Source organism: uncultured Comamonas sp. (assembly GCF_964277875.1).
Classification (GTDB): domain Bacteria; phylum Pseudomonadota; class Gammaproteobacteria; order Burkholderiales; family Burkholderiaceae_C; genus Comamonas; species Comamonas sediminis.
This window is the reverse complement of the sequence record NZ_CAXYJV010000026.1, coordinates 1-57,127: the sequence shown is the minus strand read 5'-3', so window position 1 is coordinate 57,127 and position 57,127 is coordinate 1. Positions and strand designations below refer to the sequence as shown.

The window sequence follows — 57,127 nt, the reverse complement described above, 5'->3', positions numbered from 1 at the left end:
GCGGAAAACCCTCATCGCTGCTGACCAACGATTCGAAATGCTCCAACGGTGTGGGGATAGAAAAGCGGAAGTCCATACACATCCCAACTGCAGCGCCGCCGCATACATCGCTGGCACATTCGGGCGCTGCCTGTGCCATGACGCCATGTATAGCACGAGACAGCCCCGAATGCAGGCCCTGTAGGACACAATTGTGCAAAAGCTGCGTAAATATGCAGGCTATCCCCCAGGAATGCCCTTAGGAACCAATGCCGGGCAGATGCCACCACTGCGCCTGCAGTGAGCGCAAGGCGTTCAGCGGCGCAGCAAGCCGCGCAGCTTCATGCCTGACAAGGCCAGCACGCCAAAGTACAGCAGCGCGGCGCCGGCCATCCACAGCGCCAGCAGGCCCACGCGCTCCAGACGGTGCGCGCCCATCGCCACCCAGTCGGTCATCTGTGCGCCCCAGGCCAGAAAGATGCCCAGCAGTGCCACCGCCAGCGAGACCCGGGCCAGAAAGATCCACCAGCCCGGCCTGGGCTGGAAGCTGCCGCGCCGGATCAGGCCCACCAGCAGCCACAGCGCATTGATGACGGCACCCAGCCCAATCGACAAGGCCAGGCCGGTATGGGCCATTGTCGGCACCAGCACCAGATTCAACAGCTGCGTCAGCACCAGCACACAGATGGCAATCTTCACCGGTGTGCGGATGTCCTGGCTCGCATAAAAGCCAGGGGCCAGCACCTTGATGGCCACCATGGCCAACAGGCCCACGCCATAGCCTTGCAGCGCCAGCGCAATCTGGCCCACATCCGAGCCCTTGAGCGCACCGTAGTGAAACAGCACCGCCACCAAGGGCTTGGCAAACAGCAGCAGGCCAGCCGCACAGGGGGCGGCCAGCAGCACCACGATGCGCAGGCCCCAGTCCAGCATCGCGCCATAGCGCTCGTCATCGCCCGCTGCCTTGGCCGAGGACAGCTGCGGCGTCAGCACCACGCCCAGCGCCACACCCAGCAAGGCGGTGGGAAATTCCATCAGTCGGTCGGCGTAGAACAACCAGGTCACACTGCCAGGGGCCAGGTAGGAGGCGATCTGGGTATTGATCATCAGCGAGATCTGGGCCACGCCCACACCCAGCAACGCGGGCGCCATCAGCGACAGGATGCGGCGCACACCGGCATCGGCCCAGGCCTGCCTGATGGCCGAAGGCCGGCACGAGATGCGTGGCAGCATGCCGATGCGGCGCAGCGCCGGAAACTGCACCACCAGCTGCAGCACGCCTCCGGCCATCACGCCGATGGCCATGCCGTAGATGGGCTCCAGCCCATGGCTGCGCATCCAGGGCGTCAGCGCCAAGGCAGCCACAATCATGCTGAGATTGAGCAGCACCGGCGTGAAAGCCGGCACGATAAATCGCTTCCAGGTATTGAGCACCCCGGCAGCCAATGCCACCAGCGACATGAAACCGATATAGGGAAACATCCAGCGCGTCATCAGCACGGCCGCGTCATAACTGTGCGGGTTTTGCCGCAGGCCACTGGCCAGCAGCCAGACCAGCACGGGCGCTGCGACCACGCCCACCACACAGGTCAGCGCCAGAATCCAGAACAGCACCGTGGCCACACTGTGCACCAGGGTGCGCGTGCGCTCCTCGCCTTCCTTGGTCAGGGTGGTGGCAAGCACCGGCACAAAGGCCTGGCTGAATGCCCCTTCTGCAAACAAGCGCCGGAACAGATTGGGAATGCGGAACGCTACATTGAATGCGTCGGTCAACGCGCTGGCACCAAACATGGTGGCCATCAGCAGGTCGCGGGCAAGCCCTGTGATACGCGAGAGCAGCGTAAACAGGGAGACGGTGGAGGCAGCTTTGAACAGTGACACCCGGGCAGTGTAGCTGCGCCGCTGGCAGGAAATTGCCGGATATCTGGATTTCTGAGTAAAGAGCAGCTATAATGCCCGATTCACTGAAAACATCCGCAGACTCAAAGGACACTCATCATGGCATCTAAGCCAGTCAAGAAAAACCCCCGTTTGGCATCCGGCCGCAAGCGCGCCCGCCAAACCATCAAGCTGAACGCCGCCAACACCTCGCTGCGTTCCAAGTACCGTACCGCCATCAAGAACGTGGAAAAGGCTGTTGCCGCTGGCGACAAGACCAAGGCCACCGAACTGTTTGCCAAGGCGCAATCCGTGCTGGACACGATTGCCGACAAGGGCATCTTCCACAAGAACAAGGCTGCTCGCGATAAGAGCCGCATCGCTGCCAAGGTCAAGGCCCTGGCACTGGCCGCCTAAGCCCATTAGGCAATCGCACGGGCAGGATCCCCTGCCCGCCGTTTGTAACGGGTGCGCTCTCAGTGAACTAAAAAGCCGTCGCAAGACGGCTTTTTTCGTTGTATGGGCCTCTTTTGCCCACTGCCTGATCTGCATCGGCCTGCCGCCGCACGTCCCGGATGGCGAGCCAGCCGGACGGGCTCGGCCAGCTCACGGGCACGCCACCGGCTGAGCCCCAGCGCAACCGCGTTGACGGCCCATGGCCCAGCCGCAAAAAAGGCCTGAAAATCAGGCCTTGGTCGTGTCGCTGGAAGTGCTGGCTCCGGGCTTGCCGGGATCCACCGCCGCCTCGGGAATCAGGCAGGCATCGGTGGTCTGCAGTCCGTTGTCGCGCGCAAAGTTCATCACGAAATCCCAGGCCATCGGCTCATGGACCTGCAGTTCCCGCTTGACGATGACGCATTTGGCGCCGTTCATCGTTGTAGGGACGCACCAGGGCGAATAGCCCAGATGGCCACCACGGCGCATACCGCCCGGACGAAACTGGCTCATCACTCCCGCGAGACGCTCCGCCCAGTCGCTGGGGCGAAAGGTCTTCCCATTCTGGGTCAGGCCCAGAATGAAAACTTCTTGAGATGTTGGAGAAACCATGGGGTGGAAGCCTCTGATAGACGCCTGAGCACAGGATCACTGCCTCAGGCCAAACCCGTATTTTAACTCTTATATAAGAGATACGCACGCGCAAGGCATAAGTTCAAAACATCAGGAAATGCAAGAAACGCATAACCCTGCAGCGCATGCAGTAGCCGCCGGAACGGCCCAGCCCGGTTTTTTGCGCTCTGCAGTCTAGCCTGCGCAGAAAGGGCCGCGCAGGCAGTCAGGCAGCACCGCGATTCTGTGATGCGCATTCTTCACTAGTCTGCCGCAATGCAGCCCCTAGAATGGGACTTCCGCTGGTGCCATGCCATAGGGGTATGGGGCCCAAGCGGATTTTTTGATTCTGATCCTTTTTCCGGAGATTTCCATGCAAGACACTGTCAAGCCTTCTGAGCCCCACGTGATGACTACCTATGGCCGCGTGCCGGTCGCACTGGAGCGAGGCCAGGGCGTGCGTGTGTGGGATGTCAACGGCAAGGAATACCTCGACGCGCTGGGCGGCATCGCCGTCAACACGCTGGGCCACAACCACGGCAAGCTGGTCGCTGCGCTGCACGACCAGATGACCAAGCTGATCCACACCAGCAACTACTACTATGTGCCCGGCCAGGAAAAGCTGGCGGCCCTGCTGGTCGAGCGTTCGAAGATGACCAATGTCTTCTTCTGCTCCACCGGTCTGGAGGCGAACGAGGCCTCGATCAAGATCGCGCGCAAGTACGGCGTGGACAAGGGCATCGAAAAGCCGGTGATCGTCGTGTTCGACCATGCCTTCCATGGCCGCTCGATCGCCACGATGAGCGCCACCGCCAACCCCAAGGTGCGCAACGGCTTCGGCCCCCTGCTCGACGGCTTTCTGCGTGTGCCGGCCAATGACTTCGTCGCGCTGCAGGAAGCGACCGAAGGCAACCCGAACATCGTGGGCGTGATGATGGAGCCCATCCAGGGCGAAGGCGGCCTGCACCCGATGCGCGCGGAGTTCATGAAGCAGGTGCGCGAGCTGTGCGATGCCAAGGACTGGCTGTTCATCGTTGATGAAATCCAGGCCGGTATGGGCCGCACCGGCAAGTGGTTTGCCCACCAATGGGCCGGCATCGTGCCCGATGTGATGTCGCTGGCCAAGGGCCTGGGATCGGGCGTGCCGGTGGGCGCCGTCGTTGCCGGCCCCAAGGCAGCCAAGGTGCTGCAGCCAGGCAACCACGGCACCACCTTTGGTGGCAACCCGCTGGCCATGCGTGCCGGCGTGGAAACCATTGCGATCATGGAAGAAGAAGGCCTGCTGGCCAACGCCACCCAGGTCGGCGATCACCTGAAGGCAGCGCTGAACCAGGCGCTCGCTGGCACACCCGGCTTTGTCGAAGTGCGCGGCCAGGGCCTGATGATCGGCGTGGAGCTGAACAAGCCCTGCGGCGAGCTGATCACGCGCGGCGTGCAGGAAGCCGGCCTGCTGTTCAGCGTGACCGCCGACACGGTGATCCGCATCGTGCCACCGCTGATCCTCACCAAGGCCGAGGCCGATGAAATCGTCGCCAAGCTGGTACCGCTGGTCAAATCCTTCCTGGCAGGCCAATAAGGCCGGAAAAAGAACGCAATGAAACACTATCTGCAATTCCAGGACTTCAGCGCCGACGAATACGAATACCTGCTCAAGCGCGCCGCGCTGATCAAGCAGAAGTTCAAGGGCTATGTGACCCACCACACGCTGGCCGACCGCACCCTGGCCATGATCTTCGAGAAAGCCAGCACCCGCACGCGCGTGAGCTTTGAAGCCGGTATGTACCAGCTGGGCGGCTCGGTGGTCCACCTGACCACCGGCGACAGCCAGCTGGGCCGTGCCGAGCCGATCGAGGACAGCGCCCGCGTGATCAGCCGCATGACCGACCTGGTGATGATCCGCACCTTCGGCCAGGACAAGATCGAGCGCTTTGCGGCACATTCGCGCGTGCCGGTCATCAATGGCCTGACCAACGAGTTCCATCCCTGCCAGATCCTGGCCGACATCTTCACCTTCATCGAGCACCGTGGCTCCATCCAGGGCAAGACGGTTGCCTGGGTGGGTGATGGCAACAACATGGCCAACACCTGGCTGCAGGCGGCCAACCTGCTGGGCTTCAAGGTCCATGTCAGCACGCCCAGCGGCTATGGCATTGATGAGCAACTGGCGTTCAGCGGCCGCCCCTACGACAAGGGCTGCTACCAGCTGTTCAGCGATCCGCAGGAGGCCTGCAAGGGCGCCGACCTGGTCACCACCGACGTGTGGACCAGCATGGGCTATGAAGAGGAAAACGAAAAGCGCAAGAAGGCCTTTGCCGACTGGTGCGTGGACCTCGACATGATGGCCGTCGCCAAGAAGGACGCGCTCTTCATGCACTGCCTGCCCGCCCACCGCGGCGAAGAGGTGCAGGCCGAGGTCATCGACGGCCCGCAGTCCGTCGTCTGGGACGAGGCCGAGAACCGCATGCATGTGCAAAAGGCTTTGATGGAGTACCTGCTGATCGGCAAGCAAGGCTAGGCGGCGCTAACACAACCCTTGATACTTCGTTGCCGCGTCTTGTCGTACTAAAGTACTGCCTGCGACTCGGCGCCTCGTCTCAAGGGCCGTGTTAACGCCTTTCGGTGCCACCAATCCAGCGGCTGTTCATCGGCTGGCTGAGCCACCCCGGCCCCTCCAGATGCAGCAATGCCCCGAACCTTCCGGTATCGGGGCATTGTTATTTCAGCGCCTACCAGTCAAATCAGGCAGATCAGGCAGCGGGTGCCGTCGTTCGGATCAGGTGGTCAAACGCGCTCAGCGCGGCAGTCGCACCAGCACCTGCGGCAATCACGATCTGCTTGTACGGCACATTCGTGCAGTCACCGGCAGCGAAGACGCCAGGCAGGTTGGTGTGGCCCTTGGCATCGATCTCGATCTCGCCAAACGGGGTCAGCTGCACGGTGCCCTTGAGCCAGCCGGTGTTGGGCAGCAGGCCGATCTGCACAAAGATGCCTTCCAGCGCGACGGTCTTGGTCTCGTCGTTCGTGCGGTCCTTGTAGGTCAGGCCCGTCACCTTCTTGCCGTCACCGTTCACTTCGGTGGTCTGCGCATTCAGGATGACCGTCACGTTCGGCAGGCTGCGCAGCTTGCGCTGCAGCACGGCGTCGGCCTTCAGCTCGGAGGCAAACTCCAGCAAGGTCACATGCTTGACCACGCCAGCCAGGTCAATGGCCGCCTCGACACCCGAGTTGCCACCACCGATCACCGCGACGGGCTTGCCCTTGAAGAGCGGGCCATCGCAGTGCGGACAGTAGGTCACGCCCTTGGTGCGGTAGGTGTCTTCGCCGGGCACATTCATGTTGCGCCAGCGCGCGCCGGTCGACAGGATCACCGTGCGGGCCTTGAGCTTGGCACCCGATTCGGTCTCGATCTCGATCAGGCCACCCGCTTGCGCTGCAGGCGTCAAGGACTTGGCGGTCTGCAGGTTCATGATGTCGACCTCGTAGTCGCGGATATGGCTCTCCATCGCCGCTGCAAACTTGGGGCCATCGGTCTTGCTGACGGAGACGAAGTTCTCGATATCGACGGTATCGAGCACCTGGCCGCCGAGGCGCTCGGCCGCAATGCCAGTGCGTATGCCCTTGCGCGCCGCATAGATCGCAGCGGCTGCGCCAGCAGGGCCCCCGCCGACGATCAGCACATCAAAGGCCTCCTTGGCCGAAATCTTTTGCGCTTCGCGGGCTGCGGCGCCGGTATCCACCTTGGCGACAATCTCGGCCAGCTCCATGCGGCCCTGGCCAAAACGCTGGCCATTGACGAACACGGTAGGCACACCCATGATTTCGCGTTCTTGCACTTCCTTCTGGAACAGACCACCGTCGATCGCGGTGTGCGTGATCTTGGGGTTGAGCACGGACATCAGGTTCAGCGCCTGCACGACGTCCGGGCAGTTGTGGCAGGACAGCGAGTAGAAGGTCTCGAAGTGCAGCGGCGTGTCGATGTTCTTGACCTGCTCGAGCAGCTCTGCCGATTCCTTCGACGGGTGCCCACCCACCTGCAGCAGGGCCAGCACCAGCGAGGTGAACTCATGGCCCAGCGGCACGCCAGCGAAACGCACGCCGACATCGGTGCCGGGGTTGGTGATCAGGAACGAGGGCTTGCGCACATCGGCCGCGTTGTCCTCGACCACCGAAATCTTGTCATTCAGCGCCTTGATATCGGCCAGCAGTTGGCGCACTTCATTCGACTTTTCACCGTCGTCCAGGGTCGCCACCAGCTCGACGGGCTTGGTCAAGCGCTCCAGGTAGGCTTTCAGTTGGGCTTTCATGGTGTTGTCGAGCATGGGACTTCCTTCAAACTTCTTGTGCCCAGCCTCGTTGGCTTGCAGCACTTTTCAAAAAAACAAAGCCCGGGCGCCAGGCACCCGGGCGTCTACTACGTTGGAATGGCAGCAGTTAAGAAAGGCTGATGCTGGGCTTAGATCTTGCCGACCAGGTCCAGCGAAGGAGCCAAGGTCTTTTCGCCTTCTTGCCACTTGGCAGGGCAGACTTCACCGGGGTGCGAAGCCACGTACTGGGCAGCCTTGATCTTGCGCAGCAGGTCTTCTGCATTGCGGCCAATGCCTTCAGCGGTGATTTCCATCGCCTGGATCACGCCTTCTGGATCCACGATGAAGGTGGCACGGTCTGCCAGGCCCTGGCCTTCGCGCAGGCAGTCAAAGTTCTGGCTGATCTGCCAGGTAGGGTCACCCAGCATGGTGTACTTGATCTTGGCGATGGTGTCCGAGGTGTCGTGCCATGCCTTGTGCACGAAGTGGGTGTCGGTCGACACGGAATAGACTTCCACGCCCAGCTTTTGCAGTTCTGCGTAGTGGTCAGCCACGTCGCCCAGTTCGGTCGGGCACACGAAGGTGAAGTCAGCAGGGTAGAAGAAGAACACAGCCCACTTGCCCAGGACGTCTTTTTCGGTCACTTCGATGAACTTGCCATCCTTGAAGGCTTGCGTCGTGAAAGGCTTGATCTTGCTGTTGAGTACGGACATGGTTGTTTCCTTCTGTTGAGTAAAAACGATTGACAGGAGTCAGTGTAGAAACTTCTTAATAATTGATCAACTCAATTAAAATAATCATTTCAATTTAAACAAACTATTATCTAAATGCTGACCCAAGGCAGATGGTTATATGCGGGCTGAATCAGATATTGCAAGTCTGCGCCCGCCCTGCGCCTTGATTGCTGCAAACTTATCACAGCGCCATGACAGCGCAGTTGCGCTGCAGCAAGCCGCATCATGCAAGCAAGGGCGCTGCGGCGTCAAATGAGAACACGACTCAGCCTTACACGCAGCCAGAGCAAAAGCGCGGGGGATAAGCGCTGCCCGGTTTGGTTGCTTGACCTTTCGCAGGGACAATAGTCCCAATCCCCGTCATTCACACAAGAGAAGGAGCCCACCATGAAAGGCGATCCCAAGGTCATCGGTTTTCTGCAGGCGCAGCTGAAGAACGAACTCACCGCCATCAACCAGTACTTTCTGCACTACCGCATGTACAAGCACTGGGGCCTGGACAAGCTGGCCAAGAAGGAATACGAGGAATCCATCGGTGAGATGAAGCATGCGGACTGGCTGATGGACCGCATCTTCATGCTCGATGGATTGCCCAACCTGCAGGATCTGGGCAAGCTGCAGATCGGTGAAGACGTGCCCGAAGCGCTGGCCTGCGACCTGCGTCTGGAGCAAGCAGCACAGGCGACCATCAAGGACGGCATCGCCCACTGCGAAAGCGTGCGCGACTATGTTTCGCGCGATCTGCTGCAAAAGATCCTGGACGACACCGAAGAGCACATCGATTTTCTGGAAACCCAGCTGGACCTGGTGGACAAGGTCGGCATTCAGAATTACCTGCAGTCCATCATGGGCGAGGTCGAATAAACGACGACGCCAGCAACTCGCTCTCAAAAAGGACCTTCGGGTCCTTTTTTGTTGTATCCGCCGCACAAACCTGCCTCGATAGAAGGTTAAACAATAATCATTCACAACTTCAATTACACTGCGCCTTCATCTTTCTTCGCACGCCAGCATCGTTTGTTCACCGGTGCCAGCCAGCGCCCCGGGTCACCCCCTCACTGCCATGCTGCGTGCCTGCCCCTCCCTTCGCCTTGCGGTCCACCAGGCCGCAGCGGCTTGCGTTGGATGCCCTTGCATCAACCGCGCAGCCTACCCGCATCGCAGTGGCCGGACCCGGTCAAGCCCTCGCGCCGTCCTCGTCGGCGCCCCTGTTTTTCCGCGTTCAACACCCGCTCACCATGTCTGACACCCTGATCTCCGCTGCCGCGCCGCGTGCGCTGCATACCGCATTGCACACGGCCCTGTGGGCCGCCCTGGCCTGCTGGGGCAGCAACGCGCTGGCGCAAACCGACCAGCCCGCACCGGCAGCCGCTGCGGAAACCACGTTGGCGCCCATTACCGTGCAGGGCGCCACAGAGGCCGAAACAGCCACCGGCCCGGTCAAGGGCTTTGTGGCCAAACGTGCCATCTCCGCCACCAAGACCGATACCCCGCTGATCGAGACACCACAGGCCATCAGCGTCGTGACCCGCGACCAGATCGACGCCCAGGGTGTGACAACGCTGCGCGAAACCACGCGCTACGCGGCGGGCATCAACTCCAGCTATTTCGACAACCGGGTCGACAGCTTCAAGGCCCGGGGCGGCGATGTCAGCCAGTACCAGGATGGCCTGCTGCGCACCTATGGCACCTACAACAACATCAAGGTCGAGCCCTATACCTTGGAGCGGGTTGAGTTTCTGCGTGGCCCCTCGTCGGTGCTCTATGGCCAGGGCAGCGTGGGCGGAGTGCTCAACCTGACCAGCAAGCGCCCGCTGGACCAGCCCCAGCGCGAAGTGCAGCTGCAGCTGGGCAGCCATAGCCGCAAGCAGATTGCCAGCGACATCACCGGCCCCATCGACGAAGACGGCCGCTGGCTCTACCGCCTGGTGGCCGTGGGCCGGGACAGCAACACCCAGGTCGACCATGTCAAGGACGACCGCCTGGTGATTGCGCCCTCGCTGACTTTCAAGCCCTTTGCCGGTACGTCGCTGACCCTGCAGGCCATGTACCACAAGGACAAGAGCGGCTCGATCACCCAGTTCTTCCCCTGGCAGGGCACGCGCCTGCCCGGCCCCTACGGCCAGATTCCCACCAACACCTTCATCAGCGAGCCGAACTTTGACAAGTACGACTCCGAGAACAAGTCCTTCGGCTACCTGTTCAGCCACCAGCTGAACGACCACTGGACCTTGCGCCAGAACCTGCGCCGCACCACCAGCGAGGTGGACTACCGCACGCTCTACACCAGCTTTGCCGCCAACGCCGCCACCGGCCGCCCGGCCCGCCCGGTGTTCGATGCCGATGGCCGCACCGTGCAGCGCGATGCCGTCTGGCAGATCAACGGCGGCCGCATGCTGCTGGTCGATACCCAGCTGGAAGGCAAGCTGCAGACTGGCGATGTGCAGCACACGGTGCTGGCCGGCATGGACTGGCAGCGCAATACCACGAGCCAGGCGAGCTGGCGCGCGCTGGGCACACCGCTCGATGTCTACAACCCCGTCTACGGCTCGTTCACGCCGCCCACGGCATCGCAGTTGGTGCAGGCGCCCAATGTCTCGCAGCGCCAGCTCGGTTTTTACCTGCAGGACCAGCTGCGCTGGGGCGACTGGACGGCCACGGCCGGCCTGCGCCGCGACCATGCCAAGACAGAGACCGAAGGCCGGCCCGCAGCCGCTGCCGATGATTCGGCCTGGACCAAGCGCGTCGGCCTGACCTACCAGGCCGGTGGCGGCTGGGCGCCTTACATCAGCTATACCGAGTCCTTCCAGCCGCTGGGCGGCGTGGACTTTTACGGCACGCCCTACAAGCCGCAGCGTGGCAAGCAGGTGGAGGCGGGTGTGAAATGGATCCCCGAAGGCAAGGGCATCTCCGGCTATGCGGCCGTCTACAGCCTGCGTGAGCAAAACCGCAAGACCAATGACCCGGCCAACCCGCTCAACAGCCTGCAGCTGGGCGAGGTCAAAACCCAGGGCTTTGAAGCCGAGATGACCGCCAGCCTGGCCAAAAGCTGGGACTGGACCGTCGCCTATGCGTATACCGACGCCAAGATCAGCCGCAGCAATGCGGGCGACCAGGGCCAGCGCGTGGCCGCCGTCTCTCGCCATATGGCATCGAGCTGGCTGATGCACCGCTTTGCCAGCCAGGGGCGCGGCGGCTGGAGCGTCGGCGCCGGCATGCGCTACACCGGCTCGCAGTGGTCGGGCACCAGCGCCATCGACACGCCCTCGTCCTTGCTGACCGATGCCATGGTGGCCTACGACAGCGGTGACTGGCGTCTGGCCTTCCATGCCAACAACCTCACCGACAAGGTCGTGATCACGCAGTGCCTGTCACGCGGGGATTGCTTCTACGGCGAGCGCCGCAACTTTCTGCTGACCGCGACCTACCGCTACTGATCGCCACCGGTCAGCTCGGATCGCGGGCTGCAGAATGCCCGCCAGAGAGCGAAAAAAAGGCTGCGGTGACACCGCAGCCTTTTGCCTTGTGGGCCCGCCGAAAAATCAGGCAGCCACCGGCTCCGTGGTCGCCAGAAAATCCTGCCCGATACGTCCACCCAGCGCATGCACCCGCTCCAGAAAGCGCACCAGGAAGGCATGCAGGCCGGTGGCCAGCAGCTCATCGATGCGGCCGTATTGCAGCTCGGCCAGCAGCAGCCCGGCCTGGCGCTGGGTTTCGGCCGAATGGTCGTTGGCAACGGCCTCCAGAATCTGCACCACCTCGTACATGCTGGCATGCAGCGAGCGCGGCATGTCGCGCCGCAGGATCAGCATCTCGGCCACGCGCTCGGGCGTGATCACATTGCGGTAGACCTTGCGGTAGACCTCAAAGGCCGAGACGCTGCGCAAGATCGCGCTCCAGTGGTAGAAGTCCGACGGCTGGCTGCCTTTGCCCGGCTGGTAGGAGCCATGGTAGTCATTCTTGACCGCATGGAAGCGCACATCCAGCAGGCGGGCGGTGTTGTCGGCCCGCTCGATGAAGGTGCCCAGGCGCAGGAACAGAAACGCATCGTCCTGCAGCATCGTGCCCGACACGACGCCGCGCGACAGGTGCGAGCGCAGCTTCACCCATTCGAAAAACTTGGCCGGGTCATTCTCGAACTTCTTGGCCTTGAACAAGCGGTTCACATCGAGCCAGGTCGCGTTCAGGGTCTCCCAGGCTTCGGTAGTGAGCGCGCCGCGCACGGCACGCGCGTTCTCGCGCGCGGCCAGCAGGCAGCTGTAGATCGACGAGGTGTTGGTCTCGTCGCGCACCATGAAGTGCAGCACCCCATCGAGGGTGATCTCGTCATGGCGCTCATAGTAGGCAGGCAGCAGCTCGCTGATGGACAGCACGCTTTGCCAGGCCTTGGTCGCCGCAGAGACGGTCTGCGGCAGCATCGAGGTCTCGTAGCTCACATTGAGCATGCGGGCAGTGTTTTCGGCCCGCTCGGTGTAGCGGGACATCCAGTAGAGGTGGTCGGCGGTTCGGCTCAACATAGTGACATTCTTTCGCTAGGCAGATGGAGGGTTTTCAATCAGGAAGCTCCGGGAGCTCACTGCTGCATCCCATCCCATTCGCTGTAATCGTCCTCCGGGCCGCGCAGCACCCAGGTGTCCTTGGTGCCACCGCCTTGCGAGGAGTTGACCACCAGCGAGCCATCCTTGAGCGCCACACGCGTGAGGCCGCCGGGCACCATCTGCACATCCTTGCCACTGAGCACAAAGGGCCGCAGATCGATATGGCGCGGCGCGATGCCGCTTTCGACATAGGTGGGGCTGCTCGACAGGCTCAAGGTCGGCTGGGCAATATAGCCATTGGGCTTGGCCTTGAGCACGGCACGGAAGGCCTCGATCTCGGCGCGGGTGGAGGCGGGGCCGATCAGCATGCCGTAGCCGCCAGCGCCATGCACTTCCTTGACCACCAGTTCGTCGAGGTGGTCCAGCACATAGGCCAGGTCATCGGGCTTGCGGCACATCCAGGTCGGCACGTTCTTCAGGATCGCTTCTTCTCCGAGATAGAAGCGGATCATCGCCGGCACATAGGGGTAGACCGATTTGTCATCGGCCACGCCAGTGCCCACCGCATTGCAGATGGCCACATTGCCCTTGCGGTAGGCGCGCATCAGGCCGGCACAACCCAGGGTGGAATTGGGGCGGAAGACCTGGGGATCGAGAAAGTCGTCATCGACCCGGCGGTAGATCACATCCACGCGCTGCAGGCCCTGCGTGGTGCGCATGTACACGATGTCATCGCGCACCAGCAGGTCCTGGCCTTCGACCAGCTCCACGCCCATCTGCTGGGCGAGGAAGGCATGCTCAAAATAGGCGCTGTTGTACATGCCCGGTGTCAGCACTACCACGGTCGGGTTGTTGGCCGCTTGGTTGGGGGCGCTGGCACGCAAGGTGTCCAGCAGCAGATCCGGGTAATGGGCCACCGGGGCCACTGCATGGCTGCTGAACAGGCCGGGGAAGAGGCGCATCATCATGCGGCGGTTTTCCAGCATGTATGACACGCCGGACGGCACACGCAGGTTGTCTTCGAGCACATAGTAGGTGCCGCTGCCGTCGGCCTCGGCCGCACGCACGATATCGATGCCTGCGATGTGCGCATAGGTGTCGAGCGGCACATGCACGCCCCGCATCTCGGGCCGGTACTGGCTGTTCTCCAGCACCAGATCGCGCGGAATGATGCCGGCTTTCAGAATTTCCTGGTCATGGTAGACATCGTGGATGAAGCGGTTGAGGGCGGCAACGCGCTGCACCAGGCCCTTTTGCATCTGTGACCACTCGTGCGAGGGGATGATGCGCGGGATCAGGTCAAACGGAATCAGGCGCTCGGTGCCCGAGCCGTCTTCGTCCTTTTCTCCGTAGACCGCGAAGGTGATCCCCACGCGGCGGAATATCAGCTCGGCCTCCTCCCGCAAGGCCTGCATCTTCTCAAAAGGCTGCTGCTGCAGCCATTTGGCATAGCTTTGGTAGTGCGCTCTTTCGGCACCTGCTGCATAAGGCAGGCCCTGGTACATCTCGTCGAACTTTTGCATCGCAGAATCCCTTTCTGGCACCAGCAGCTTAGCAAGTTTCAGGCCACCCAAAGATAAGTACTAACCTTCATCAAGAATTAGGTGCTGATTTGTTTTGTTTATATCCAATGTCCTACGCGTTGGGCCCAGCTCGGCAGCCTCGTGGCGCCAATAGCGGGGCCGTTTTTGCCGCTCGCATACCAGTGTCTCCGGCTGGTCCGAACGCCAGTATGCGGCACCGCAATGCACGGTGTTGCGCAGCACTATCTGCATCTGCTGGTAACGCTGCCGCACCGCGGCCGCCGGGTGCCTGAAGCGGTTGCGGTAGCCCGTCTGCGCCACCACCCAGCGCGGCCGCACCGCTGCCAACAGCGGCTGCGTGGACGAGGTATTGCTGCCATGGTGCGGTGCCAGCATCAGGTCGGCCCGCAACGCATCTGGCGCATGGGCATGGCGCTGTACCAGTGCCGCCTCCTGGGCGCGTTCGATATCGCCTGGCAGCAAGGCCGCGGCCGCATGGCCGCCAAGCGCTGCGGCCTCGATACGCAACACACAGCTCATGGGATTGCCCGAACTCAGCCTGGAGATGGGGCTGTCGGCAGCACCCAGCTCCTGCTCGCCTGGAAACAGCACGCTGAACTGCACGCCATCCCAGGTCCATGTCTGGCCCGCAGCACAGTCTTGCCAGGGCGCGGCGGCTATGCCCAGGCGCTGGCGCTCATGGGGCAGCAGCGAGCCCATCACCGCCACAGGGCGCAGCTGCTCGACCACCGCCTCGGCGCCGCCGGTATGGTCCACATGCCCATGGCTCAGCACCAGCAGATCGAGCCGGCCGCTGTCCAGCCCGCGCACACCCATCGCCCGCATGGCCGGCACCACCACCCGGTCACCGGCGTTGCTGCCCGGGCCATACAGCGGGCCAGCGTCGTACAGCAGGCCATGCCTGGCCGTCTGCACCACCACCGCCTGCCCCTGGCCCACATCCAGCGCCCACAGTTCAAACTGGCCATGCACCGGCCGCAGCGGTTGCCAGAACAGAGCTGGCAGCAGACAAGGCAGGCCCAGCAGCCGCAGCCGCCAGGGCCAGGGCAGCACCAGCCACACACCGCCCAGCACCGCAGCCAGCGCCGCCCAGCCAGGTGCCGCCGCCAGCCACAGTGCCGCATGGGGCCAGTTGGCCAGCCACTGCAGGACCAGCATCAAGGGCTGCAGCGCCCAGGCCGCTGCCGTCCACAAGGGCGGCAGCACCGCCCCCAGCAAGGCCAGCGGCGTGACCACCCAGGTCACCCACGGAATGGCCAGCAGGTTGGCCACAAAACCCACCACCGACACCTGGCCAAACAGCAGCAGGGACAAGGGCGTGATCGCCAAGGTCACCACCCACTGCTCGCGCAGCAGCTGGGCCGTGGCCGCCAAGGTGCCGCGCAGGCCGCGTTGGGCCATGCCTTGCCCAGAGGCTTCGGGGTTGGTGGCACCAGGCCCCCGGTCGGATGCAAACAAGATACCGACCGCCAGAAAGCTGAGCCAGAACCCCGCCTGCAACAAGGCCATCGGCTGGGCCAGCACCACGCAGACGCAGGCCAGCAACCAGCGCATGTACCAGGGCCACTGCCGGCCGCTCGATGCCAGCGCAGCCACGACGACCAGCATCAGCACCGTGCGCTGCGCAGGGATGCCCCAGCCGCTGAACACCGCATAGAGCGCAGCGCACAGCACGCCACCCCACAGCGCGACATGGGGTGCCGGCAGCCGCAGGCACAGCGCCGGGCTGCGCCGCCAGGCAATGCGGATCATCGCCGCCGATACCCAGGCAAACAAGGTGATGTGCAGGCCCGAGATCGCCATCAGATGGGCCACCCCGGTGATGCGGAATACGCGCCAGTCCTCGCGGTCAATGGCGCGCTGCTCGCCTGTCACCAGCGCCACCAGCACACCGGCAATGCGTGCCCGCTCTGCCGCCTGCGGCTGGCCCGGGGGTGCGAGCTGCTGCACCATGCCATCGCGCACCGCCTGCCGCAAGCGCTCCACCGCATGGCCTTGCCGCGCTGCCAGCAGCTGCGGCTCCAGCGCCTGCCCGTGCCGCACATAGCCCGTGGCCTGAACGCCCTGCTCCCACATCCACATCTCGTAGTCAAAGCCATGCGGGTTCAGGCTGCCATGGGGAGCGCGCAGACGCACCGGCAACCGCCAGCGCTGCCCCGCCTGCAGCAGCGGCAAGGCGCCCTCTGCCGATGCAGGCTGCTCCATCGGCACGCGCGCAAAGGCGCGGTGGTCGGCGCGGTACCAGGACAGGTCGACCAGCGGCGGCACGGCTACCGCCGCACCCTCCAACCAGGCCTGCTCGGTCTTGAGCCGAAAGCGCTGGCCGCCGCTGACCGGCAAAGGCATCGCCACGATGACACCCTCCAGCTGCAGGTCCACACCCTCGAATAGCGGTTGCAACTGCGTGTGTGCTTGGTGGACGGCACGCATGCCCGCCAGGCCAAACGCCAGCGCGGCGGCTGCCAGGCAGCATAGAGCGCGATCCGGCCACGGCAGCGGCCTGCGCCAGCGGCTCAGCAGCAGACTGGCCACGGCCCCCAGCAGTGCCGATACGGCGTAATGCCAGCCCAACCCCAGGCTGGCCTGCTGCAGTTGCACCGCCGTACCGGCCAGGATGCCCCACAGCCAGGCGGCCGGCCGCCAGTAGCAGCGCCTGCCCGGCCCTCCCCTGCGCGGGTCCGCCGGCTGGGCGGAAGAAGTCTCCATCATCCCCACATGCTAGGCAGCGCTGCCCATCAGCCCGATCCGGACTTGCCCTAAAGTGGGTCGTGGCCCCTCTCAGGCGACACGGGCAACGACGCTCAAGCAGGGCATTTGTGCCACACTGGCGCTTTGCCCCGCCTCCATTGTTGAAAGGATTCCATGAGCGTTTACGACAAACTCCAGGCCCTCGGCATCAGCCTGCCGCCGCTGGCGGTGCCCGCTGCCGCCTACCTGCCCTATGTGCAGACCGGCAACATGGTGTTTTTGAGTGGCCACATTGCCCGCAAGGATGGCAAGCCCTGGGTGGCGCAGTTTGGCCGCAACATCAACACCGAAGAAGGCAAGCTGGCAGCGCGCGCCGTGGCCATCGATCTGCTGGGCACCTTGCAGCATGCCGCCGGCGGCGATCTGAACCGGGTCAAACGCGTGGTCAAGCTGATGAGCCTGGTCAACAGCACCGGTGACTTCACCGAGCAGCACCTGGTCACCAACGGCGCCAGCGAGTTGATCGCTGAAGTGTTTGGCCCTGAAAAAGGCGCCCATGCCCGCAGCGCCTTTGGCGTCGCCCAGATTCCGATGGGTGCCTGCGTCGAGATCGAGCTGATCGCCGAACTGGCCTGAGCCGCACACCACACCATGCGGCGCCCATGCCCTGCGGGTATGGCGCCGCATTGTTTTTGCATGCGTGCTGGGCCGGCGCTGGCTCTAAGATGCCTCTCTTCCCCACCCCAGCAAGGACCAGACCGGCATGTGCATCTACGACCAACTCCAAGCCCTGAACATTGAACTGCCGCCGGTGCGCACGCCCGCTGCGGCTTACGCACCCTATGCGCAGACAGGCCAGCTCGTGTTTATCAGCGGTCACACGGCCAGCAAGAACGGCCAACCCTGGACCGGCAAGCTCGGCAAGACCATGGACACCGCCGAAGGCCAGCAGGCAGCACGCGCGGTCGCCATCGACCTGATGGGTACCTTGCAGGCAGCGGTGGGCGGTGACTTGAACAAGGTCAAGCGCATTGTCAAGCTGATGAGCCTGGTCAACAGCACAGAAGACTTCACCGAGCAACATCTGGTCACCAACGGCGCCAGCGAACTGCTGGCCCAGGTGTTTGGGCCGGACAAGGGAGCCCATGCCCGCAGCGCGTTTGGCGTGGCCCAGGTGCCCCGGGGTGCCTGTGTGGAGATTGAACTCATCGCCGAAGTGGAATAAATCTGTAGATTTATCAATAGATTTTTCGCTAAATCCCTACAACAGCCGCAGCCATGCGGCTTTCTTGTGGGCGCCGTATCATGGCAGTCGCTTAACGCCCCACCCTGCCCGATTGATATTAGCCATGCAAGAGCCCCGCCCCGCCTCCTCCTCCAACAACCCCACCCGTGGCAACGGCGGCTTTCAACGGCTGCGCAGCGGATGGCTCGTGGCAACGGCCTGCTCGCTGGTGGCCTGTGCCTCGACCCCGGACGAGGACAGCCAACGCCGCTACCAGGCATCGCCCCAGTATTCCTCCGCTGAAAAGCGCTTTCAAAACCCGCCCAATCCGGCCGCCAAGCCCCATGCCGGCGGCTTCCAGATCTGGTCACGCTTTCTGTTCGGCGACAAGAGCGGCACCACACCGCTGGACAGCATTCCCGTCCACACCGTCACCCCGGGGCAGCTGCAGGCGCTGCCAGCGGATGCCAACCATGTGATCCGGCTGGGCCACTCGTCGCACCTGCTCAAGCTCCAGGGCAACTACTGGCTGATCGACCCGGTGTTTGGCGAGCGGGTATCGCCGTTCAGCTTTATTGGCCCCAAGCGTTTCCACCCCACACCGCTGCCGTTGCAAGACCTGCCGCCCATTGCCGGCCTGATCCTGTCGCACGACCACTACGACCACCTCGACGAGCCGACGATCAAGTTCCTGCTGGGCAAGGTGGAGCGCTACTTTGTGCCGCTGGCCGTGGGCGCACGCCTGCGCGGTATGGGGGTTGAGCCTGATCGCATTGTCGAGCTGGACTGGTGGCAGCAACAGCAGCACGCCGGCGTGGAAGTGACCGCCACGCCCAGCCAGCATTTCTCAGGCCGCACGTTGAGCGACCGCAACAGTACGCTCTGGGCGTCCTGGGTGCTGCAAACGGGTGGCCAGCGCATTTACTACAGTGGCGATACCGGCTACTTCCCCGGCTTCAAGGCGATTGGCGAGAAGTTCGGCCCCATGGACCTCGCGCTGATGGAAAACGGCGCCTATGACGCCTACTGGCCCTCCGTCCACATGACGCCGGAAGAAACCATCCAGGCCTTTACCGATGTGCGCGGCCAGGTGCTGTACAGCGTGCACAACAGCACTTTTGCGCTGGCCATGCACGGCTGGCGTGAACCCATGGACAGGCTCTCAGCACTGGCACAGCAGCAAGGCATCCAACTGGCCACGCCCGAGATCGGCGAGGTGCTGACCGTGGGCCAGCCGCGCAGCAACAAGCGGTGGTGGGAAGCACTGCGCTAAGCGCTTTCTTCGACTTCAGCACCGCTCAGCCAAGACTTATTCCACCTCGATCTGGGCGCGCTGCGCCACATCGCGCATCAGCGGCAGTTCGCGCTCCACGCGCGCCTTCAGCGCACTGCCATTGCCCCAGGCAGGGGTCAGGCCAATGCTCTCCAGCTTCTGCTGCGTGGCGGGCTGGGCCATCACATCGGCCAAGGCGGCCTCGAGCTTGGCACGCACCGGCTCGGGCAGACCGGCAGGCGCCAAAAAGGCAAACCAGGTGCTCATGTCAAAACCGGGAAAGCCGCTTTCCGCAACCGTGGGTACGTCGGGCAGCAAGGCCAGGCGCTGGGCGCCCAGTGCGGCAATCGGCTTGATCTTGCCGGCCTTGATCAGCGGCGTGGTCGCCACCACGGTGTCCACCGCCAGTTGCACCTGGCCACCCATCAGCGCCGTCAGGCTCGGTGTGCTGCCGTTGAAAGGCACATGCAGCATGCGGATGCCGGTCGCGCTCTTGAGCATCTCGCCGCCAAAATGCACCGATGAGGCCGGGCCAAAGGAGCCGTAGGAAAAGCGGTCCGGCGCCGCCTTCGATTGCGCCACCAAGTCCTGCAGCGATGTGGCCTTGACGGCATTGTTCGCCACCAGCACCAGGCCCATGTCTGCCACCAGGCCCAGCATGCTGAAGCTGCGCACCGGGTCATAGGGCAGCGCCTTGCGCACCACCGGGTTCATCGCCAGTGTGGAGCTGGCGCCCAAGAACAAGGTATAGCCATCGGGCGCCGATTTGGCGACCTGCCCGCCCGCCACGGCCGTGCCTGCCCCCGGGCGGTTCTCCACAAACACCGACTGGCCCAGCTTCTCGCTGAGCTGCGAGGCCAGCAGCCGGCCCAGAATGTCCGTGGCCCCGCCGGGCGCAAAGGGCACCACCAGCTTGATCGCACGGTCAGGGTAGCCTTGGGCCCACGCAGGGCGCAAGGCCAGGCTGGCAGCGCCTGCGGCCAGGCAGGTCAAAAAGCGGTGACGGGATATCGGCATGGACATGGGATCTACCTTTTTTTGTCGACGAACGGGTGCAGGACCCTCGCAGGCCAGCGCTGCAGCAGCGCTGGCTCTGTGGCGGTCTGCGCAGGGGAAATGCGGTGGACCAGCAGGGGCGGAGCGCGCGGTTCGCCTAGCCCAGCAAAGGGCTGCGCCGGCGCGCATGGCCGCTGGCCTGGTCATAGGCATGGCCGATTTGCAGCAGCGCCCGGTCAGCCTGCGTGGGCCCGATGATCTGCAGGCCAGCGGGCAGCCCGTTGGGGCCAAATCCGGCGGGGACGGACAGGGCCGGCAAGCCGGCCATCGTGGCACCCACCACCGTCTGCATCCAGCGGTGGTAGGTGTCCATGCTGCGGCCGCCCACGGCATGGGGCCAGTCCAGTTCGGCCTCGAACGGGAACACCTGTGCAGCGGGCAGCACGACGAAGTCATAGCGCTCGAACAGGCGGCGCAGCACTTCGTACCAGCTGCTGCGCACCTTGGCTGCGGCATAGATGTCCATGCCTGACAGCGCGCGGCCCCGCTCCATTTCCCACAAGGCCTCGGGCTTGAGCAGCGCGCGCTTTTGCGGGTCGTCGTACAGCGCCGCGTTGGCGCCCGCCACGCTGAAGCTGCGCAGATCGATCCAGGCGCGCCAGAGCTGCTCCAGGTCAAAGTCGGGCAGCACCTCATCCACTGTGCAACCGATGTCGGCAAAAGCGCCCAGCGCCGCGCCGCAGGTGTCGAGCAGGCCCGGCTCGGTGGGCAGGTGCCCGCCCAGGTCACCCAGCCAGGCGATCTTGCGGCCCCGGAAGTCGCGCTCCAGTCCCTGGCCCCAGTCCTGCGCGCCATCGCTGCGGTGGGTCAAGGGCAGGCGCGCATCAAAACCTGCCTGCACCGACAGCAGCAAGGCCAGATCGGGAATATCGCGCGCCATCGGCCCGGCCACGCTGAACTGCTGGAAAAACACATCATCGCCCGGGCCATGCGGCACGCAGCCCACCGAGGTGCGCAGGCCGTACACATTGTTGAAGGCAGCTGGCGTGCGCAGCGAGCCCATCATGTCCGAGCCATCGGCCACCGGCAGCATGCGCAGCGCCACGGCCACCGCAGCGCCGCCGCTGCTGCCACCAGCCGAGCGGCTCGGGTCAAAGGCATTGCGCGTGGTGCCGTAGACCGGGTTGTAGGTATGGCCGCCCAGGCCAAACTCGGGCGAATTGCTGCGCGCCACAAAGAGCGCACCACCGGCACGCATGCGCTCAAACACCACGGCATCGCTGGTGCTGACCTGGCCTTTGAAAATAGGCGAGCCCTTGGTGGTGACCATGCCAGCGGCGGGAGAGATATCTTTGGGCGCCTGCGGAAAGCCGTGCAGTGGCCCCCGGCTCTTGCCCTGGGCCAGTTCGGCATCGAGCTGCGCGGCCTGGGACAGCAGCGGCTCGCGCGGCATCGGCGCGACCAGCGCATTGACCTGGGGGTTGAGCCGGTCGATCTGGCCCCAGAAGGCCTGCAGCACCTCGGTGCATGACAGCGCGCGCCGCTGGATGGCGGCGGACAGCGCCACGGCGCTCAACTCGACGATGCTGTGGTCGGCAGGAACAGGCTGGGATGGCATGGGAGGTATGTCTCTTGGATGTCGTAAAAATCCAGCATAGGCAATGCTGCCCATTTCGACAATCACAATTTTTTGCGGTTATCGTTGCGTTTTTTGCAAAGCAGACCATGACCCCCTCGCAACACCTCCAGGACACCGCCATCCGCTATTTTCTGGAAGTCGTGCGCAGCGGCTCGGTCAGCGAGGCCGCGCTGCGCCTGAATGTCTCGGCGTCCGCCGTCAGCCGCCAGATCGCATCGCTGGAGGAAGTGCTGCAGGTGCCGCTGTTCGAGCGCCGCCCGCGCGGCATGGTGGCCAGCGCTGCCGGTGAGTTGCTGGCCACCCATGCCAAGCGCCATGCGCTGGAGGCCGAGCGCGTCGTCGCCGATATCGAGGCGCTGCAAGGCCTGCGCCGAGGCCAGGTGCGGGTCTGCGCATCGGCCGGCTTTGCGTTTGAGTTTCTGCCGTTGGCCATGGCCACGTTCCGGGAGCAGCACCCGGGCATGCAGTTCCAGCTGGTGTCCGCCTCGCCCGCCCAGGTCACGCAGGCCGTCCGCAACGGCGAGGCCGACATCGGTCTGACCTACAGCCGTGCTGCCGTGCGCGATATCGACGTGCAGCACCGCCAGAACTCACCGGTCATCCTGATCATGCCGCCCGGCCATCCACTGGCCCGCTTTGCCAGCGTGAGCCTGGCGCAAATGCAGCCCTACCCGCTGGCCTTGCTGGACGATGGCAATACCGCGCGCCAGCTGTTTGACATTGCCAGCGGCCAGCGTGGCCTGGTGTTTGAGCCCGTGCTGGAGAGCGGGCAGTTCGATGCGCTGGTGCGCTTTGTGCTGCATGGCGGCGGGCTCACCCTGGGCGGCGAAGTCACCGTGCGCGAGTATGTGCGCCAGGGCCTGCTGCACACCGTGCCCATCCGCGAGCGCGGCATGCATGCGCGCTCGATCGAACTGCAAACGCTGACGGGCCGCAACCTGCCCCGGGGCGTGCGCGCCTTTGTCGACCATTTGCGGGCGCTGTTACCAGCGCAGCGCTGACCCGATACCCCGGCGCAGGCCGTAAAAAAAACCCTGCCGGGCATGGCCTGGCAGGGCTGGGAGCGGTGGATGGTCGTGGGCAGTGCGCTTTATTCAACGCGGAACACGGCGTTGGGCTTGAAGCCCAGATCGGCGAGCTTGCCTTTTTTGGCGCGCCCGGCCTTGGCATTGTTGAGGCTGCGGATCTCCAGGGTTTCCTCACGGGCCTTGCCGCCGCGCCCGATCCCTTCGATGCGGATGCTGCGCGTGTAGACGGCGACACCGGCGAGGCGGTCCTTGTCCTCCAGGTCGATGAGCTTGAGCCCCTTGCCACCCTTGGCCATGTGGTTGAGCTCGGCGACCTCGAAGGTCAGGATGCGGCCACCGACCGAGGCGCAGGCCACATGGCTGGCATCGGCCAATGGCAGGCTGCCGCTGCTGCCCGAGATATGCGAGGGGGCGCACAGCGTATCGCCATCGTCCAGACTGACAAAGGCCTTGCCACCCTTCTGGCGCGAAACCATGTTCTCCACCAAGGCGGTGAAGCCATAACCTGCGCTGCTGGCCAGCAGCAGGCGGGCGGACAGCGGACCGGCAAAGTAGTACTGGATCTGGGTGCCCGCTTCGAGCTCCATCAACGTGGTGACCGGCTGGCCATCACCCCGGCCGCCCGGCAGGTTGGCGACCGCGACCGAGTAGACCCGGCCGTTGCTGCCAAAGACCAGCAACTGGTCGACCGTGCGGCATTCAAAGGTGCCATACAGGCTGTCGCCCGACTTGAAGCTGAAGCTGTCGGCCGCATGGCCATGGCCGGTGCGGGCCCGCACCCAGCCTTTTTCCGACACCACCACGGTGACCGGCTCATCGACCACCTTGACTTCGGCGACGGCCTTTTTCTCTTCCTGGATCAGGGTGCGGCGGGCATCGGCAAACTGCTTGGCATCGGCTTCGATCTCCTTGACCATCAGGCGCTTGAGCGACGCCGGGTTGGCCAGAATGTCTTCGAGCTTGCCCTGCTCTGCGCGCAGCTCGCTCAGCTCCTGCTCGATCTTGATCGCTTCGAGGCGGGCGAGCTGGCGCAGGCGGATTTCCAGGATGTCGTCGGCCTGGCGCTCGCTCAGGTCAAAGCGCGCCATCAGCGCGGCCTTGGGCTCGTCGCTGGCGCGGATGATCGCGATCACCTCGTCGATATTGAGCAGAATGGTCTGCCGGCCTTCAAGGATATGGATGCGGTCCATCACCTTGGCCAGGCGGTGCTCGGAGCGGCGGGTGATCGTCGTCTGGCGGAACTGGATCCACTCTTCCAGCATCAGGCGCAGCGACTTCTGCGTGGGCTTGCCGTCGATGCCGATCATCGTCAGGTTGACCGACGAGGAGCTCTCCAGGCTGGTATGCGCCAGCAGGCAGGTGATCAGCTCGGACTGCGCAATCTTGCCGGTCTTGGGCTCGAACACCAGGCGTACCGCCGCGTCCTTGCTCGACTCGTCGCGCACGCCATCGAGCAGGGACAGCACGGTGGCCTTGAGCTGGCTTTGCTCCTGCGTCAAGGTTTTCTTGCCGGTCTTGATCTTGGGGTTGGTCAGGTCCTCGATCTCCTCGAGCACCTTTTGCGATGAAACGCCGGGCGGCAGCTCGTTGACGACCAGCTGCCACTGGCCGCGCGCGAGCTCTTCGATAGTCCAGCGCGCACGCACCTTGATCGAGCCGCGACCCGTACGGTAGGCATCGGCAATGTCCTTGTCGCTGCTGATGATCTGGCCGCCACCCGGGTAGTCCGGGCCAGGAATGATCTGCTGCAGGTCGAAGTCCGTCATCGCCGGCTTCTTGATCAGTGCCACACAGGCATCGGCCACTTCACGCAGGTTGTGGCTGGGGATTTCAGTGGCCAGGCCCACCGCAATGCCGCTGGCGCCGTTGAGCAGCGAGAACGGCAGGCGCGCCGGCAGCTGGCTGGGCTCCTCGGTGGAGCCGTCGTAGTTGGGCACAAAATCCACCGTGCCCATGTCGATCTCGTCGAGCAGCAGGCTGGTGATCTTGGACAGGCGCGCCTCGGTGTAGCGCATCGCCGCAGCGCCATCGCCATCACGGCTGCCAAAGTTGCCCTGGCCATCGATCAGCGGGTAGCGCTGGGCAAAGTCCTGGGCCATGCGCACCAGCGCGTCATAGGCAGATTGGTCGCCATGCGGGTGGAAGCGGCCCAGCACATCACCGACGACACGGGCGCTTTTGACGGGCTTGGCCGCCGTAGCGCGGTTGGGGCCGCTGTAGCCCAGGCCCATGCGCTCCATCGCAAACAGGATGCGGCGCTGCACCGGCTTCAGGCCATCGCAGACATCGGGCAGCGCACGGCCCTTGACCACTGACAGCGCGTATTCGAGATAGGCGCGCTGGGCGTAGTTGCCCAGGTCCAGGCTGTCGCCGTCGTCGGGCTCGGGGTTGGATAGCAAATCCAGACCGGTTTGTTCACTCATGGTTGTTCAGCTTTCTTTGCTTGTGGCACGGCTGCACGCGGCTGTGGTTGGCATTGTCATTCAGCGGCATGGGCAGCGGGACATTCGATGGCTCCGTCAGGCAGGATGCGAAGCCCAGACGCAGGCATGGCTGCGGCCAGGCAAGGCAAAAGCGGCAAAGCCATCGATGCTGGAGACATGCAATCAGATATCGATTTCTACTTCGTGGCCATGGAGTTCCATCAGGTCGCGGCGGGCCGCAGCCTCGCCCTTGCCCATCAGCTGGGTCATGACCTCACGGGTGGCCAGCAGGTCGGTGCGGCTCAGGCGCACCGGCAGCAGGCGGCGGGTGTCCGGGTTCAACGTGGTTTCCCAGAGCTGCTCGGCATTCATCTCGCCCAGGCCCTTGAAGCGGCTGACCTGGCATTTCTCCCGGGGTACGCCATCCTTGGCGGCCTTGTCGAAGATGGCATGCATCTCTGCCTCGTCCAGCGCATAGACCTTGGCAGCGGGCTTTTTGCCCCGGGCAGGAATATCGACGCGGAACAGCGGCGGCCGCGCCACGCAGACATGGCCTTTCTCGATCAGCTGCGGGAAGTGCTTGAAGAACAGGGTCAGCAGCAGCACCTGGATGTGCGAGCCGTCCACGTCCGCATCGCTGAGGATGCAGATCTTGCCGTAGCGCAGACCGCTCAGGTCCACCTCGTCATCGGGGCCATGGGGATCGACGCCGATGGCCACCGAGATATCATGGATTTCGGTATTGGCAAACAGGCGGTCACGGTCCACCTCCCAGGTGTTGAGCACCTTGCCGCGCAGCGGCAGGATGGCCTGGGTTTCCTTGTCGCGCCCCATCTTGGCGCTGCCGCCGGCCGAATCACCCTCGACCAGAAACACCTCGTTGTAGGCCAGGTCGCGGCTTTCGCAATCGGTCAGCTTGCCGGGCAACACGGCCACGCCGCTGCCCTTGCGCTTTTCCACCTTCTGGCCGGCGCGCTGGCGCGTCTGTGCCGCCTTGATCGCGATCTCTGCGAGCTTCTTGCCATATTCGACGTTCTGGTTCAGCCACAGCTCCAGCGCAGGCCGCACCATGCCCGAGACCAGGCGCACTGCATCGCGCGAGTTCAGGCGCTCCTTGATCTGGCCCTGGAACTGGGGATCGAGCACCTTGGCAGACAGCACATAGCTGGCGCGGGCAAACACGTCCTCGGGCATCAGCTTGACGCCCTTGGGCAGCAGCGAGTGCAGTTCGATAAAGCTCTTGACCGCCTGGAACAGGCCGTCGCGCAGACCGCTTTCATGCGTGCCGCCGGCGGTGGTGGGGATCAGGTTGACATAGCTCTCGCGCACCGGCTGGCCTTCGTCGGTGAAGGCCACGCACCAGGACGCCCCTTCGCCCTCGGCAAAATGGTCGTCGCTGCGGCCGGCAAAACCCTCGCCTTCGAACACCGGAATGAGCGGGTCCACCGGCAGCGTCTGCAGCAGGTAGTCCTTGAGGCCACCCTTGTACTGCCAGGTCTGCGTCTCGCGGCTCTTGTCCTGCGTCAGCTGCACGCTCACGCCGGGCATCAGCACCGCCTTGCTGCGCAGCAGGTGCACCAGCTCGCCCATTGGCAGATGGCTGGATTCGAAATACTTGGCATCGGGCCACACACGCACCGTCGTGCCCTGCTTGCGGTCACCGCTGACCATCGGCCGCACCTTCAGCGGCTCGACCACATCGCCACCGGCAAAGGCCATCGTGGCCACCGAGCCGTCGCGGTGCACGGTCACTTCCATGCGGGTGGCCAACGCATTGGTCACCGACACCCCCACGCCATGCAGACCGCCGGAGAAGCTGTAGGCGCCGCCCTGGCCCTTGTCGAACTTGCCGCCCGCGTGCAGGCGGGTGAACACCAGCTCCACCACCGGCGCATGTTCTTCGGGGTGCATGCCAAACGGAATGCCCCGGCCGTCGTCCTCCACACTGATCGACGCATCGGTGTGCAGATAGACGCGGATCTTCTTGCCAAAGCCGGCGAGTGCCTCGTCAGCGGCGTTGTCGATCACCTCCTGGATGATGTGCAGCGGGTTGTCAGTACGGGTATACATACCCGGGCGCTGCTTGACCGGTTCGAGCCCCTTGAGGACCCGGATCGAGCCTTCTGCGTATTCACTGGTAGACGTGTTTTTGCTTGCCATAACTTTCCATTCTAGCGGCTGCCATTGTAAATAGCTGTATAGATAAACAGGTGGATTTGTTGACGATTCACGACGTTTGGTCGGAAAAGGCGGTAATGGGCTTGGCCGGGCACCGGGCAATATGCGGGCGACAGCCGGTTTTTGGCGTTGGAGTAACAATTCTTGGATAAAGAGACATCCTTAGACTATGCAAAACAACGCACAACCATTGTCCATAGCCCGCGTGCTGCTGTGTGGCGGCGCCGTAGTGACCTTATCGATGGGCATCCGCCATGGCTTTGGCCTGTGGCTGCAGCCGATCACGCAGGAGATGGGCTGGACGCGCGAATCCTTTGCGCTGGCGCTGGCGGTGCAAAACCTCAGCTGGGGCCTGATTGGCATCTTCACCGGCATGCTGGCCGACCGTTTTGGCGCCAGCAAGGTGCTGGTCTGCGGCGCGCTGCTCTATGCGCTGGGCCTGGCCGGCATGGCCTGGGCGCCCAATACGCTGGTGTTCGCACTCACGGCCGGACTTTTGATCGGCATGGCGCAGACGGGCACCACCTATGCGGTGATCTATGGCGTCATCGGGCGCCAACTGCCTGCCGAGAAACGCTCCTGGGCCATGGGGGTGGCTGCAGCGGCCGGCTCCTTTGGCCAGTTCTTCATGGTGCCGGTCGAGGGCCAGCTGATCGCCCACCTGGGCTGGCAGAACGCGCTGCTGGTCTGTGCGGTGTTGGTGCTGACCATCGTGCCGCTGGCCATCGCGCTGCGCGAGCCCAATTTCCACGCACTCAAGCGCCACGCGGCCGCAGGCCAGCAGCAAACCATCGCCCAGGCCGTGGGCGAAGCCTTCCGCAATCCCAGCTTCTTGCTGCTGACGGCGGGTTACTTCGTTTGCGGCTTCCAGGTGATGTTCATTGGCGTGCACATGCCCAGCTACCTGAAAGACTTCGGGCTGCCGCCGCATGTGGCCAGCTATTCGCTCGCGCTCATCGGCCTGTTCAACATCTTTGGCACCTACCTGGCAGGCTCGCTGGGCCAGCGCATGGCCAAGCGCTACCTGCTCTCGGGCATCTATTTCATCCGCGCGATCGCGATCGTGGTGTTTCTGCTGGTCCCGCTGTCGCCCTGGTCGGTCTATGTGTTTGCCGCCGCGATGGGCTTTTTGTGGCTGTCCACCGTGCCGCTGACCAATGGCGCCATTGCGCAGATCTTTGGCGTGCAGCATTTGTCCATGCTCAGCGGCTTTGTGTTCTTCAGCCACCAGATCGGCAGCTTCCTGGGCATCTGGCTGGGCGGCTACCTGTATGACCACACCGGCAGCTATGATGTCGTCTGGTACGTGGCGATTGGGCTGGGCGTGTTCGCCGGCCTGGTCAATCTGCCCGTCAAGGAAGAGCCTGTGCGGCGCCAGCCACTGGCGGCCTGACCACCGAACTCTCATGCAACAGCCTGCACCACCCTCACCCTCCAACGCGGACGCCGCGCCGCTGCGCGGCTGGCAGCGCGCTGCCATCTGGCTGCTGGTGGCGGTGCTGCTGGCGCTGGTCTTCATGCTCTATACGCAACCGGAATTCATGGTGCGCATGGCAGACCATGTCTGGGCCTGCTTCTGAGAACGTGTCTACGTTCTCCCCGCGCCGCGATGCAGCGATCGCAGACACGATCCAGCCGATGACCCACACCCACACCCACACCCACACCCACACCCACACCCCCGCCCCCTCGCCCTGGATCACCCGCTTTTCTGCGCTGATCCCGGCTGGCCGCCAGGTGCTGGATCTGGCCTGCGGCCAGGGCCGCCATGCGCGCTACCTGCAGGCCCAGGGTTTGCAGGTGACGGGCGTGGACCGCGACGGTGCGGCCCTGCAATCGCTGCAGTCGGACACGGCAGGCGAATGGCTGCAGGCCGATATCGAAAACGGTGCCTGGCCGCTGGAAGGCCGGCTCTTCGATGCAGTGGTCGTGACGAACTATCTGTGGCGCCCGCTGTGGCCGCGCATTCTGGCCAGTGTGGCCCCTGGCGGGCTGTTGTTGTACGAGACCTTTGCGCAGGGCAACGAAGCCTACGGCAAGCCCTCCCGGCCCGATTTTTTGCTGCAACCGGGCGAGCTGTTGCAAGTCTGCGCCGGCTGGTCGGTCATCGCCTATGAGGCAGGACTGCTGCGCAGCCCGGAGCGGGTGGTACAGCGCATTGCGGCGCGCCGCCCGCACGGCGCAAGCCCCCTGCCAGCCACGCCGCTGCCCTGAAGCGGCCTCCGCTTTGCATAACTTTGCGGCCTTGCGCGCGCGGCCGGATACCGCCGAAACCCAATAGGCATGCGGTTTTCGCTTTGTCACACCTTGCACAAAGCCGGCCCAACTTCCTCCACATTTGGCTTCTATAGTTCAACCATAGGCTCTGCGGAGAGGCGTAAACACACTCCAGTTTCTCTGTTTCACCGCTTCTTTCTGTTCCACACCAGATCGCGGCCTGGCCGCAGAGCCTCTTTTTATACAAGGAATGCCATGAGTTCTCAACCACTTCGCCATCGTCTGCTGTGCAGCACCGCCGTGACTGCAGCCCTCTGGATCGCCGCCGCACAGGCCCAGGCCGCCAGCCCCGCCCAACCCGCCCCGTCCAAGCAAGCCATTGAGGCTTGCCAGGGCAAGAAGGCCGGCGACGCCGTCCAACTGACACTGGACAATGGCACCACCGCCAAGGCCACCTGCCGCCAGGTGGGCAAGCAACTGGTCGCCAAGCGTGGCGCATCCATCGGACCCTGAAGTCCGCTGGTAACGCCCCGATCAAGCAACACTTTTACACACCCACGCACTGTGTAAGAGAATAGCCGGGCAGGCATTGCGCCTGCCCGTTTTTGCCGTTTGCGCTCCTCCATCCAACGCCCCAGCTGCTTTCTGTGACCACTTCCCGCTTCCAACAGTTGCGTTTCACCCGCTTGCAGACACGGGTGCTGCTGGCCATGGTGCTGCTGCTGCTGGGGCTGCTGCTGGGGTTTTTTGGCTTTTCGTACTGGAGTCTGCAGCGCGGGCTGGGCGGCTACGTGGCACAGATCGAGCTGGGGCGGCTGGAGTATCTCGAAAGCCAGCTGCGGCGCGAATATGCGAAGGACCCGCATTGGGCTTCGCTGACCCCGGAGCGCTGGAATGCACTGACCCGCTTTGGCAGCCAGGCGGCCGTGCCCGTCTCGCCCCCTGCCGAGACGGTGGCACCGCGCCGGGCCACACTCGGGCCTGCACTGACCCAGCAATTGCGCCCCATCGAGCGCCACCCGCTGTCCCAGCGCCTGGGTCTGCTCGACAACCAGGGCAAGCTGATTGCCGGTGTGCCGCCCACGCCCGGCAGCGCCAAAAACCCGCTGTTCGATGGCCAGCACATGCTGATTGGCACCCTGACCTTGAACCAGCCCGAAGACCTGAAAAACCAGATCGACAATGCCTTTTTGAAGGAGCATCTGGTGTTTCTGGCCATTACCGGTCTGCTGGGCCTGCTGTTGGCCGGTGCCCTGTCCTGGTGGCTGAGCCGCCGCTGGATTCGGCCCATCGAGGCGCTGAGCGAAGGGGCAAAGGCCTTTGCCAGCGGACAGCTGGACTACCGCATTGCCGTGGCCGGCCATGATGAGCTGGTGCAGCTGGCCGACCGCTACAACCACATGGCCGAGCAGCTCTCGCAAGCCCAGGCACAGCAGCATGAATGGCTCACGCAGGTGGCCCATGAGTTGCGCACCCCGCTGGCAGCCGTACGGGCCGAGATTGAAGCCGTGCAGGATGGCATCCGCAGCTTTGATGCGCAGACGGCCGCGCGCCTGCACCGCCAGATCCTGCGCCTGACCCAGCTGGTCAGCGACATGCGCGCCACCATCCCGACCGCACTGGTGGTGCACGCACCCGAGGCCGCCCCTGCGCTGCAGCTGACCGCCCACCTGCCCGCGGCTGCGCGCCCGCTGGACATGCGGGCCCTGACCATCGAGGCGGTGGAAGCCGTGCAGATTCGCTTCAGCCAAGCGGGCATCAGCCTGCCCACGGCCCAGGAGCTGCTGGCCGCCCTGCCGCCTGCCTGGGTGCAGGGCAATGCGCAGCAGTTGCACCAGGTGCTGAGCAATATCCTGGAAAACAGCCTGCGCTACACCGATGCGCCGGGCCGTGTCAGCATCAGCGCCAGCCTGCATGGGCCAGCACCTGATTCGGGCCAGCGCTGGCTGGAGCTGCACCTCGATGACAGCAGCCCCTCGGTGCCGCCAGCTGAACTGCCCCGTATTTTTGAACGTTTCTACCGCGTGGAGACCTCGCGCAGCCGCGCCAGCGGCGGCTCGGGCCTGGGGCTTGCGATCTGCAAAAGCATTGTGCAAGCCCATGGAGGACAATTGCAGGCCTCCATCTCGTCCTTGGGCGGTCTGCGCCTTACCTTGATCCTGCCCTTGATAGACCCTGTTGCATGAACACCGCCAAACCCCGCATTCTGTATGCCGAAGACGAGGCCGATATCGCCTCCGTTGTCATTGACTACCTGCACCACGCCGGCTATGAGGTCGAGCATTTTGCCGATGGCAGCCAGGCCATGGCGGCGCTGCGCGCCCGCGCGCCGCAGCTGGCCATTCTCGATCTGATGCTGCCCGGCACCGACGGCCTGAGCATTCTGCGCGAGTGCCGCGCGCGCCAGATCTGCCCCGTCATCTGCCTGACCGCCAAGGTCGAGGAAGTGGACCGGCTGGTCGGCCTGGAGATGGGCGCCGACGACTATATCTGCAAGCCCTTTTCGCCGCGCGAGCTGATTGCCCGCGTCAAGGTGATCCTGCGCCGCCATGCACCACCTGCTCCCGGTGCGGCAGCCAGCCAGGCCGCCAGCGACTGGCAGCTGGACGAGACCACCAGCCAGGCCAGCTGGCGCGGCCAGGATCTGGGGCTGACGCGGCGTGAGTTTGCATTGCTGCACATCCTGCAGCGCCACCCCGGCAAGATCTACCCCCGCAGCCAGTTGCTGGACCTGGCCTATGCCGATGCGCTGGAAGTGAGCGACCGCGCGATCGACAGCCATATCAAGAACCTGCGCAAGAAACTGCGCACGGTGATGGGAGACGACGCCGATTGCATTCGCTCGATCTATGGCGTCGGCTTCGCATTTGAAGGCTAGCGCTGCAGTTCAATCCCGCGTGCTGGGGCTCCAGAACGCCTGGCGGACCCCGGGCTTGGCCGCCAGCTGCTGCACCATCGCATCGAGCTCCTCTCCCTCCACCGACTGGGCGGCCAAGGTCGCTTCAATGACCACCTCGGCATCGCCAAACGGCTGGATGTCGATATCGCCGGGCGGGTAGCCGCCACGCTCCAGCACATCCTGCAGCATCGCCAGTGCCAGCCGCTGGTGCAGGCGCTCGGCCACGACAAACACGGCATTGGTCATTTCGGTGGAGGCCACATCCAGCGGCTTGCGGTTGATGGCATTGACGAGCGGGCGCAGCAAGGTATTGGCCGCCAGCACCAGCACGGTGCCCAGGGCCGCCTGCACGATCAGGTCAGCCCCCGCTGCTGCGCCCACGGCGGCAGAGCCCCACAGGGTAGCGGCGGTGTTCAGGCCACGCACATTGCCTTCCTCGCGCATGATGACGCCAGCGCCCAGAAAGCCGATCCCCGAGACCACATAGGCCATCACGCGCACGGCCCCGTCAGGGCCGGCAATGGTGTTGGCACTGTCGACAAAGATGGCCGCACCCACGGCCACCAGCACATTGGTGCGCAAGCCGGCGGTGCGCTGGCGGTATTGGCGCTCCAGGCCGATGACGGCGCCCAGCACAAAGGCGGTCACCAGGCTGATGGCCGTGTTGATCAGTGAGTTCAGTTGTGTGTAGTTCAGCGCTTCGAGCATGCCGCCCTCCTTGGCAAACGGTTATTCTTCATGGCGCTTATTGCCAGCCATAGCGACGGATGTACCACTTTTTCATGACCTGCGTAAGACCCATATAGGCCAGCAAGACCGCCACAAGGAATACAAAGTACATGCCGGGCAGCGGCACCAGCTTGAAATAAGGTGCCAACGCGCCCATAGGCAGGTAAATGCCGATGGCCACGACCACCAGGGTCATCAGGGCCACCGGCCAGGCAGCGCGGCTCTGGAGGAACGGAATGCGCATCGTTCGGATCATGTGCACGATCAGCGACTGGGTGAGCAGGCCCACGACAAACCAGCCGGACTGGAACAGCGCCTGGCGCTCCGGCGTGTTGGCGCCAAACACCTTCCACATCACGACAAAGGTGGTGATGTCGAAGACCGAGCTGATGGGGCCGAAGAACAGCATGAAGCGGCCCACATCGGCAGGGTTCCAGCGCTGGGGCTGGGTCAGCAGTTCGGGGTCCACATGGTCAAACGGGATCGCCGACTGCGAGAAGTCATACACCAGGTTCTGCACCAGCAGCTGCATCGGCAGCATGGGCAAAAAGGGGATGAAGGCACTGGCAATCAGCACCGAGAACACATTGCCGAAGTTCGAACTCGCCGTCATCTTGATGTACTTGAGCATGTTGGCAAAGGTGCGGCGCCCTTCCTGCACGCCCTGGTCCAGCACCATCAGGCTCTTGTCCAGCAAGATGATGTCGGCCGCTTCCTTGGCCACATCGACGGCCGTGTCCACCGAGATGCCGATATCGGCGGTGCGCAGCGCTGCCGCATCGTTGATGCCGTCGCCCATGAAGCCCACCACATGGCCATTGGCCTTGAGCATGCGCACGATGCGCTCCTTGTGCGCAGGGCTCAGCTTGGCAAAGATGTTGCCTTCCTCGACCACCTGAGCCAGGCGCTGGTCGTCCATCTGCTCGATATCGCCACCCAGCACGATGTGCTGCTCGGTGATGCCCACCTGCTGGCAGACTCTGGCGGTGACGGCGGCATTGTCGCCGGTCAGCACCTTGGTCTTTACGCCATGGCGAGCAAGCGCCTGCAGCGCGGGTGCGGCACTTTCCTTGGGCGGGTCGACAAAGGCCAGAAAGCCGCAGAGCACCATGCCGGCCTCATCGGCCACCCCGAAGTTGCTCTGGCCAGGCTCGGTATCCCGAGTCGCCACCGCCACCACGCGCAGCCCCTGGGCGTTGAGCGCCTCGGCCGTCGCCACGATGCGCTGGCGCAAGCCCGCGTCGAGCGCCAGCACGCCACCGGCGGCCTGCACCGAGCCGCTCACCTGCAGGATTTCCTCGACCGCGCCCTTGGTGATGATCTTGCCGGCGCCGCCACTGTCACGCACCACCACCGACATGCGCCGGCGCACAAAGTCAAACGGCACTTCATCGACCTTGGTATGGCTGTCGACCAGCGGCGCGCGCTCGCCATGGGCCAGCACGGCCACATCGAGCAGGCTCTTGAGACCCGTCTGGTAGTAGCTGTTCAGGTAGGCCATGTCCAGCACATGCTGCGATACATCGCCCCAGGCATCGAGGTGGCGCTCGACCGAGATCCGGTCCTCGGTCAGGGTGCCCGTCTTGTCGGTGCACAGCACATCCATCGCGCCAAAGTTCTGGATGGCATCCAGGTGCTTGACGATCACTTGCTTGCGCGACAGGAACACCGCCCCCTTGGCAAGCGTGGCGGTCACGATCATCGGCAGCATCTCGGGGGTCAGGCCCACGGCCACCGACAGCGCAAACAGCAGCGCCTCGGTCCAGTCGCCCTTGGTCAGGCCATTGATCAGCAGCACCAGCGGCACCATCACCAGCATGAACCGGATCAGCACCCAGCTGACCTTGTTGACCCCCATCTGGAACGCGGTGGGGCCACGCTCCATGGCCGAGACCTTGCCGGCCAGCGCGCCGAGGTAGCTCTGGTTGCCGGTGCTCAGCACCACCGCCAGACCCGCACCCGAGACCACGTTGGTGCCCATGAACACCAGGTTGCGCAATTCCACCGGGTTGGATTGGGCGCCATCGGGCTCCTGGGCAAATTTCTCCACCGGCATGGATTCACCGGTCATCGCCGATTGCGCCAAAAACAAGTCCTTGGCGGCCAGCAGGCGGCAGTCGGCCGGCACCATATCGCCGGCCGCCAGCTGGATGATGTCGCCTGGCACCAGGTCGCGCACCGGCAGCTCGCGCACGGCCTGCAGCGCAGACAGGCGCGATGGCAGCGCATCCAGCGCTTGCCCCTGCTCATCCTGAGCACTGCGGCGCAGCACAGCTGCGGTGTTCGATACCAGGGCCTGCAGGCCAGCCGCCGCCTGGTTGGCACGGCCTTCCTGCCAAAAGCGCAGGCCGGTCGCCAGCGCCACCATGCTGCCAATCACCACCGTGGCCTTGGTGTCGCCCGTCAGCCACGACACGGCGGCCAGCACCGTCAGCAGCAGGTTGAAAGGTGTGCGAAAGCACAGCCACAGGTGCTCGGCACGGGACATGGGCCGGTCCTGCGAGATGGTGTTCCATCCGGCCTGTGCGCGCGCTTCCTGCACCTGTGCGTCGTCCAGGCCCTGGCGGCTGGTGTTCAGGCTTTGCAGCAATGCTTGTTCCGGCGCATGGGCGGCGTCGCGCAGCCGCTCGCCCATGGCCGTGGAAATGCTGGCATCCACCGGCGTGCTGGCCCATTGCTCAAACATCGGCAAGCGGCGGAAATGCACGCCCCAGTGGCGCGAGCGCAGAAAGTTAACGAATCCATTTTTCAGCAGGTTCAACATGACCCATCTCCCCGCCATGGGCACGGCCCAGCCGCGCCGCATGGCATCTTCAATCCATACAGGCGTGCCCATGCGCGCCGCTGCCAGGCGGCCGCAAAGATGCACCTCAAACACAAGAGAGGTCAGCGACTGAAAGGGTCCAATGCCGCCGAAGCCGAGCAGGACTGCACGGCACCTTTGCCCATGGGGGCGCGGCGGCGCAGCATGGTCGCGAGCTGGCGCTGCATGCAGCGGGGCGCGCCCAAGCCGCAGCATGGCGTGATGGCCCATGGCACAGCCCTGCGTCGCGGTGCGCGCAAAGAGGCCAGCGAAGACATACGCAGTGGCATGAAAGGCTCCCACACCCGGTGTGATGGCGCGCAGCAAAGGCGCTCGCCACTGGGCAAGACTGGAAGATCAAAATGGGATGCAGTAGGGGCGCAGGTCTGTCTGACAGAAACTACGGCACCTCACAGCTGCCCGCCTGGTTCGGCAAGGCAGCGCGCAAAGCTGGGGCGTTTGCGATTACCTTGCCTGTGGTCGGTTGGCCGCTGGCCAACAACTCGGTAAGTCCACAGGGTTACTCCTGATAAAAAAGCTGGCCGGATTGTAGATCAAGGCCCTCAAAACCACCAGTGGTTGAGAAGGCACAACGCGCTCTTTACCGGCGCTTTTCAGAAAGCTCAGTCCAGCACCAGCCGGCGCTGCTGCACCAGCTGCTCGATCTGGGCGCGCGTATCGCTGATCAGCGCTGCAAACTGCTGCGGGCTGCCGCCCATCGGCACAACACCGAGCTGCTCCAGACGCGCCTGCACCGCAGGTTGCTGCAACGCTTGGCGGGCTGCATGGTGGAGGGTGTCGATGACCGCTGGCGGCGTGCCGGCCGGCGCCACCAGCCCAAACCAGGTGATGGCCAGGCGGTTGAACGCCGGGTAGCCCGCCTCTGCCAACGTAGGCACCTGCGGCAGCGCTGGCAGCCGCTGGGGCGCGGCCACCGCAAAGGGCACCAGGCGCCCCGACTGCACCAGGCTGCTGGACGACGGGTACTGGTCACTCAGCACCTGGGTCTCGCCCGACAGCGCACTGTTGACCACCGGGCCTTGGCCTTTGTACGGAATATGGCGCAGGCGCACGCCCAGCGCTTCGTTCATCGCCTCGGCAATCAGGTGGCCGATGGAGCCCACGCCGGCCGATCCGATCGTGTAGTGGTCGGGCTGGGCGCGCAAGATGGCGACCAGGCTCTGCAGATCGGCTGCCCCCAGGCTGGGGTGGGTGGAGAATACCGATGGAATCTGCGCCAACGCGATGACCGGTGCCAGCGCTTCGGGCGGGTCACGGCGCAGCGATTTCAGCATCACCGCATTGACGGCCAAGGTGCTGATCGTTCCCACGCCGATGGTGTAGCCATCGGGCCGCGCACGGGCCACTGCCTCGGCCCCGATGAGACCTGCGGCGCCAGCCTTGTTCTCCACCACCACCGGCTGGCCCAGCGGCTCGCGCATGGCATCGGCAACCAGGCGGGCCACGATATCGGTCGACCCCCCCGGTGCAAAGGGCACCACCAGCTTGATGGGCTGGCTGGGGTAGGCGCGCCGCTCTTGCGCTTGCGCCTGCGCATGTCCGGCCCATGCCAGACCCAGGCAGACCAATGCAGGCAGCAGCGCCAGCGGGCGCAGGAGGGGAAAGCGGGAGATCATGGCAGGCGGACACTGAAAACCAGAGACGGGAATTATCCTCCCGAGCGGGAAACTGGCACTAGGCAGCGCAGCTGGCCTGTACGTCCTGGCCCTCTTGCTGCAGACCCTGGCTCTGGGCATAGTCCATGCCCCAGTCGCGCATGGCCGTCAGCACCGGCTGCAGGCTGCGGCCCAGGTCGGTCAATGCATAGTCCACGCGCGGGGGGACCTCGGCATAGACCGTGCGCGCAACAATGCCGGCCTCTTCCAGCTCGCGCAGCTGCAAGGTCAGCATGCGCTGGGTGACGTTCGGAATGGCGCGCGCCAACGCACTGAAACGCTTGGTGCCATGGAGCAGATGGAAAAGCACAATCGGCTTCCAGGTGCCGCCCATGACGGACAAGGTGACCTCCACTGCGCAGCCGCTTTTGCTGTTCAAACGCTTCATACCCCTTGCTCCCCGGAAAACGACAAACGCCCCATCCTAGTGCCAAGCCAATATCCATGCATTGCTTACATTTTTAATACTAGACCACAAATATGTCGGTTCTAGCGTTCCACACCCAGCGCTTGCATGATGGCCGGGTGGCTGCAGCCTGCAGCCTCTGTGATGCCAACCAAGGAAAGACATACGCCATGAAAGCCATTCAACTTGCCGCTCCCGGTGGCCTGGACCGCCTGCAACTGGTGGACTTGCCAGCGCCCGCAGCACCAGGCGCCGGAGAGATCCAGGTGCGCCTGCATGCCAGCTCGCTCAACTACCACGACCTGGCCATTGCCGCCGGGCGCTCGGCCACGGCCGATGGCCGCATCCCGATGGCCGATGGCGCCGGCCTGGTGACGGCGGTGGGGGAAGGCGTAACCGAGTTCGCCGTGGGTGACGCCGTGGTTTCCTGCTTTTTCCCGCTGTGGCTATCGGGCAAGCAAGTGCCCTCCACCTTCACCACCGTGCCCGGCGATGGTGTCGATGGTTTTGCGCGCGAGCAGGTCACGATGGCCGCCACGGCCTTTACCCATGCACCCAAGGGCTATACGCATGAAGAAGCTGCCACTTTGACCACGGCGGGCCTGACCGCCTGGCGCGCCCTGGTCGTCGATGGCCGCATCGAAGCGGGGCAAACCGTGCTGGTGCTGGGCACCGGCGGCGTCTCCATCTTCGCGTTGCAACTGGCCCATGCGATGGGCGCCAAGGTGATTGCGACGACCTCCAGCGCTGCCAAGGCCGAGCGCCTGCGCGCCTTGGGTGCCGACACGGTGATCAACTACCGCGACCAGCCCGAATGGGGCGATGCGGTGCTGCAAGCCACTGGCGGCCGTGGTGCCGACATCGTCGTGGAAGTCGGCGGCCCCGGCACCCTGCCCCAGTCCATCCGCGCCTGTGCGCCCGGGGGCCATATCGCACTGATCGGTGTGCTGACCGGCTTTGCCGGCGATGTACCGACGGTGGAGCTGATGCGCAAGCAGCAAACGCTCAAGGGCCTGATCGTTGGCAGCCGCGAGCAGCAGCAAGACCTGGTGCGCGCGCTCGACCAGTTGCCACTGCGCCCGGTGATCGACAGCAGCTACCCGCTGGAGAAAATCGCCGATGCCTTTGCGCACCAGATCAGCGCGCAGCACTTTGGCAAGATCTGCCTGAGCTGGTAAGTGGCCATGGCAGCGCAAGCGCTCTGCCGTCTGCGCTACCGCGATGAAAAAACCGCCCCGGGCTTGCGCCTGGGGCGGTTGTGCATTGGGCGAGAGACGGTCAGTCCAGCAGCGAGATATCGCGCACCGCACCCTTGTCGGCCGAGGTCACCAGCTTGGCATAGGCCTTCAGCGCGGTGGACACCTTGCGCGGGCGGGGCTTGGCAGGCTTCCAGCCCAGCGCATTCTGTGCTTCGCGGCGCTTGGCAAATTCCTCATCGCTGACCAGCGCATTGATGGTGCGGTTGGGGATGTCGATCAGGATGCGGTCGCCGTTCTGCACCAGGCCAATCGCGCCGCCAGCGGCCGCCTCTGGCGAGCAGTGGCCGATGGACAGGCCCGAGGTTCCGCCCGAGAAGCGGCCATCGGTCAGCAATGCGCAGGACTTGCCCAGGCCCTTGGACTTGATGTAGCTGGTCGGATAGAGCATTTCCTGCATGCCGGGGCCGCCTTTGGGGCCTTCGTAACGCACGATCACGACATCACCGGCCTTGACCTTGTCGCTCAGGATGTTTTCCACGGCCTCGTCCTGCGACTCCACCACATGGGCCGAGCCTTCGAACACCAGGATCGAGTCATCGACACCGGCGGTCTTGACCACGCAGCCGTCCAGCGCGATGTTGCCGCGCAGCACCGCCAGCCCCCCTTCTTTGGAGAAGGCATGGTCGTACGAGCGGATGCAGCCTTCGGCGCGGTCCAGGTCCAGGCTGGGCCAGCGCGTGCTTTGGCTGAAGGCCACCTGGGTAGGAATGCCGGCAGGGCCTGCCATGTAGAAGGTGCGCACCGCCTCGTCCTGCGTGCGCACGATGTCCCACTGGTCCAGCGCGTCCTTCATGGTCTTGGCATGCACGGTGGGCACGTCGGTGTGCAGCTTGCCGGCACGGTCCAGCTCACCGAGGATGGCCATGATGCCGCCGGCGCGGTGCACATCTTCGATGTGGTACTTGTTGGTATTGGGGGCCACCTTGCACAGCTGGGGCACGGTGCGCGACATGCGGTCGATGTCGGTCATCGTGAAATCGATGTCCGCCTCTTGCGCAATCGCCAGCAAGTGCAGGATGGTGTTGGTCGATCCGCCCATCGCGATGTCCAGGGTCATCGCGTTCTCGAAGGCCTTGAGGCCGACGGCGCGTGGCAGCAGCGTGGCTTCGTCCTGCTCGTAGTAGCGCTTGGCCAGCTCCACGATCAGGCGGCCTGCGCGCTTGAACAGCTGCTCGCGGTCCGAATGGGTGGCCACCACGGTGCCATTGCCTGGCAGGGCCAGGCCCAGCGCCTCGGCCAGGCAGTTCATCGAGTTGGCGGTGAACATGCCCGAGCAGGAGCCACAGGTCGGGCAGGCCGAGCGCTCGACTTCAGCCACATCGGCATCGCTGACATTGCTGTCCGCGGCCATCACCATCGCATCGACCAGGTCGAGCTTCTTGATCTGGATCGTCTTGCTGCCATCAGCGGCAGGCACGGCCAGACGCACCTTGCCCGCTTCCATCGGGCCGCCCGAGACAAACACCACGGGGATATTGAGGCGCATCGCGGCCATCAGCATGCCGGGGGTGATCTTGTCGCAGTTGGAGATGCAGACCATGGCATCGGCGCAGTGCGCGTTGACCATGTATTCCACCGAATCGGCAATCACTTCCCGGCTGGGCAGCGAGTACAGCATGCCATCGTGGCCCATCGCAATGCCGTCGTCGACCGCAATGGTGTTGAACTCCTTGGCAACACCGCCTGCAGCCTCGATCTCGCGGGCGACGAGCTGGCCCAGGTCCTTCAGGTGCACATGGCCTGGAACGAACTGGGTAAAGGAGTTCACCACCGCAATGATGGGCTTGGAGAAATCGTCGTCTTTCATGCCGGTGGCGCGCCACAAGGAGCGGGCACCAGCCATGTTGCGACCGGCGGTTGAGGTTTTGGAACGGTATGCGGGCATCGTGGTGTACGAATCAGTAAACAATAAGAATGCGGCCTGTCTTGCATAGTGCGGGCCTAGATATACGCCAGGGCCAGCGGGCAAGTTGGCGAGAACCTCTTGAGTGCACGCCGATGTGAGCGCTGATTATGGCGCAGCTGGGCAAATGACGGAGACACTCGGGTTCCAGCCAGCGACAGCGGTAGGGACAGCAGAAAGGCGGAAAAAAACCGCCTGCCGGCGGTTTCTGCGCTGCAGCGGCTGCGTCAGCGGCGCCGGCGGGTAGTCTGGCCCAGCGCGTCCCTGGATTTTTGCAGTCGGCGCTCCTTTTTCAGCCCTTCCTTTTCCATCGCCTTGCGCTTGGTGTAGCCTGACCAGTCGGCCCAGGCCCACCACAGCGCTGCCAGGCCAAACGGCGCCAGCACGGTGACCCAGGACCAGGCCGCGACGGGGCCGATTTCCAGGTACTTCAACAACAGCAGAATGATCCCCAGGATCAGAAAATACATGGTCTCTCCCTCTTGTTGCTCGCTGGGCCGCTTGGGTATCGGGCTCGTAAAGTGTTCTGACTTGCGGAACATCCTGGCGTTGGCGCAGTCCTAAGCAGCGAGCCATTAGAATTAATGTACCTCATGCGCTAAGGAGAAGACACGATGAACCGTATTCTGATTGCCACGGCACTGGCCTTGTCGGCCAGCGCACCTGCGTGGGCTGATCAGGCATTGGCCCAATCCAAGAACTGCATGGCTTGCCATTCGGTCGACAAGAAAGTAGTGGGCCCCGCATTCAAAGACATTGGCGCCAAGTTTGCAGGCCAGCCCGGTGCATCCAACATGCTGGCCCAGAAGATCATCAAGGGCAGTGCAGGCGTCTGGGGCCCTGTGCCCATGCCCGCCAACACCCAGGTCAGCGAAGCCGATGCCAAGAAATTGGCCGACTGGGTACTGACGCTCAAGTAAACAACCCATCGCATGCAGGTTGGGCGCTACCGGCCCAAGCAAAAAAACCACCTTGCAAGGTGGTTTTTTTGTGGCGTGCGGCAGCGGTTTAGAAGCTATTGCGCGGCGGCTCGACCTGGCGCATGCGGTCCTCGATCTGGCCCAGGTAGGCGGCATTGCTGTTGTCCGACTCCTGGGCGCGGGCCACCAGGTGCGATTCCAGCTCTGCCAACCGCGCCATCAGTGCGGACTGCCCGGCCACATGCTGGCTCTCCAGCACCTGGCGCAGTTCGGTAAAGCGGGAGGCCTCGGCCTTGTCGGCCAGCTCACGCTGGGCCGTCATCTCCTTGTTGTGGCGGCGCGCCTCCAGCATGACGGAGCCCTGCAGGGACAGCACATAGGCGATGAAGATCACGCAAAGCAGGACGGTGAGCGCCAACATCAACACACCCAGCGGTGCATGGATGGTGGTCAGGCCCAGGTTGACTTCCGACGGGGTGGACAGCACCTCCCAGTTGAGGGCTGCCAGACCGCCGATGAGCACGGCGATGATGAGAAGAAGAATGCTGCGCATAGTGGAATTTGATGGCATGGATAGAACGCATAGACCATAGCACGGTCCAGACGTCCCGGCTTGTCAGCCAATGCTGGCAAATTTCCACCCGTTCTTCAGCGTTAACAACGCGTTGGCGCGCCGGGGAGTACCGGCGCGCCACATTGTTGACATTGGGCGATCAGTGCGTATCGGACAGCTGGTCGAGGATCGCCGGGTTCTCCAAGGTGGAGGTGTCCTGCGTGATCGCCTCGCCCTTGGCGATCGAGCGCAGCAGGCGGCGCATGATCTTGCCCGAACGGGTCTTGGGCAGGTTGTCGCCAAAACGGATGTCCTTGGGCTTGGCGATCGGGCCAATTTCCTTGGCCACCCAGTCGCGCAGCTCCTTGGCAATCTGCTTGGCTTCGTCGCCGGTGGGACGCGAGCGCTTGAGCACGACAAAGGCGCAGATCGCCTCGCCGGTCATGTCGTCGGGCCGGCCCACCACGGCCGCCTCGGCCACGAGGTCGGTCTTGGCGACCAGTGCCGATTCGATTTCCATCGTGCCCATGCGGTGGCCCGAGACATTGAGCACATCGTCAATGCGGCCGGTGATGCGGAAATAGCCGGTCTTGGCATCGCGCACCGCGCCGTCACCGGCCAGGTAGATGCTGCCGCCCATTTCTTCGGGGAAATAGGCTTTCTTGAAGCGCTCGGGGTCGTTCCAGATCGTGCGGATCATCGACGGCCAGGGCTTGCTGATCACGAGGATACCGCCGGTGCCGTTGGGCAGTTCCTTGCCGGTTTCGTCCACGATCTGGGCCATGATGCCCGGCAGCGGCAGGGTGCAGGAGCCAGGCACCAGCGGCGTGGCGCCAGGCAGCGGCGTGATCACATGGCCGCCGTTCTCCGTTTGCCAGAAGGTATCGACAATCGGGCAGCGCTCGCCGCCGATGTTCCGGTAGTACCACATCCAGGCTTCGGGGTTGATCGGCTCGCCGACCGAGCCCAGAATGCGCAGGCTGCCCAGGTTCCAGTTGCGCGGGTGCACCTTGTCGTCCGAATCTGCCGCCTTGATCAGCGAGCGGATGGCTGTGGGCGCGGTGTAGAAGATGGAGACGCCATGGCGCTCGATCATCTGCCAGAAGCGGCCGGCATTGGGGAAGGTGGGCACGCCTTCGAACACCACCTGGGTCGCGCCAGCGGCCAGCGGGCCGTAGGCAATATAGGTGTGGCCGGTGATCCAGCCGATATCGGCCGTGCACCAGAACACGTCGCTGGGCTGCAGGTCGAAGGTCCACTCCATCGTCATCTTGGCCCAGAGGATGTAGCCGCCGCTGGCATGCTGCACGCCCTTGGGTTTGCCGGTGGAGCCGCTGGTGTACAGAATGAACAGCGGGTGCTCGGCATGCACCGGCACCGGCGCGCATTCCTTGCTCTGGCCGGCCAGCGCCTCGCCGAAGCTCACATCCCGGCCTTCGACCTTGTTCCAGGCCGTGGCGGTGCGCTCAAACACCAGCACTTTCTTGACGGTATCGCAGCCACCCATGGCCAGCGCATCGTCGACAATCGCCTTGAGCGGCAACTCCTTGCCGCCGCGCATCTGGTAGTTGGCCGTGATGATCAGCACGGCACCGGCATCGATGACGCGCTCATTGACCGCCTTGGCCGAGAAACCGCCGAACACCACCGAATGGGTGGCACCAATGCGTGCGCAGGCCTGCATCGCCACAATGCCCTCGACGGTCATCGGCATGTAGATCAGCACCCGGTCGCCCTTTTGCACGCCCTGGGCCTTGAGCGCATTGGCGAAGGTGCTGACCTTGTCCAGCAGTTCGCGGTAGGTGATCTTGGTCACCTGGCCATCGTCGGCTTCAAAGATGATGGCCGTCTTGTTCTCCACCGGCGTGCCGATGTGCTTGTCCAGGCAGTTGGCGCTGACGTTCAGCTCGCCATCCTGGAACCACTTGAAGAATGGCGGCGTGCTCTGGTCCAGCACTTCGGTGAAAGGCCGGGTCCACTGCACATGCGCGCGGGCGCGTTGGGCCCAGAAGCCTTCGAAGTCGGCCTCGGCCTCGGCGCACAGCGCCTGGTAGGCCTCCATGCTGCCGACGCGGGCCGTGGCAGACAGGCTGGCAGGTGGGGGGAAAACACGGTTCTCGACCAGAACGGATTCAATCGTTCCTTGGGCTGGGGCTGTCATGGGTGGGTCTCCTTTGCAAACATTGTAGGTATGAAAATCGTTGCTACTGTGGACCGGCGCACTTACATGCGTCTGACAGCAGCCTGCGCGCCCGGCGTCGTCGCAGAGCAATTCATAGTCAAAAACAACCAACCTATCGAAGTGACGAATTTTGCCAATCGCGCTGCGCAAGACCCAGGCGGCTCGCTACAATCCGCGTCGCTCTTTTGGCTGCATCTGCGCCATCGGTGAGCCAGCACGCAGGTAGACAGGCTGGTATCCGTTTCACCGATGGAAGATCCAACAACGCATTCCAACGCACCGCAGCCCGGCAGCGTCTTCTCCACTTCCTCCTCCATCATGTCTCTGCCTCAAAATGCTCCTTTGCGCCCCTTGCCGGCGCTGATTTTTGCCAGCCGCTGGCTGCAACTGCCGCTTTACCTGGGACTGATCGTTGCCCAGCTGGTGTATGTCTGGCATTTCCTGGTCGAGTTGCTGCACCTGGTTGAAGCTGCCTTTGGCAGCGATACCGCGCTGCGCATCCTCGTCACCTCGGTGGGCTATTCGCCCGATGTCCAGATCACCGCCCTCAACGAGACCATCATCATGCTGGTGGTGCTCGGCCTCATCGATGTGGTGATGATCTCCAACCTGCTGATCATGGTGATCGTCGGCGGCTACGAGACCTTTGTCAGCCGCATGCACCTCAACCGCCATCCGGACCAGCCCGAATGGCTGGGCCATGTGAATGCCTCGGTGCTCAAGGTCAAGCTGGGCCTGTCCATCATCGGCATCAGCTCCATTCACCTGCTCAAAACCTTTATCAATGCGCCCAATTACAGCGAGAAGGTGCTGATGTGGCAGACCATCATCCACGTGGTGTTCCTGCTGTCGGCGCTGGCCATTGCCTGGACTGACCGCATCCTGCACCCCGCAGGCCCTGGCCACAAGGATAGCCATTGATCCAGCAGCCGCTGCGTGCATCCCTCCAGCCCCGCCCCTGCGGGGCTTTTTCATGGGCGCTTGGGCGATCCGGATTGGCGAAATATTCCTACACAGCAGCCGCATGGTTTCGGATATCGGTAGTTATTTACCCTTAAAAGACAGCATTCACAGCACAAGCAACGTGACCGGTACGCAATTGCCAGAATCAGGGTCTTTCACAGACAGATCTTGCATAAAATTGAAACCAAATGTGTTTTGCATCGTCGAAACCCCGACCGCTTGATCCGACCATATTTGGTTTTTTGTTGCTATTAAAAACGGAGCATCACAGAAATCAGATGCTGCAAATAGGCGCTTAGCAATGCCCAATTCGCCCGGATGAAACCCGCTTTTTTTGACTTCTATATTTCCAATACGTATACTTAAGGAATGTTTTACAACCTGCAACGCAGGTAATCCGTGCCTTTCTGACAGGCGCGGATCGTCTCCGTCGGGTCTTTGGCGCCATGCCAGAGTCCGTCAACAGGCCGGCATCTACCCGGCCCTGATGCCCCGGCGCGGTGGCCTTTTTACAGTGTCCGCCGCGCTCGCGTGATTGAAACGATCGGGTTTCAATGCGCACGAGAGACCCTGTACCTGGCTCGACCCTGGAGCCCTTCGCTGCTGGCATGCATGCCCGGTACAGGCAGAAATTGTTGGTCACATTGTGTGTCCTGCCCACGAGGGCTTGCCATGGCGGTCGCTTTGACCGCCAGGCGCAGCTATCGGCATCAGGGTTGAGAGATTGACGGTCCCGTGCTGGACGACGCCCCTTTGTGGGCGTTTTCAGCGTTGTAGCCACTACAACTTAGGGAGGAGCCAGCGATGGCCAAACAAATCCGTATCGAGCACGTCTTCAAGGTGTTCGGAGATTCCCCCAAAGCCGCACTGGAGCTGGTGCGCAAAGGCGCCACCAAGCAAGAAGTCATGGAGAAGACCGGCAACTCCATCGGCGTGTTTGACGCCAACTTCACCATCGAAGCCGGTGAGATCTTTGTCGTCATGGGCCTGTCGGGCTCGGGCAAATCCACCCTGGTGCGCATGCTCAACCGCCTGATCGAGCCCACCAGCGGCGCCATCGTCGTCGATGGCCAGGACATCAACCAGCTATCGGACAGCAAGCTGCGCGCGCTGCGCCGCAAGGACATCTCGATGGTGTTCCAGTCCTTTGCGCTGATGCCCCACCTGACCGTGGTCGAGAACACTGCGTTTGGCCTGGAGCTGGCCGGCGTCAAGCGTGAAGAACGCCTTGCTGCGGCTGAGCAGGCGCTGGAGCAGGTGGGCCTGGCCGGCTGGGGCGCGAGCTACCCCGATGAGCTGTCTGGCGGCATGCAGCAGCGTGTGGGCCTGGCCCGCGCGCTGGCATCCGATCCCTCGATCCTGCTGATGGACGAGGCCTTCTCAGCGCTCGATCCCATCATCCGTACCGAAATGCAGTCCGAGCTGATGCGCCTGCAGGAAATCAAGCGCCGCACCATCGTCTTCATCTCACACGATCTGGACGAGGCCATGCGCATTGGTGACCGCATCGCCATCATGAAGGACGGCATGGTCCAGCAGGTCGGCACCCCCGATGACATTCTGCGCAACCCGGCCAACGAGTATGTGCGCGCCTTTATCCAGGGCGTGGATGCCGCAGCGGTTTTCAAGGCCGCCGATATCGCCCGGCGCGGGATCACCATCGTCAAGGAAAGCGACCAGCGCGGCGCCCGTGCCGCGATGCAGCTGCTGCAGGACGAGGACCGGGATTTTGCCTACATCGTCTCGCCCCGCAAGCAGTACCTGGGCACGGTCTCGACCGAGTCCTTGCGCAATGCCTTGAAGGGCCATGTGGGCCCATTGGGTCTGCAACATGCCTACTTGGACAAGGTCGAGCCGATTGCCGAAGACGCGCTAGTGGCCGATCTGTTTGGCCAGGTGGCACAGGCGCCCTGCCCGCTGCCGGTGCTGCGCGCCGATGGCCGCTTTGTCGGCGCGATCAGCAAGAACACGCTGCTGCGCTTCCTGGACCGCGACACGCCCCCTGTGCCGCCCACGGACCCCGCCGTGATCGCCATGCAAGCGGCCACAGAGGCCGCTGCCGCTGAAGCCGCCAATACCGACAACAACGACAACAGGAGTGCCGCATGAGTACCGACAACACAATGACCATCGCCCAGAACACTGCCGCTGCCGACCCTTGGGCCGATACCGCATCGGCCAGCTCGAGCGCGGCCACCGCCTGGACCGGCACTGACGCCGCCAGCACCCCGGCACCCGCCGCTGTGAGCGATGACCCCTGGCAGGCGGTTGGCAATGTCTCGGGCAATACCGACTGGCTGGGCGGCCCCGACGCCGTGGGCCAAACCGCCGATGCCGCTCAAGCCACTGCGCAGCATGCGCAAGTCGCCCACGACAGCGGTTTTCATCTGAGCCAGCTCTGGGACGGCAGCCTGCCGGTACAGGACTGGATCAACACCGGCCTGACCTGGGTCGTGGCCAATTTCCGCCCCTTCTTCCAGACCGTGCGCGCGCCGATTGACGGCACGCTCACGGGCGTGGAGCATTTTCTGACCGCCATCCCCATGCTCGCGATGGTGGCCATTCTGGCACTGATCGCTTGGCAATTTGCCGGCGGCGCCCTGGCCATTGGGGCCGTGGTGTCGCTGCTGGTCATCGGCATGCTGGGTATCTGGCACGAGGCCATGGTCACCCTGTCGCTGGTGCTGACCTCGCTGGCGTTCTGCATCATCATCGGCCTGCCGCTGGGCATTTTGCTGGCCAGCAGCGACCGTGCGCAGAAGTTCTTCCGCCCGGTGCTCGATGCCATGCAGACCACCCCGGCCTTTGTCTACCTGGTGCCGGTGGTGATGCTGTTCGGCATTGGCAATGTGCCTGGCGTGGTGGTGACCATTGTGTTTGCGCTGCCACCGCTGGTGCGCCTGACCAACCTGGGTATCCGCCAGGTGCGCCCTGACCTGATCGAAGCCAGCCGTGCCTATGGCGCCTCGCCGCTGCAACTGCTGTGGAAGGTGCAGCTGCCGCTGTCGATGCCCTCGATCATGGCCGGCATCAACCAGTCGCTGATGCTGTCGCTGTCGATGGTGGTGATTGCCTCGATGATCGCCGTGGGCGGTCTGGGCCAGATGGTGCTGCGCGGTATCGGCCGCCTGGACATGGGCCTGGCCACCGTCGGCGGCCTGGGCATTGTGCTGCTCGCCATTCTGCTGGACCGCATCACCCAGGCGATGGGCCAACCCCGCCGTGGCGTGCGCCACTGGTGGCAAACCGGCCCGGCCGGCATCATCGCCCGCGCCCTGCACAAGCCAGAAGCCAGCCCTGCACCCAAGCCCCTGCCTCAGCCAGCGGCCCAAAAGCAGGCGCAGACGCAGCCCGGCCAGGACGCCGTGCCTGCCGCCTAGGCCCAGCCAGGGCAGCCGCCACCGCTGGCTGCCCTGCCCGCCCGCTTGGCCCCATTTGCACATTGATCGGCGGCGCGCACTGCGCCAGCGCCGAACCCCTAACAAGGAGCATCCATGACATTCACCACCCACTCCTGGCAGGCCTTCGCAGCCCCGACCCGCATGGTCAAGAGCCTGCTGGCCACCAGCCTGCTGGCCGCTGGCCTGGCTGCCGCCGGCCATGCGATGGCCCAGGATCTGCCCGGCAAGGGCATCAAGGTCCAGCCACTGCAAAGCTCGATCGCCGAAGAAACCTTCCAGACGCTGCTGGTCAACAAGGCCATGGAAAAGCTCGGCTATGAGGTGCTGCCCATCCGCGAGGTGGAATACGCCACCGCCCACGTCGCCATCGGCAACGGCGACGCCACCTACATGGCCGACCACTGGGATCCGCTGCAGGCCGACTTCTACAAGAACGCCGGCGGCGCCGACAAGCTCTACCGCGAAGGCGAGTACTCGACCAGTGCCGTGCAAGGCTATCTGATCGACAAGAAGACGGCCGACGAGCACAAGATCACCAATATCGAGCAGCTCAAGGACCCGAAGATTGCCAAGCTGTTTGACACCGATGGCGACGGCAAGGCCGACCTGACCGGTTGCACCCCCGGCTGGGGTTGCGAAGGCGCGATCGAGCACCAGCTGACCGCCTACCACCTGCGCGATACCGTCACCCATGTGCAAGGCACCTACGCCGCGCTGATGGCCGACACCATCGCCCGCTACAAGTCCGGCAAGCCCATCCTGTACTACACCTGGACGCCCTACTGGGTCAGCGCCGAGCTGCGCCCCGGCCGCGATGTCGTCTGGCTGCAGGTACCGTTTACCGCACTGCCGGGCAACCAGGCCGATCTGAAGACCGCGCTGCCCAATGGCAAGAACTATGGCTTCCCGCTGAACACCCAGAAGATCGTCGCCAACAAGCAATTTGCCGAAGCCAACCCTGCGGCCGCCAAGCTGTTTGCGATCATGAAACTGCCGGTCTCCGACATCAACGCCCAGAACCTGGCGATGAAGGAAGGCCAGAACAAGCCTGCCGACATAGAGCGCCATGCCGATGGCTGGATCAAGGCCCACCAGGCAGAGTTTGACGGCTGGATCAAGACGGCGCTGGACGCCGCCAAGGCCCAGTAAGTCTGCAGCACCGATCGCCCGGCAGCTTCTGGCCGGGCCGGTGCCTCCCCTCGGGGCATGTCGCCATGCCCACCGGTGCAGCGCCAGCGCTGCCCGCCACCCAGCCGTCCCGCAAGTTGCACACCCATCACCCGCCACCACCGGCCGGGCCTGGCGCCGTCTTGCCCCCAGGGCTGCCCATGTTCCCTCTCGGTGCGCGCCCTGCGCATCGCGTTTCAATCCAAGGAGAAGACCATGACCTATAAAAACCGCCTCAATCGCCCGATCCACCTGGCCTGCGCCGCCGCCATCGCGTTGATGGCCTGGGGCCCCGCCGCCCAGGCGCAAGACCTGCCTGGCAAGGGCAAGGATCTGCTGCCCCTGCTGGGCACCGTCGATGAAGAGCTGTTCCAGACCCTGATCGTGTCGCGCGCGCTGGAAAAGCTCGGCTACACCGTGAAGGACCCCAAGGGACTGGAGAACGGCACCGAGCACGTTGTCGTCGGCCAGGGCGATGCCACCTTCATGGCCAACCACTGGATTCCGCTGCACCAGGAGTTTTATGAGCGCAATGGCGGCGCCAAGGTCTTCTACCGCGAAGGCATGTTCTCGACCAATGCCGCCCAGGGCTACCTGATCGACAAGAAAACGGCCGAGAAGTACAAGATCACCGACATCATGCAGCTCAAGGATCCCAAGATCGCCAAGCTGTTTGACACCGATGGCGATGGCAAGGCCGATCTGACCGGTTGCAACCCTGGCTGGGGCTGCGAGCTGGCGATCAACAAGCACCTCAAGGGCCTGGGTCTGGAAGGCAGCGTGACCCACCGCCAGGGCAACTATGCGGCGCTGATTGCCGACACCATCGCGCGCTACCAATCCGGCAAGCCGGTGCTCTACTATGTCTGGACCCCCTACTGGGTCAACGGCGTGCTCAAGCCCGGCCAGGATGTTGTCTGGCTGCAGGTGCCCAATGTTCCCAATGCCAAGGGCGATGACGACACCCGCCTGCCCAATGGCAAGAACTATGGCTTCAAGGTGAACAACCAGTACATCCTCGCGAACAAAAAATGGACGGATGCCAACCCGGCCGCCGCCAAGCTGTTTGCGCTGATGCAGGTGCCCATTGAGGACATCACCGCGCAGAACCTGCTGATGCGCAACGGCGAAAACAAGACTGCCGACATCCAGCGCCATGCCGACGCCTGGATCAAGAACCACCAGGCCAAGTTTGACGGCTGGATCAAGCAAGCGCTGGCCGCCAAGTAAGCCTGGCGCCTGCCGCACCGCCCCGAGCCCGCTGACCAGCGGGCTTTTTTTGTGGCGCTCGGCGGCGCAAAACTACAATACCGGCCAAACAACGCTCAGCGCCCACGCCCGATGACCCACCCCTGCCTCAGTTGCGGCGCCTGCTGCGCCAGCTTTCGCGTTGATTTTTCAGTCCATGAATGCGACAGCAACGGCGGCCGCGTGCCATCGGGGCTGGCTGAAGAGGTGAACGAGAGCACCTGCCGCATGCGCGGCACCGACTATGCGCGCCCGCGCTGCGCGGCCTTGACCGGCACCATTGGCCAGCAAGCCGCCTGCGGCATTTATGAATGGCGCCCCTCCCCCTGCCGGGAGTTTGCAGCAGGCAGCGAGGCCTGCAACAAGGCGCGCGTACGCCATGGCATGCAGGCGCTGGAAGGCGGGCTGTACTAGCCTACCCGCCAACGCCCCCATGCACGGCGCTACAGCGGCGCGATGCGCACCACCGGCGCACTGGCCGTTTCGATCGACATGCGCAGCGGCAAGAACTGCGCAATCACCGCCATATTGCTGTGCAGGTGCTCGGTCGCCTCGCTGCAGCTGAAGGCTGCCGGCTGGCCGCTTTGCCATACCGCCAGCGCCTGCAGCAGCAACAGCTGGTCGGCCAGGTAGGCGCAGACAGCGGCATCGGGCTTCTTCTGGTAATCGCGCAGGTCCTGGCAGAGCTTGCGCGCCACCGCTTCGGACGACACCCCGTGCGCGCCCAGGCCCCAGAACAGCTCGGTGACATGGTCATAGCGCAACGTGGCCTGCAGCAGATTGCCCGGGCCCTCTTCCTGGCTCACCGGCAGCAGCTCCATCGCACGCCGGTCCCAGCCCGTCAGCCGCGCCAGCTCGTCGAACTCGCGCATGGCCACGCCACGCGGCACGGCCGCGCAGACCGCCTCCACCGACACATGCTGCAGCATGCCGCGCGCCAGCAGATCAAAAGGCTGCAGCCCTTGCGCTGCCGGGCTGATGCAGGCGAGCGCCTCGCCACCGCCTGCCGGGTAAAAGCCATAGCGGCGCAGCCGCAGGTCCAGCCCCGCACCCATGCGTGCCACCAAGGGCGCATAGGCGCGATCGATGAAGTGGAAGTTGGGCGCCAGCGGGTTGTGCGTGCCACCCGACAACTGCACTGTGCTGACAGCATCGGCCATCAGCAACGCTGGCAGCACCGTCTGCAACACCAGCATCGCACTGCCCGCGCCGGAGATCGGGAAGCGGTAGTCCCCGGCCTTGAGCGCCGCCGGCGCAAACTGCAGCGCCGTCACGCCTGCGCCGATGGGCGACAGCTGGGCATCGCTGATGGTCTGCGCCGCCTGCACACAGGCCAGGTGCTGGCGCATCAGCCCTGGCTTGGAGCGCTTGGCCCGGATGCTGTGCATCGCCAGCGGTCTTTGCGTGATGACCGACAGCGCCAGCGCCGTGCGCAGAATCTGGCCGCCCCCCTCGCCTTGCGAGCCGTCGATCTCGACCAGGCCCTTTTCTATTAAATGGGTTGAAAATTGCATTGGAATAAGTCCCTCTCTCTTGTTCTTATAGTGCGGCTCAAGGCCCGGGAAGCCCAGCATCCAACCAATGCTGCGGCTCCCGGGTCGCACTCTACCCCTTCACACACACCACCTGCTTGAGCGTGTACACCACCTCCACCAAGTCGCTCTGCGCCGCCATCACCGCGTCGATGTCCTTGTAGGCCATGGGGATCTCATCAATCACCTCGGCGTCCTTTCGGCATTCCACCCCTTCGGTGGCGCGCTTCTGGTCCTCGACGGTGAACAGCTTCTTGGCCTTGGTCCGGCTCATCGTGCGACCGGCACCGTGGCTGCAGCTGTTGAAGCTTTCGGGGTTACCTTTACCGCGCACGATAAAGCTCTTGGCCCCCATGCTTCCCGGGATGATCCCCAGCTCGCCCTGGCGTGCGCTCACCGCGCCCTTGCGGGTCACAAACACCTCCTGGCCAAAGTGCGTTTCGCGTTGCACATAGTTGTGGTGGCAGTTCACCGCCTCCAGGTGCGTCTCGAACGGTTTGGTAATCACCTTTTTCAGCGCGTGGATCACGCGGACCATCATCACCTCGCGGTTGGCACGCGCAAACTTTTGCGCCCAACCCACCGCTTTGACATAGTCCCCAAAGTAGGCAGCGCCTTCTTCAAAATAGGCCAGGTCCTTATCGGGCAGGTTGCGCTGGTGCAGCTCGGCATCCTTCTTGGCCAGCTCGATGAAGTGGGTGCCAATGGCGTTCCCCACCCCGCGCGAGCCCGAGTGCAGCATGATCCACACCGCCTGGTTTTCGTCCAGGCAGACTTCGATGAAGTGGTTACCGGTTCCCAGGGTTCCCAGGTGCTTGTAGTTGTTGGTGTTCTTGATGCGTGGGTGCGCTTCGCAGATCTCCTCGAACTCCTTCACCAGCCCTGTCCAGGCGGCATCGGTTTCCTCAGGCGGCGTCTCCCAGCTCCCCTTGTCGCGGCCATAGCGCTTGGGCGTCATGCCCACCGGCACAGCCCGCTCGATCGCAGCGCGGATCGGCGCCAGGTTGTCGGGCAGATCGCTGGCCGTCAACGTGGTCTTGCAGGCCATCATTCCGCAACCCAGGTCCACCCCCACCGCGGCCGGGATGATGGCCTTGAGCGTAGGCACCACCGAGCCGATAGTGGCACCAATCCCCAAGTGCACATCAGGCATCACTGCCACATGCTTGAACACCACCGGCAGGCGCGAAATATTGGCCAGCTGGTTCTGCGCTTCGGCCTCGACCGGCACGCCATTGGTCCACATCTTGATCGGCACGCCATTGGGTACTTGTCGTTGTTCGTAGGTCATGTTGTTCCCTGTTCTTTCTTCTGTGTCTGTGTGGGCTTGCGCAGTTGCGTCCTGGCCCCGTCCGGTGGGAAAGCAGGATCCTCGCCCTGCTTTCCCCGACTCACGCCACGTGGCGCTTGCCATCTTATTTGCCAGAAGCGTGCCAACTCTGTTCCATTGCTGAAATTTTTCATCAAGCCATTGAATTGAATGGAATTTTTTAAGATATGTGCTCTCAACCTACAGTAACTATTTTTAGAAAAAATAGCTACATAGCTAGAGATATTAGAATTAAAGCTAATTCATTCCGACCGATCTTATGAAACCCATCACCGTCATCGGCTTTCTCGGCACCCAGCTCGACAGCGGGCGCGGCGCGGGCCGCTGGAGCAAATGGCGGCCCTCGGTCGCGATTACCCAGCATGAAGACATGGTGGTGGCCCGCATGGAGCTGCTCTACACGCGCTCGCATGTGGACCTGGCCCGGCTGGTGCAAAAAGACATCGCCACGGTCAGCCCCGAGACCGAAGTGAACCTGGTGGAGCTGCCGATCCGCGACCCCTGGGACTTTGAAGAGGTCTACGGCGCGCTCTATGACTGGACCAGCAGCTACCCCTTCGACAGCGACCAGGCCCAGTACTGGCTCAACATCACCACGGGCACCCATGTGGCGCAGATCTGCCTGTTCCTGCTGGCGGAATCCCGCGCGATACCCGGCGTGATCCTGCAGGCCTCACCGCCCAAGCGACAGATCGATGGCGCGGCGGGCAACTATGCGCTGATCGATCTGGACCTGTCGCGCTACGATGCGCTGGCCACCCGCCATGCCCAGGCCCAGCAGGATGCGGTCGCCTTTCTCAAAAGCCATATCCCCACCCGCAACCCCCGCTTCAACCAGCTGATCGCCGAGATCGAGCAGGTGGCAGGCCGCTCCCAGGCCCCCATGCTGCTGGTGGGCCCGACGGGCGCGGGCAAGTCCTTTCTGGCGCGCCGCATGTACGAGCTGAAAAAGGCCCGCCACCAGATCAGCGGCGCCTTTGTCGAGGTGAACTGCGCCACCTTGCGCGGCGACAGCGCCGCCAGCACCTTGTTCGGCCACAAGAAAGGGGCGTTCACCGGCGCTGCCGCCGAGCGCGCCGGCCTGCTGCGCACCGCAGACCAGGGCCTGCTCTTCCTCGACGAAATCGGCGAGCTGGGGGCCGACGAGCAGGCCATGCTGCTGATGGCGATCGAGGAAAAGCGCTTCTACCCGATGGGCTCGGACAAGGAGGTGAGCAGCGACTTCCAGCTGATAGCCGGCACCAACCGCGACCTGCGCCTGGAGGTAGCAGCCGGCCGCTTTCGCGAAGACCTGTTCGCCCGCATCAACCTCTGGACCTACAACCTGCCCGGCCTGGCCCAGCGCAGCGAAGACATCGAGCCCAACATCGACCACCTGCTGGTGCAGCACGCCCAGCAAACCCACCGCACCGAGCGCTTCAACGCCGAGGCGCGCAAGCGCTACCTGCAGTTCGCCCAGAGCCCACAGGCGCTGTGGAGCGGCAACTTCCGCGATCTGCATGCGAGCGTGACGCGGCTGGCTACGCTGTCTACCAGTGGCCGCATCACCGAGGACCAGGTGGAGGCGGAGATTGGTCGGCTGCAATGGCTGTGGCAGCGGCCGGAGGCTGTGGCTTCGTCTGTCGATGCTTCTGCTGACGTGGCGCTGGAGGCCTTGTTGCCTGGTGATGCCATTGAGGCGATGGATTTGTTTGACCGGATGCAGTTGGCGTCGGTGGTGCGGGTGTGTCGTGCGTCTAGCAGTTTGTCGGAGGCGGGGAGGCAGTTGTTTCAGGCTTCGCGGGCGCAGCGGGCGGTGTTGAATGATGCGGATCGGTTGCGCAAGTATTTGCAGAAGTTTGGATTGAGTTGGGATGTGGTTTGTTCTGCTCGTTGAGCTGGCTGCTCTGCTTTATTGATACTTTTTAGCGACTGCTGTTTGGTTGAATTTTGCTGGCCAGATTTCGCTCGGCGGGCGATTTCTGCGCTCTGCCTTGCTACTGGCCAAGTGCAGTTCTTGCTTATGCATATGCCTGCGGCGCTGCTTGGTTTTGCTGGCCGGATTTCGCCCGGCGGGCGAGGTACTTTTCTTGGCGACCAAGAAAAGTACCCAAAAGAAGGTCGCCCTGCTGCTTGCGACCCTTCGCGTTGCGAAGGGCAACCTGTGTCGTGGCGTTTGTGGGGTGTGCCGCGAAACTCTCTACGCGCCAAGGCGCTCCGTTCGAACAGACGCGGCAAGCTAGTTCACGATGCACTGGCACTCTTCGGTGCCAGTGCCACCCCACAAACACCACGCCCCAGGCGCATGCAAAAGGGGAATGCGAACAACCCAACAGCCAAATGCCAGTAGGCCATCGCTGCGCTCGGCCCACCAAACAGGCCGAGCGCAGCGATGGCCCATGTCTGCTCAACCCCTTCTGAATGCGCCGAGGAGCACAGGGCATGGGCTGGGCAGTTGCACCGCAGAGTGCAACTGCTTCGTGAAC

General features: G+C 63.7%; 47 protein-coding genes (1 of these 47 cut by a window edge). 25 read left to right on the top strand and 22 right to left on the bottom strand.

Features of this window, described 5'->3' with window-relative positions; all coding sequences use genetic code 11:
• Positions 1-46, bottom strand: the 5' end (the start) of a protein-coding gene (locus tag ACHWUQ_RS09925) for a tetratricopeptide repeat protein (RefSeq protein ID WP_312530752.1). Its footprint begins 773 nt before the window's first position; the window shows 46 of its 819 coding nt (coding positions 1-46); its start codon is at positions 44-46; the stop codon falls past the left edge of the window.
• A gap of 248 nt (positions 47-294) precedes the next feature.
• Complete coding sequence (gene murJ, locus ACHWUQ_RS09920) at positions 295-1,860, bottom strand: murein biosynthesis integral membrane protein MurJ (protein WP_394681020.1); 1,566 nt, start codon at positions 1,858-1,860, stop codon at positions 295-297.
• A 117-nt stretch (positions 1,861-1,977) separates the two neighbouring features.
• Here murJ and rpsT point away from each other — a divergent pair, with 117 nt between their 5' ends.
• Positions 1,978-2,274: a 30S ribosomal protein S20 gene (gene rpsT / locus ACHWUQ_RS09915; RefSeq protein WP_021025539.1), complete on the top strand. Its 297-nt coding sequence runs from the start codon at positions 1,978-1,980 to the stop codon at positions 2,272-2,274.
• Between the two features lie 267 nt (positions 2,275-2,541).
• Here rpsT and ACHWUQ_RS09910 read toward each other — a convergent pair whose 3' ends face one another.
• Entirely contained in the window at positions 2,542-2,904 is a 363-nt protein-coding gene (locus ACHWUQ_RS09910) for a DUF3579 domain-containing protein (protein WP_312835462.1), read from the bottom strand.
• Positions 2,905-3,277: 373 nt separating this feature from the next.
• Here ACHWUQ_RS09910 and ACHWUQ_RS09905 point away from each other — a divergent pair, with 373 nt between their 5' ends.
• Both ACHWUQ_RS09905 and argF read left to right on the top strand, forming a co-directional pair.
• Positions 3,278-4,480 (top strand): aspartate aminotransferase family protein, encoded by a 1,203-nt coding sequence (locus ACHWUQ_RS09905; RefSeq protein ID WP_394681019.1) that lies wholly within the window; start codon positions 3,278-3,280, stop codon positions 4,478-4,480.
• Between the two features lie 18 nt (positions 4,481-4,498).
• On the top strand, positions 4,499-5,419 hold the full coding sequence (argF, locus tag ACHWUQ_RS09900; protein WP_312413551.1) for an ornithine carbamoyltransferase: 921 nt from the start codon (positions 4,499-4,501) through the stop codon (positions 5,417-5,419).
• A 232-nt stretch (positions 5,420-5,651) separates the two neighbouring features.
• Here the strand turns inward: argF and ahpF are convergent, their stop codons facing one another.
• Together ahpF and ahpC are read right to left on the bottom strand one after the other, a co-directional pair.
• Complete coding sequence (gene ahpF, locus ACHWUQ_RS09895; RefSeq protein ID WP_239809009.1) at positions 5,652-7,223, bottom strand: alkyl hydroperoxide reductase subunit F; 1,572 nt, start codon at positions 7,221-7,223, stop codon at positions 5,652-5,654.
• A gap of 134 nt (positions 7,224-7,357) precedes the next feature.
• Complete coding sequence (gene ahpC / locus ACHWUQ_RS09890) at positions 7,358-7,921, bottom strand: alkyl hydroperoxide reductase subunit C (RefSeq protein ID WP_239809010.1); 564 nt, start codon at positions 7,919-7,921, stop codon at positions 7,358-7,360.
• Between the two features lie 408 nt (positions 7,922-8,329).
• On the opposite strand from ahpC, the gene bfr reads away from it, so the two are divergent.
• Positions 8,330-8,806 (top strand): bacterioferritin, encoded by a 477-nt coding sequence (gene bfr, locus ACHWUQ_RS09885; protein ID WP_312461824.1) that lies wholly within the window; start codon positions 8,330-8,332, stop codon positions 8,804-8,806.
• Between the two features lie 374 nt (positions 8,807-9,180).
• On the top strand, positions 9,181-11,379 hold the full coding sequence (locus tag ACHWUQ_RS09880; RefSeq protein WP_394681018.1) for a TonB-dependent siderophore receptor: 2,199 nt from the start codon (positions 9,181-9,183) through the stop codon (positions 11,377-11,379).
• Between the two features lie 105 nt (positions 11,380-11,484).
• Here ACHWUQ_RS09880 and ACHWUQ_RS09875 read toward each other — a convergent pair whose 3' ends face one another.
• Genes ACHWUQ_RS09875 through ACHWUQ_RS09865 form a run of 3 tightly spaced genes read right to left on the bottom strand, consistent with a single transcriptional unit; the run spans position 11,485 to position 16,730 of the window.
• Positions 11,485-12,459, bottom strand: a complete 975-nt coding sequence (locus ACHWUQ_RS09875; RefSeq protein ID WP_239809012.1) for an alpha-E domain-containing protein — start codon at positions 12,457-12,459, stop codon at positions 11,485-11,487.
• A 56-nt stretch (positions 12,460-12,515) separates the two neighbouring features.
• Positions 12,516-14,003, bottom strand: coding sequence for a circularly permuted type 2 ATP-grasp protein (locus ACHWUQ_RS09870; protein ID WP_239809013.1), 1,488 nt, complete (start codon positions 14,001-14,003; stop codon positions 12,516-12,518).
• Between the two features lie 60 nt (positions 14,004-14,063).
• Complete coding sequence (locus ACHWUQ_RS09865; protein ID WP_394681017.1) at positions 14,064-16,730, bottom strand: DNA internalization-related competence protein ComEC/Rec2; 2,667 nt, start codon at positions 16,728-16,730, stop codon at positions 14,064-14,066.
• Between the two features lie 156 nt (positions 16,731-16,886).
• On the opposite strand from ACHWUQ_RS09865, the gene ACHWUQ_RS09860 reads away from it, so the two are divergent.
• The 3 genes from ACHWUQ_RS09860 (at position 16,887) to ACHWUQ_RS09850 (ending at position 19,210) form a co-directional block, all read left to right on the top strand.
• Positions 16,887-17,348, top strand: a complete 462-nt coding sequence (locus ACHWUQ_RS09860) for a RidA family protein (protein WP_394681016.1) — start codon at positions 16,887-16,889, stop codon at positions 17,346-17,348.
• Between the two features lie 127 nt (positions 17,349-17,475).
• Positions 17,476-17,937, top strand: coding sequence for a RidA family protein (locus ACHWUQ_RS09855; protein ID WP_312413533.1), 462 nt, complete (start codon positions 17,476-17,478; stop codon positions 17,935-17,937).
• Positions 17,938-18,061: 124 nt separating this feature from the next.
• Positions 18,062-19,210 carry an MBL fold metallo-hydrolase gene (locus tag ACHWUQ_RS09850; protein ID WP_394681015.1) on the top strand — a complete coding sequence of 383 codons (1,149 nt, stop codon included), beginning with the start codon at positions 18,062-18,064 and terminating at the stop codon, positions 19,208-19,210.
• Between the two features lie 36 nt (positions 19,211-19,246).
• Here ACHWUQ_RS09850 and ACHWUQ_RS09845 read toward each other — a convergent pair whose 3' ends face one another.
• Positions 19,247-20,227, bottom strand: coding sequence for a Bug family tripartite tricarboxylate transporter substrate binding protein (locus tag ACHWUQ_RS09845; protein ID WP_394681014.1), 981 nt, complete (start codon positions 20,225-20,227; stop codon positions 19,247-19,249).
• A 136-nt stretch (positions 20,228-20,363) separates the two neighbouring features.
• The gene (locus ACHWUQ_RS09840; RefSeq protein WP_394681013.1) at positions 20,364-21,824 is read right to left on the bottom strand and encodes an amidase; all 1,461 of its coding nucleotides are present in this window, start codon (positions 21,822-21,824) and stop codon (positions 20,364-20,366) included.
• A 107-nt stretch (positions 21,825-21,931) separates the two neighbouring features.
• On the opposite strand from ACHWUQ_RS09840, the gene ACHWUQ_RS09835 reads away from it, so the two are divergent.
• The gene (locus ACHWUQ_RS09835; RefSeq protein ID WP_312461832.1) at positions 21,932-22,846 is read left to right on the top strand and encodes a LysR family transcriptional regulator; all 915 of its coding nucleotides are present in this window, start codon (positions 21,932-21,934) and stop codon (positions 22,844-22,846) included.
• An 89-nt stretch (positions 22,847-22,935) separates the two neighbouring features.
• Here ACHWUQ_RS09835 and parC read toward each other — a convergent pair whose 3' ends face one another.
• Both parC and ACHWUQ_RS09825 read right to left on the bottom strand, forming a co-directional pair.
• The gene (parC, locus tag ACHWUQ_RS09830) at positions 22,936-25,296 is read right to left on the bottom strand and encodes a DNA topoisomerase IV subunit A (protein WP_394681012.1); all 2,361 of its coding nucleotides are present in this window, start codon (positions 25,294-25,296) and stop codon (positions 22,936-22,938) included.
• Between the two features lie 183 nt (positions 25,297-25,479).
• Complete coding sequence (locus ACHWUQ_RS09825) at positions 25,480-27,456, bottom strand: DNA topoisomerase IV subunit B (RefSeq protein WP_312413521.1); 1,977 nt, start codon at positions 27,454-27,456, stop codon at positions 25,480-25,482.
• A 187-nt stretch (positions 27,457-27,643) separates the two neighbouring features.
• Between ACHWUQ_RS09825 and ACHWUQ_RS09820 the strand changes: the two genes are divergently transcribed.
• From ACHWUQ_RS09820 to ACHWUQ_RS09795, 6 genes are all read left to right on the top strand, one after another.
• Entirely contained in the window at positions 27,644-28,867 is a 1,224-nt protein-coding gene (locus tag ACHWUQ_RS09820; protein ID WP_312530776.1) for an MFS transporter, read from the top strand.
• A 13-nt stretch (positions 28,868-28,880) separates the two neighbouring features.
• Positions 28,881-29,054 carry a hypothetical protein gene (locus tag ACHWUQ_RS09815; protein WP_312835468.1) on the top strand — a complete coding sequence of 58 codons (174 nt, stop codon included), beginning with the start codon at positions 28,881-28,883 and terminating at the stop codon, positions 29,052-29,054.
• A 58-nt stretch (positions 29,055-29,112) separates the two neighbouring features.
• The gene (locus ACHWUQ_RS09810; protein ID WP_394681028.1) at positions 29,113-29,688 is read left to right on the top strand and encodes a class I SAM-dependent methyltransferase; all 576 of its coding nucleotides are present in this window, start codon (positions 29,113-29,115) and stop codon (positions 29,686-29,688) included.
• Positions 29,689-29,946: 258 nt separating this feature from the next.
• Positions 29,947-30,204: a hypothetical protein gene (locus ACHWUQ_RS09805; protein ID WP_239809023.1), complete on the top strand. Its 258-nt coding sequence runs from the start codon at positions 29,947-29,949 to the stop codon at positions 30,202-30,204.
• Between the two features lie 134 nt (positions 30,205-30,338).
• Positions 30,339-31,877, top strand: a complete 1,539-nt coding sequence (locus ACHWUQ_RS09800) for an ATP-binding protein (RefSeq protein ID WP_394681011.1) — start codon at positions 30,339-30,341, stop codon at positions 31,875-31,877.
• On the top strand, positions 31,874-32,569 hold the full coding sequence (locus ACHWUQ_RS09795; RefSeq protein ID WP_312461838.1) for a response regulator: 696 nt from the start codon (positions 31,874-31,876) through the stop codon (positions 32,567-32,569). The genes ACHWUQ_RS09800 and ACHWUQ_RS09795 overlap by 4 nt, the downstream gene beginning before the upstream one ends.
• A 9-nt stretch (positions 32,570-32,578) precedes the next feature.
• Here the strand turns inward: ACHWUQ_RS09795 and ACHWUQ_RS09790 are convergent, their stop codons facing one another.
• The 4 genes from ACHWUQ_RS09790 to ACHWUQ_RS09775 all read right to left on the bottom strand — a co-directional run bounded on the left by ACHWUQ_RS09790 (position 32,579) and on the right by ACHWUQ_RS09775 (position 38,186).
• Positions 32,579-33,298, bottom strand: coding sequence for an MgtC/SapB family protein (locus ACHWUQ_RS09790; RefSeq protein ID WP_239809026.1), 720 nt, complete (start codon positions 33,296-33,298; stop codon positions 32,579-32,581).
• A 37-nt stretch (positions 33,299-33,335) separates the two neighbouring features.
• A complete protein-coding gene (gene mgtA, locus ACHWUQ_RS09785) occupies positions 33,336-36,083 on the bottom strand; it encodes a magnesium-translocating P-type ATPase (RefSeq protein WP_394681010.1) in 2,748 nt (915 codons plus the stop codon).
• A 662-nt stretch (positions 36,084-36,745) separates the two neighbouring features.
• Complete coding sequence (locus tag ACHWUQ_RS09780) at positions 36,746-37,759, bottom strand: Bug family tripartite tricarboxylate transporter substrate binding protein (RefSeq protein WP_394681009.1); 1,014 nt, start codon at positions 37,757-37,759, stop codon at positions 36,746-36,748.
• A gap of 58 nt (positions 37,760-37,817) precedes the next feature.
• Positions 37,818-38,186 carry a helix-turn-helix domain-containing protein gene (locus ACHWUQ_RS09775; protein ID WP_239809029.1) on the bottom strand — a complete coding sequence of 123 codons (369 nt, stop codon included), beginning with the start codon at positions 38,184-38,186 and terminating at the stop codon, positions 37,818-37,820.
• Between the two features lie 188 nt (positions 38,187-38,374).
• On the opposite strand from ACHWUQ_RS09775, the gene ACHWUQ_RS09770 reads away from it, so the two are divergent.
• Positions 38,375-39,382: an NAD(P)-dependent alcohol dehydrogenase gene (locus tag ACHWUQ_RS09770; RefSeq protein ID WP_394681008.1), complete on the top strand. Its 1,008-nt coding sequence runs from the start codon at positions 38,375-38,377 to the stop codon at positions 39,380-39,382.
• Positions 39,383-39,482: 100 nt separating this feature from the next.
• Here the strand turns inward: ACHWUQ_RS09770 and ilvD are convergent, their stop codons facing one another.
• On the bottom strand, positions 39,483-41,348 hold the full coding sequence (gene ilvD, locus ACHWUQ_RS09765; protein ID WP_373450456.1) for a dihydroxy-acid dehydratase: 1,866 nt from the start codon (positions 41,346-41,348) through the stop codon (positions 39,483-39,485).
• A gap of 245 nt (positions 41,349-41,593) precedes the next feature.
• A complete protein-coding gene (locus tag ACHWUQ_RS09760; RefSeq protein ID WP_394681007.1) occupies positions 41,594-41,836 on the bottom strand; it encodes a TIGR04438 family Trp-rich protein in 243 nt (80 codons plus the stop codon).
• A 144-nt stretch (positions 41,837-41,980) separates the two neighbouring features.
• On the opposite strand from ACHWUQ_RS09760, the gene ACHWUQ_RS09755 reads away from it, so the two are divergent.
• Positions 41,981-42,286, top strand: a complete 306-nt coding sequence (locus ACHWUQ_RS09755; protein WP_021027702.1) for a c-type cytochrome — start codon at positions 41,981-41,983, stop codon at positions 42,284-42,286.
• An 88-nt stretch (positions 42,287-42,374) separates the two neighbouring features.
• Here the strand turns inward: ACHWUQ_RS09755 and ACHWUQ_RS09750 are convergent, their stop codons facing one another.
• A complete protein-coding gene (locus ACHWUQ_RS09750; RefSeq protein WP_239809033.1) occupies positions 42,375-42,839 on the bottom strand; it encodes a LapA family protein in 465 nt (154 codons plus the stop codon).
• 160 nt (positions 42,840-42,999) lie between these two features.
• Complete coding sequence (gene acs / locus ACHWUQ_RS09745) at positions 43,000-45,000, bottom strand: acetate--CoA ligase (protein WP_394681006.1); 2,001 nt, start codon at positions 44,998-45,000, stop codon at positions 43,000-43,002.
• A 30-nt stretch (positions 45,001-45,030) separates the two neighbouring features.
• Between acs and ACHWUQ_RS09740 the strand changes: the two genes are divergently transcribed.
• The 7 genes from ACHWUQ_RS09740 to ACHWUQ_RS09710 all read left to right on the top strand — a co-directional run bounded on the left by ACHWUQ_RS09740 (position 45,031) and on the right by ACHWUQ_RS09710 (position 52,214).
• Complete coding sequence (locus ACHWUQ_RS09740; protein ID WP_394681005.1) at positions 45,031-45,231, top strand: hypothetical protein; 201 nt, start codon at positions 45,031-45,033, stop codon at positions 45,229-45,231.
• A 108-nt stretch (positions 45,232-45,339) separates the two neighbouring features.
• The gene (locus ACHWUQ_RS09735; protein WP_133857855.1) at positions 45,340-45,942 is read left to right on the top strand and encodes a TIGR00645 family protein; all 603 of its coding nucleotides are present in this window, start codon (positions 45,340-45,342) and stop codon (positions 45,940-45,942) included.
• Between the two features lie 846 nt (positions 45,943-46,788).
• Complete coding sequence (gene proV, locus ACHWUQ_RS09730; RefSeq protein ID WP_394681004.1) at positions 46,789-48,093, top strand: glycine betaine/L-proline ABC transporter ATP-binding protein ProV; 1,305 nt, start codon at positions 46,789-46,791, stop codon at positions 48,091-48,093.
• Positions 48,090-49,364 carry a glycine betaine/L-proline ABC transporter permease ProW gene (gene proW / locus ACHWUQ_RS09725; RefSeq protein WP_394681003.1) on the top strand — a complete coding sequence of 425 codons (1,275 nt, stop codon included), beginning with the start codon at positions 48,090-48,092 and terminating at the stop codon, positions 49,362-49,364. Before proV ends, proW begins: the two co-directional genes overlap by 4 nt.
• A 162-nt stretch (positions 49,365-49,526) precedes the next feature.
• Positions 49,527-50,534 (top strand): glycine betaine/L-proline ABC transporter substrate-binding protein ProX, encoded by a 1,008-nt coding sequence (gene proX, locus ACHWUQ_RS09720; protein WP_313332331.1) that lies wholly within the window; start codon positions 49,527-49,529, stop codon positions 50,532-50,534.
• A gap of 234 nt (positions 50,535-50,768) precedes the next feature.
• Entirely contained in the window at positions 50,769-51,782 is a 1,014-nt protein-coding gene (gene proX / locus ACHWUQ_RS09715; protein ID WP_394681002.1) for a glycine betaine/L-proline ABC transporter substrate-binding protein ProX, read from the top strand.
• Positions 51,783-51,893: 111 nt separating this feature from the next.
• A complete protein-coding gene (locus ACHWUQ_RS09710; protein ID WP_239809040.1) occupies positions 51,894-52,214 on the top strand; it encodes a YkgJ family cysteine cluster protein in 321 nt (106 codons plus the stop codon).
• Positions 52,215-52,243: 29 nt separating this feature from the next.
• On the opposite strand, the gene rtcA is transcribed toward ACHWUQ_RS09710, so the two are convergent.
• A complete protein-coding gene (gene rtcA, locus ACHWUQ_RS09705; RefSeq protein WP_394681001.1) occupies positions 52,244-53,314 on the bottom strand; it encodes an RNA 3'-terminal phosphate cyclase in 1,071 nt (356 codons plus the stop codon).
• Positions 53,315-53,405: 91 nt separating this feature from the next.
• Positions 53,406-54,623, bottom strand: coding sequence for an RtcB family protein (locus tag ACHWUQ_RS09700; RefSeq protein ID WP_230774756.1), 1,218 nt, complete (start codon positions 54,621-54,623; stop codon positions 53,406-53,408).
• Between the two features lie 298 nt (positions 54,624-54,921).
• Here ACHWUQ_RS09700 and rtcR point away from each other — a divergent pair, with 298 nt between their 5' ends.
• Positions 54,922-56,538: an RNA repair transcriptional activator RtcR gene (gene rtcR, locus ACHWUQ_RS09695; protein WP_394681000.1), complete on the top strand. Its 1,617-nt coding sequence runs from the start codon at positions 54,922-54,924 to the stop codon at positions 56,536-56,538.
• Positions 56,539-57,127 lie beyond the last annotated feature (589 nt).

What these genes read in the sequence shown, in the direction of transcription:
- ACHWUQ_RS09860 (WP_394681016.1), top strand. Translation starts at nt 16,887, where the DNA reads ATGAGCGTTTACGACAAACTCCAGGCCCTCGGCATCAGCCTGCCGCCG.
- ACHWUQ_RS09865 (WP_394681017.1), bottom strand. Translation starts at nt 16,730, where the DNA reads ATGGAGACTTCTTCCGCCCAGCCGGCGGACCCGCGCAGGGGAGGGCCG.
- acs (WP_394681006.1), bottom strand. Translation starts at nt 45,000, where the DNA reads ATGACAGCCCCAGCCCAAGGAACGATTGAATCCGTTCTGGTCGAGAAC.
- ACHWUQ_RS09855 (WP_312413533.1), top strand. Translation starts at nt 17,476, where the DNA reads ATGTGCATCTACGACCAACTCCAAGCCCTGAACATTGAACTGCCGCCG.
- ACHWUQ_RS09835 (WP_312461832.1), top strand. Translation starts at nt 21,932, where the DNA reads ATGACCCCCTCGCAACACCTCCAGGACACCGCCATCCGCTATTTTCTG.
- ACHWUQ_RS09700 (WP_230774756.1), bottom strand. Translation starts at nt 54,623, where the DNA reads ATGACCTACGAACAACGACAAGTACCCAATGGCGTGCCGATCAAGATG.
- ACHWUQ_RS09805 (WP_239809023.1), top strand. Translation starts at nt 29,947, where the DNA reads ATGAGTTCTCAACCACTTCGCCATCGTCTGCTGTGCAGCACCGCCGTG.
- ACHWUQ_RS09795 (WP_312461838.1), top strand. Translation starts at nt 31,874, where the DNA reads ATGAACACCGCCAAACCCCGCATTCTGTATGCCGAAGACGAGGCCGAT.
- ACHWUQ_RS09870 (WP_239809013.1), bottom strand. Translation starts at nt 14,003, where the DNA reads ATGCAAAAGTTCGACGAGATGTACCAGGGCCTGCCTTATGCAGCAGGT.
- proX (WP_394681002.1), top strand. Translation starts at nt 50,769, where the DNA reads ATGACCTATAAAAACCGCCTCAATCGCCCGATCCACCTGGCCTGCGCC.
- ACHWUQ_RS09780 (WP_394681009.1), bottom strand. Translation starts at nt 37,759, where the DNA reads ATGATCTCCCGCTTTCCCCTCCTGCGCCCGCTGGCGCTGCTGCCTGCA.
- ACHWUQ_RS09825 (WP_312413521.1), bottom strand. Translation starts at nt 27,456, where the DNA reads ATGGCAAGCAAAAACACGTCTACCAGTGAATACGCAGAAGGCTCGATC.
- ACHWUQ_RS09845 (WP_394681014.1), bottom strand. Translation starts at nt 20,227, where the DNA reads ATGCCGATATCCCGTCACCGCTTTTTGACCTGCCTGGCCGCAGGCGCT.
- ACHWUQ_RS09875 (WP_239809012.1), bottom strand. Translation starts at nt 12,459, where the DNA reads ATGTTGAGCCGAACCGCCGACCACCTCTACTGGATGTCCCGCTACACC.
- ACHWUQ_RS09790 (WP_239809026.1), bottom strand. Translation starts at nt 33,298, where the DNA reads ATGCTCGAAGCGCTGAACTACACACAACTGAACTCACTGATCAACACG.
- rtcR (WP_394681000.1), top strand. Translation starts at nt 54,922, where the DNA reads ATGAAACCCATCACCGTCATCGGCTTTCTCGGCACCCAGCTCGACAGC.
- ACHWUQ_RS09735 (WP_133857855.1), top strand. Translation starts at nt 45,340, where the DNA reads ATGTCTCTGCCTCAAAATGCTCCTTTGCGCCCCTTGCCGGCGCTGATT.
- ACHWUQ_RS09760 (WP_394681007.1), bottom strand. Translation starts at nt 41,836, where the DNA reads ATGTATTTTCTGATCCTGGGGATCATTCTGCTGTTGTTGAAGTACCTG.
- ACHWUQ_RS09750 (WP_239809033.1), bottom strand. Translation starts at nt 42,839, where the DNA reads ATGCGCAGCATTCTTCTTCTCATCATCGCCGTGCTCATCGGCGGTCTG.
- ahpC (WP_239809010.1), bottom strand. Translation starts at nt 7,921, where the DNA reads ATGTCCGTACTCAACAGCAAGATCAAGCCTTTCACGACGCAAGCCTTC.
- ACHWUQ_RS09815 (WP_312835468.1), top strand. Translation starts at nt 28,881, where the DNA reads ATGCAACAGCCTGCACCACCCTCACCCTCCAACGCGGACGCCGCGCCG.
- ACHWUQ_RS09840 (WP_394681013.1), bottom strand. Translation starts at nt 21,824, where the DNA reads ATGCCATCCCAGCCTGTTCCTGCCGACCACAGCATCGTCGAGTTGAGC.
- rpsT (WP_021025539.1), top strand. Translation starts at nt 1,978, where the DNA reads ATGGCATCTAAGCCAGTCAAGAAAAACCCCCGTTTGGCATCCGGCCGC.
- ACHWUQ_RS09755 (WP_021027702.1), top strand. Translation starts at nt 41,981, where the DNA reads ATGAACCGTATTCTGATTGCCACGGCACTGGCCTTGTCGGCCAGCGCA.
- ACHWUQ_RS09810 (WP_394681028.1), top strand. Translation starts at nt 29,113, where the DNA reads ATGACCCACACCCACACCCACACCCACACCCACACCCACACCCCCGCC.
- parC (WP_394681012.1), bottom strand. Translation starts at nt 25,296, where the DNA reads ATGAGTGAACAAACCGGTCTGGATTTGCTATCCAACCCCGAGCCCGAC.
- ACHWUQ_RS09905 (WP_394681019.1), top strand. Translation starts at nt 3,278, where the DNA reads ATGCAAGACACTGTCAAGCCTTCTGAGCCCCACGTGATGACTACCTAT.
- ACHWUQ_RS09775 (WP_239809029.1), bottom strand. Translation starts at nt 38,186, where the DNA reads ATGAAGCGTTTGAACAGCAAAAGCGGCTGCGCAGTGGAGGTCACCTTG.
- argF (WP_312413551.1), top strand. Translation starts at nt 4,499, where the DNA reads ATGAAACACTATCTGCAATTCCAGGACTTCAGCGCCGACGAATACGAA.
- proV (WP_394681004.1), top strand. Translation starts at nt 46,789, where the DNA reads ATGGCCAAACAAATCCGTATCGAGCACGTCTTCAAGGTGTTCGGAGAT.
- bfr (WP_312461824.1), top strand. Translation starts at nt 8,330, where the DNA reads ATGAAAGGCGATCCCAAGGTCATCGGTTTTCTGCAGGCGCAGCTGAAG.
- ilvD (WP_373450456.1), bottom strand. Translation starts at nt 41,348, where the DNA reads ATGCCCGCATACCGTTCCAAAACCTCAACCGCCGGTCGCAACATGGCT.
- ahpF (WP_239809009.1), bottom strand. Translation starts at nt 7,223, where the DNA reads ATGCTCGACAACACCATGAAAGCCCAACTGAAAGCCTACCTGGAGCGC.
- proX (WP_313332331.1), top strand. Translation starts at nt 49,527, where the DNA reads ATGGTCAAGAGCCTGCTGGCCACCAGCCTGCTGGCCGCTGGCCTGGCT.
- rtcA (WP_394681001.1), bottom strand. Translation starts at nt 53,314, where the DNA reads ATGCAATTTTCAACCCATTTAATAGAAAAGGGCCTGGTCGAGATCGAC.
- ACHWUQ_RS09910 (WP_312835462.1), bottom strand. Translation starts at nt 2,904, where the DNA reads ATGGTTTCTCCAACATCTCAAGAAGTTTTCATTCTGGGCCTGACCCAG.
- ACHWUQ_RS09880 (WP_394681018.1), top strand. Translation starts at nt 9,181, where the DNA reads ATGTCTGACACCCTGATCTCCGCTGCCGCGCCGCGTGCGCTGCATACC.
- ACHWUQ_RS09820 (WP_312530776.1), top strand. Translation starts at nt 27,644, where the DNA reads ATGCAAAACAACGCACAACCATTGTCCATAGCCCGCGTGCTGCTGTGT.
- ACHWUQ_RS09710 (WP_239809040.1), top strand. Translation starts at nt 51,894, where the DNA reads ATGACCCACCCCTGCCTCAGTTGCGGCGCCTGCTGCGCCAGCTTTCGC.
- ACHWUQ_RS09740 (WP_394681005.1), top strand. Translation starts at nt 45,031, where the DNA reads ATGAAAATCGTTGCTACTGTGGACCGGCGCACTTACATGCGTCTGACA.
- mgtA (WP_394681010.1), bottom strand. Translation starts at nt 36,083, where the DNA reads ATGTTGAACCTGCTGAAAAATGGATTCGTTAACTTTCTGCGCTCGCGC.
- ACHWUQ_RS09850 (WP_394681015.1), top strand. Translation starts at nt 18,062, where the DNA reads ATGCAAGAGCCCCGCCCCGCCTCCTCCTCCAACAACCCCACCCGTGGC.
- proW (WP_394681003.1), top strand. Translation starts at nt 48,090, where the DNA reads ATGAGTACCGACAACACAATGACCATCGCCCAGAACACTGCCGCTGCC.
- ACHWUQ_RS09770 (WP_394681008.1), top strand. Translation starts at nt 38,375, where the DNA reads ATGAAAGCCATTCAACTTGCCGCTCCCGGTGGCCTGGACCGCCTGCAA.